We start from the raw sequence: 57,671 nt of genomic DNA, 5'->3' as shown, positions 1-57,671 counted from the left end.
ATGCCCCCGTTAGCGACGACAATGGTTTCGCCATCGGGCATCCACAGCAGTTGATGCGGGCCAAGACCATGGCTAGACACTTCACTGACGCGCTCTAGCTGCTCACCTCTTAATTGGTAAACGCCGAGAACGCCTCTGCCTGGATCGGTCGTGTCGTTTTCTGTGGCGTACAGCCATTCACCCTCTTTGTGGAAAATGGCGTGGCCATAAAAATGGCGATTGGCAGGTGAAGTCAGAGTCTGTAGCAGTTTCCCGGTACGGGTATCAATTAAGTAGCTCTCGGTGCTGGGGCGGCGACCGACAAAGAGGGCCAATGGCTGGGTTGGATGCGGTACGACATCGTGGCAGCGTTCCTTGACTGGGGTGGCGAACGCTTGCGTGCCATCGAGCCAGTAACCGACGGCTAAATGTTGGCCTGTGTTGTCATTGCGTGCGGAAAGCAACAAAGGGCCATCCGGCCCCTGATGCATGTAGCTCCAGCCACCGGTAGCCGCGGCTGCGATGGCAAGACTGCTGAGACCCAGAAAGGTACGGCGCTTCATAGGCATGGATCAGTCGCCATCGTGGGCGTTGAAGCCCAGTTGAATACCCAGGGTTTTTGCCACCTCGCCTTCAAGCAAACGGTGCAGATTATTGAGGCTGTCATACAGGGCATTGAGCTCGGTACGTCCGGCCTCATCGGCGAGCATGTCAGTCAGCGGGCGCGGAATGTTGGCAAGACGCTGGCGAGTGTCAATAAACGCGGATTTAACCCGTTCTTTCAGATCGTGCTGGCTATCGCTGAGCAGGGTCTGCACGCCGTCATTTTCTGCTCCCAACCACACCCGTTCAGCACTGGCCAGGCTTGAGGCTAAGTTGGCTAAGCTGGATTTGCTGCGCCATGCCTCTGCTTGGAAGGGTTGTGGCAGGCCTTTGCTTTGGCGGCCTAGTGGGGTTCCCAGCTTCTTTTTCAGACCGTCAATGGCGCTGACTTGGGTGCGCAGGATGTCGGTAACCGCTTCCTGAGGCTCTGCATAGCGATCATTGGGGAAGTTTTTCAGTTGGCTCGCAATGCCATCTTTACTTTGCCACTGGCTGAGGATGTCAGCAGCGAGTACCTGCTGGTGCTCGCCGATTGCAGTCAACAATGGGCAGTAGCGGGCTTTTTGTTCGCTGTCATCCAAGTTCAGGGCAGGATCGAACAGCAGGTATTCGTAAGCGGTGAGGCCCTGAACAACGACGCTGGCCTTGGCGAGATCAGCTGACGTCAGGTCAGGCTTGGCCTTAACCAGTGCCTCAACCTGACGCGCAACTAAGTTCTTTTTATCCGGCCAGAATTGGATTTGCCAGGCACGGTTGCCCTCGGCTAATGGACCCAGCGCAACGGGTTGGATCGCTGCCCATGTGCTTTGCGCCGAGCTGAAAGTCTGGCGGGCCTGGGTCAGGGTCTGTTCACCCGCGCAGAAAGCTTTGGCATTGCTGGCCAGTTGGCGGTCAGCCTCGCTCCAAGCGCTGTAGGCGGGGATGATTACACCATCGGTGAGCGTGCTACTGATGGCCTTATGGGGATCGCTTGGGCTGCATCCTGCAAGGCTCAGTGCTATCAGGGATAGACCCAGAGTTGAACGGATCATGAGCGGTTCCTTTACAGAGAATTGAGAAATGCCAGCAGCGCCTTGCGCTCGACAGCATTCAGGTTAAGTACATATTGCTTAGCCGCTTCAGCCTCTCCACCGTGCCAGAGGATGGCTTCCAGCAGATTACGGGCGCGGCCATCGTGCAGAAACTGTGTATGGCCGTTGACACGCTCGGTCAGGCCTATGCCCCATAGTGGCGGTGTCCGCCATTCACGACCGTTGGCCTGAAACTCAGAGCGGTTATCCGCCAAGCCTTCGCCCATGTCATGCAATAACAGGTCGCTGTAAGGGCGGATGGTCTGGTTAGCCAGCTCCGGTTCGGCTGCATCAGCAGCAGTTGTAAACGTAGGAGTATGGCAGCTCTGGCAGCCTGCGCTGTAGAACAGATTTTTCCCCCTTAGAACGTCGGGTTCATTGATGTCTCGTCGAGCAGGAACGCCGAGGTTGCGAGTATAAAACAGCACGGTCGAGAGGATGTTGTCGCTGACTTCCGGAGCGCCGCCATTGGCGGCATTGAGGCAATCCGGCTGAGCTTGGGTGCAGTTATCTTGTGCGATCAAACTGCTGGTCAGGCCCATGTCGTTGGCAAAAGCATCGGCATTCTGCTGGTTCAGCGAAGGCTGTCCGGCTTTCCAGCCGAAGCGCCCGAGAACGCTGCGCTGTTGCGTCCGGTCCCAGACTTGGTTGGGGCGGCCGGAGATGCCGTCGCCGTTGCTATCGTCCGGGTCGGCGTTGGCCAGAATGGCCGCTTCTGGGATGGCTTCGAGCAGGCCTAAACCGATCATGGGCGGGGCTACGCGGGCGGAGAACTGAGTTCCGTGGTGGAAATCACCATAGCCGAGGTTACTGATTTGCAGTGTCGGTTTGCGCAACTCGACTGACGTTCCGTCAGCAAGCGTTATGGTTTGGTAGCTGTAACTGACACGTATTTTGCCTTCCGGACGGACTCCGGGTACGGCCATGTCTTGAAGTTGGTTGCCGTAGGTAGGCTCAGCAACAACGCCATGCCGCAGGAGATATTCGGCGTCTTTATCGGATGCCGGGATCGATAGACGTACCAGCATCGAAACAGAGGATTTAGCGTCCGGGCCTGGCGGATGTCCGCGCCCATCTTTGATGTGGCAGTTCTGGCAGGCATTGGTGTTAAACAACGGACCAAGACCGTCACGGGCCGTGGTTGTGGTTGGAGCAATCACCCACGGGTTACGGAAAAAACTATTGCCGACGCTGAAGTCTAAGCGGCGTGCAGGGGATAGGTTGGCCGAAGGCATAGAGAAGGCATTCTGATCAGCCTTATTTACAGTGGCAGTACCGCCGGAAAGTGCTTCTCCGGGTTCTGCATGCGTAAAACGCGGTGCTTCATCACAGGCGCTCAGGCACAGGCTCGTTAAAAGAAGCAGTGCTGTGCGGTATTTGACGTGCATGCTGGAAGGTCCACAGCAAAAAAATCGAACGTGTGAGGGTATCAGCGCGTTCTGAAGTAAGTCCTGCGCTAGGGCAATGAACAGGTTATTACTTGATTGCAGGTAGCAAAGCCGCAGGCCTTTCGGTCGCTGCGGCTTCGGTAGTCAAGCAGGGTGTTGCTTAGAACTCGTGGTCAGCTGTGTCTGGGTTCAGATCGCTGATACCCAGTTTGCTGGCTGCTTGCTCGATGGAACCGGTCTGCTTAACCAGGGCAGCGATAGCGTCACGAACAACCTGCTGGCCTTCGCTGTTGTCAGCGGCGATCAGTTGGTCGAAGTGTTTGCCATTGTTGGCGTTATCAACCAAAACTTGCAGTTTGCCTTCAGTGGCTTCCAGATCAGCTTTCAGCGCCGTGTCGGTTGCTGCATCAACTTTGGCTACCAGTGAGGACAGGCTCGGGCCGCTCAGGGTGGTGCCGTCGACCTTCTTGTATTCGCCCAGGTAAACGTTGCGGATACCTTTGCCGTTGAAGAAGTGCGAGTTGTGAGTGTTGTCGCTGAAGCAATCGTGCTCGTCTTCAGTAGAGTTGGCTTCCAGTGCGACCTTCATACGCTCGCCAGCCAGCTCACCAAGGGACAGGCTGCCCATGCCGAAGAGCATTTTACGCAGGCCGTTCTCTACGGTGTCTGCCTCCAGCTTGGCGCGGTAGTTATCAGCCTTGCCGGATTGCCATTGGCCAACCATCTCTTCCAGGTCGGTAACCAGCAGGTCGGTGGCGGCTTTCAGGAAGGCGCGACGACGCTCATTGTGGCCACCTGTGGCGCCTTCACCTGTCAGGAAGTCGCTGACTGGACGCTCACCCGCACCCGGGTTAGTGCCGTTGAGATCTTGGCCCCACAGCAGGAATTCGATGGCATGGTAGCCGGTCGCAACGTTGGCTTCGGAGCCGCCAAGTTCGTTCAGGCTGGCCAGCAATTCTGGGGTGATGTTGCTGACGTCGATTTTGTCCTCGCCGACCTGAATTTCAGTGTTGGCGATGATGTTAGCGCTGGCGCCAGGGTTGCCCAGTGCGTGCTGATAGTCTTCCGCAACGTAGTCAATCAGGCCTTCGTCCAGCGGCCATGCGTTAAGCTGACCTTCCCAGTCGTCAACAACGGCGTTGCCGAAACGGAACACTTCAGTCTGCATGTACGGTACGCGAGCAGCCAACCAAGCTTCGCGAGCAGCTTTCAGGGTGTCGTCAGTCGGGTTGGCCAGCAGCGCGTCAATGGCAGTTTGCAGGGCTTTACCGGTGCTGGCTGCGTCACTGAATACAGCCAAGGCGAGATCAGCGTAGTGGCTGACAACAGCTTTACCAGCGGCTTCATCAACGGCACTGGTAGCCACTGGAGCTGCTTGGGTGCTGGCAGCTGCAGGGGCAGCGGCTTGACTGGCTGGCGCTTTGTCTTCGCCGCAACCGGCGAGAGCAATGGCAAGGGCGAGCAGGCTGGCGGAGGCCAGTGGCGAACGAAGCATGATGTGATCCTTAAACCGATGTTGTGGACATTTGTTCTAGGTTAAATGATTGCTGAGTAATAATGCGAAAGATTTTCATTTTGCGCAAAAGGTTATTACAAGCTTTTCAGGTATGAGTTATTCAGGATGTGAATTCAGTGCGGCGCTGATTGATTCAAATCCGGCATCAAGCTGAATGCCGCGCACTAACTAAAAGCCCGCATGAGTGCGGGCTTTTAGTATCAGAGCGAAGCGGGGTTAATCGCGTTATTCAAACGCCGTGATTGCTTGATAAATTGGGTCAGTTCACGGGCGGGCAGAGGTTTGCTGTAGAGGTAACCCTGACCTTCGTTACAGCCCTGGGCGATGATGTAAGCCTCTTGCTCAGCGGTCTCCACACCTTCGGCAATAACCTGCATACCCAGGCTTTTGCCGAGCTGGATGATGGCGCGAACAATAGTGGCGTCATCCTCGTCCTCGAGCAGGTCCTGAACAAAGCTCTTGTCGATCTTGATTTTGTCCAGTGGCAGGCTCTTCAGGTAGCTCAGTGAGGAGTAACCCGTACCGAAGTCGTCGATCGCAATCAGTGCCCCTGAACGGCGCAGGCTGAGCAAGTGCTGGGCGGCGGTGTTGATGTCTTCCATCAGGCCGGTTTCAGTCACTTCAAGTTCCAGGCTGCGCGGTGGCAGCCGGTAAACTTGCATCAGGTTGTTAACCACCCGTGGCAACTCAGCGTGGTGCAGCTGAACCGTGGAAAGGTTGATCGCCATGCGCATTTCAGTGAAGCCCTGGTCATGCCATTCGCGCAGTTGGCGACAGGTCTGGTCGAGCACCCACTCACCGATCGGAATGATGGTGCCGTTTTGCTCAGCCAAGGGGATGAACAAGTCCGGTGGCACAAAACCATGCTGGGGGTGTTGCCAGCGTAGGAGTGCTTCAACGCCGACAACATTGTGGTTGCGGTAATCAACTTGCGGTTGATAAACCAGATGCAGCTGGTTGAGGGCGAGCGCGTCACGCAGGTCTTTTTCAAGTTCGCGGCGTCGGCGCATTTCACTGTCGACACTGGCGATATAGAACTGATAACGGTTGCGTGAGCGACTCTTCGCAAGCGTCATGGTTTGTTCAGCTTTTTGCAGTAGCTTTTCAGTGCTGTCGCCATCTTCCGGGAACAGGGTGATGCCGATAGTGGCACGCAGACGAATCTGCTGTTGATCAAGAATGAAGGGCGTTTCCAGATCGTCGAGAACACTCTGAGCCAGCTCAGCAGCTTCATAGGGCTGTTCAATGTCGGCCTGAACCAGGGCAAATTGGTCGCCTCCTAAGCGGGCCAATGCACCCAGACGGCCACTGTGACTGCGCAGCCTGTCTGACAGGGCTAGAAGCAACTGGTCGCCGGTCTGGTAGCTGAACTGCTCGTTAACGCCTTTAAAGTCGTCCAGGCCTACGCAGAGAACCGCGACCCGACGCTGCAGACGGCCTGCGTCTTCCAGAATCTGATCCAGTTGTTGCTGCAGTTGCTGGCGGTTGGGCAAGCCCGTGAGGAAGTCGTATTGCGCCATGCGCAACAGGCTGTCTTCAGCTTCGCGGCGCAGGTGGGTGTTGCGTTCAATGGAGGAGAGGAGTTGGTTGGCTGTGTTAATCCACAGACCTAACTCGTTTTTTTCGTTCCCAGGGAGCATTGGTAGTTTGTGCTCACTGGGGCGGTCTGGGTTGATGTGCGTGAGGTGCTCGATAATCTTCGAGAGAGGCTTGGTCAGTAACCAGTGGTAGACCAAGTAAAGCACCAGGCCCATGGCCATGGCCCGTAATACGCCTGAGATAAAGATAATGACCGAGTTGGTGACAAAACTTTCGCCATATTCGGCGGTGTCGAGGGTGATGCTGAGGTCGCCGTAGTACTCACTATAGGGGCCTCGACCGACCAGTTCGGTGGTGAAGGTCTGTTCCTTACCTAGGATGGGGTCCGTCAGCCAGCGAGTGGGAATGGTGGATAGTTCCCGGGACTTCTCTGCCAGCTTAGGTTCATTCGGGTGGCCTATGGAGGCAACACGCACTGACTCGTGCTGGAACAGGCCTTCGATAACCTGCATACCCATTTCCCGATCTAGGCTATAGACCGCTTGGGTGGAAGGGTCGCGAAACATGCCGAGGATACGCTGAGCGTCACCGGCAACGGCTTGCCGGGTTTTGTATACGTCGAAGATGATCTGAGCGCAGCTCAGGATCACTCCAACGATAAGTGCTGATAGCAGCACGACCCGTAGCAGTTTAAGCGACAAGCTGTTTTTGAGTTCCAGCTTCAAGTGTCGGTTCCTTAATGAAAGGCCTTGACGTTAAACAGGGTGGAGTATTGGCAAAGTCGAGCTTGCAGTCAAAGGGCCATCACCTAACTTTTTCAAAAAAATATGCCTGCACTGTTTTGGAGCGCATGAGTATGCACGGTGCAGGTGCCTGCACAGAGTGGGTGCAGTGTACTTTCTGTAAGTATCTAGTCTAGCTGCTTTCTGCTTGGCATGAGTGTTGCGGAGCACCCTTTGGACTACACCCAAAGGATTTGGTGATGAAGAGACGGACAATCGGTATCGCACTTTGCTGGGTATCGCCTTTCTCATGGGGCGCTACGGATGAAGCCATCAATATCGCCTGGGTGGTCTTTGCCAGTGTGTTGGTGTTCTTCATGCAGGCGGGGTTTGCGCTCATGGAGAGCGGTATGTCGAGGGCCAAGAACGCCGTTAATGTGATGGTGAAAAACTACATTGACGGGTGCGCTGGCGGCATTGCGTTCTGGGGGCTTGGTTTTGGCCTGATGTTCGGTGTCAACATCACTGGTTGGTTCGGGATGAGCCATTTTGCTCCCTATGAGGGGGAGCCGTGGGACTTCACCTTCCTGCTTTTTCAGATGATGTTTGCAGTAACGGCCGCCACGATTGCTAGTGGGGCGATGGCAGAGCGTACCCGTTATTCAGCCTATCTGTTCGGTGCTTTGGTTATTTGCGGTTTCATCTACCCGGTATTTGGTAGCTGGGTCTGGAGTGGCATCAACGGAGGGCAGGGGTGGCTGACAAAATTGGGATTTGTTGATTTTGCCGGCTCGACCGTTGTGCACAGCGTTGGAGCCTGGTGTGCCCTGGCAGGCGTATTGGTACTGGGGCCACGATTGGGGCGTTTTGGCGCTGATGGCGCCGTGCGCAACCTCCCCGGACACAACATGGGATTCGTAACATTAGGCGGTTTTATTCTGTGGCTCGGTTGGTTTGGCTTCAATGCCGGTAGCAGTTTTGAAGTAAGTCCTAACTTGGGGCTGATTGCCCTCAATACTCACCTAGCCGCGTCAGCCGGAGCCCTAGGAGCGTATATGGCGCAGCGCAGAAACTCTTCCCCCGTGTTGTTCAGTATTACGGTGAATGGCTCGTTGGGAGGGCTGGTCTCAATTACCGCGGGCTGTGCAAGTATGTATCCCTTGTTCGCCATTCTGACCGGGCTGCTGGCAGGCTTTATCGTTGTTTCCGGCACTCGTTTACTCGAGCGCCTCAAGGTCGATGATGTGGTCGGTGCTGTACCTGTTCATGGGTTTTGTGGTGTGTGGGGCACGCTTGCTGCTGGGCTGTTCTATTACTCGGACATGCTCAATTGGGGGCGGGTGGGGGTTCAGACTCTAGGTGCGGCAGCTGCATTTCTCTGGGTGTTTCCGACCGCTCTGCTGTTGTTTTTGCTGCTGGCGAAAACCATTGGTTTGCGCACCACGGGCCAACACGAGCGGCTGGGGCTGGACTGCACGTGAGATGCTGAGATCGGTTATCCCGAGTTCAACCGAGTTGTGACTTATAACGGCAACGAGTTGCCAAGGAAGGCCTGAAATGAACCTGACAACCCGACGCAGAGCTATCTATACGGAGCTTACCAGCCACTTCGCAGGCGACGAACCACTTGCAGCGGTGGCGTTGTGGGAATGCAAATACGCCGGCATGCCTTTTTATTTCCTAGATGGTTTTATTGCCGAACTTGTGGTCTCAACTGAACGCACGATTGAACGGGCCACTGTCTACCGGGATCTGATGGGTGCACTTACAGGTCCTGCGGCGGATTTTTTGCCGGCCCCAGAAAGGCTAATTAACGCGTGGCGTGGATCAAACCAGAATGAGCCTTCAATGGCTTTATGCCGGGGGATGTTCTGCGTTCATTCGAAGCCTTGGTTGCCCAGTTATTCATCGACATGGATGCTGGGCAGGTGAGGCTTCTGCGTGGATTCGTGAAGGGTAATCTGAACGTACTGACGGGCAGTAACGAGCAGCGCATGCTGGTGCGTAATTGGCTGGAGCAGGGGCTCTCGTTGGAGGAGGCGCAACTATCGACTTCACAGCAACGGCAACTGCTTAATTTGCTGTATGTCGGGATGGGGGAATACCTAGGGCCGGAGGAGGCTGATTGGCGCCTGAGCCGGGCTGTGAAACAGAGCGAGTCGGCAGCCCTAGTGCTTGCCCCTAACTGGCTGATGTAGTGCGGGATAAACAAAAAAACCGGCCCAAGGCCGGTTTTTTTGTTGGAGCAGGATAATTAGGCAGCGTAGTTTTTGGCTACGAAGTCCCAGTTAACCAGGTTCCAGAATGCCTCAACGTACTTCGGACGCAGGTTGCGATAGTCGATGTAGTAGGCGTGTTCCCATACGTCGCAAGTCAGCAGCGGGGTGTCACCGCTGGTCAGCGGGCAGCCAGCGCCGATGGTGCTGGCCAGAGCCAGGGAACCGTCAGCTTTCTTGACCAGCCAGCCCCAGCCGGAACCGAAGGTGCCGATGGAAACTTTGCTGAATTCTTCCTTGAACTTCTCGAAAGAGCCCCAGGTAGCGTTGATGGCGTCAGCCAGTGCGCCAGTCGGTTGGCCGCCAGCGTTAGGTGCCAGGCAGTTCCAGTAGAACGTGTGGTTCCAGACTTGGGCTGCGTTGTTGAAGATGCCGCCGGTAGAAGTCTTAACGATTTCTTCCAGAGTCTTGCCTTCAAACTCAGTACCAGGAACCAGATTGTTCAGGTTCACGACATAGGTGTTGTGGTGCTTGTCGTGGTGAAATTCCAAGGTTTCCTTGGAGATGTGCGGTTCCAGAGCGTCGTGGGCGTAGGGCAGCGGCGGCAATTCGAAAGCCATGTTTTATCTCCTATCCATTCAGGTGCGTATGCGCGGAGCCGTTCACGGGCGGCCAAATCAAGCGGCTTGAGTAGTCTCTTTGATGCCGCAGGTCTTTGATCATAGCACTGGGCAGGCGGGTTAAACACATGACAAGTGTGTGGGAAACCATCTGGCTGGCTACTTTCTGGGCATCGCCAGGCTATTTTAGGCCCTCACCTGTGATCAGTTGCCAACTGATGCTGAACATCATCAAAGCCACACAAAGGTCGATAATGCGCCATGTGGCAGGCCTTGCAAGCCAAGGTGCAAGGCTTGCGGCACCGATAGAAAGGGCAAGGAACCAAATCGCTGATGCGCTTGCCGCGCCGAGTACATAGGCGGCTGGCATGCTTTGTTGTGCACCCAGTGAACCAATCAGTAAGACGGTATCCAGATACACATGTGGGTTGAGCAAGGTCACAGCTAATGCGCTGAGCATCACCGTGCGCAATGATCGCGAACTGTTAGTGCTTGTTTGCTCAAGTGCCTGTGGACGACAAGCCCGCAGCAGGGCCTGTGCACCATACCAGAGCAGAAAGGCTGCTCCACCCCAGCGCGCAACAGCCAACAGCACAGGGCTTTGCGCCAAGATTGCAGCAAGGCCGAACACGCCGACGCTGACCAATATCGCATCGCACAAGATGCACAGCATTGCGACAGGCAGGTGGTGCTCGCGGCGCAAGCTTTGTGCCAGTACGAATGCATTCTGTGCGCCCAGCGCAATGATCAGTCCGGCGGCGATCAATAATCCATTGCTATAGCTTTGCCACATGACGCTTTACTCCTGTTCGAAGTGGCGAGTGTGATGGGCGTGGGTGTATAAGAGAAGCCAATAATGCTCATTCATCATTAGGAAAAGTGATGTGTTCGACTACAAACTTCTGACCGCGCTGGCTGCAGTGGTCGAGCAGGCTGGCTTTGAACGCGCGGCACAGGTATTGGGCCTTTCTCAGTCAGCGGTGTCACAGCGCATCAAACTGTTGGAGGCCCGTGTTGGTCAGCCTGTTCTAGTCAGGGCTATGCCGCCTGAACCTACAGAGATTGGTCGACGCTTGCTTAACCATGTGCAACAGGTGCGCTTGCTGGAGCGGGATGTGCAGGCTCATGTGCCAGGATTGGACGAGGGTGCTGCCCCGGAACGGCTGCGCATTGCGATCAATGCAGACAGCTTGGCGACTTGGTGGGCGGGGGCTGTAGGTGCATTCTGCCGGGAGCGCCAATTGCTGTTTGATCTCTTGGTAGAGGACCAAGAGGTTGGACTTAAACGCATGCGCGCCGGTGAAGTGGCGGCTTGTGTCTGTGCCAGTGAGCGCCCTGTGGCTGGTGCGCGGGTGGCGCCTTTGGGGGCCATGCGCTACCGGGCTTTAGCCAGCTCGGACTTTGTTGCCCAGTATTTTCCAGAAGGTGTTAATGCGTCGGCATTGCGTCAAGCCCCAGCCATTGTGTTTGGGCCGGATGACCGGTTGCAGCATCGCTTTCTCGCCACACAGGGTGTCAGCAGTGGTTTTATCCATCATTTGTGCCCTTCATCTGAAGGCTTTGTACGGCTTGCTCTGGCAGGTTTTGGCTGGGGACTGATTCCCGAATTGCAGGTTCGCTCGGAGTTGCAAAGGGGCGAGCTGATTGATCTGGATGGCGGCCAGCCGATTGACGTGCCGTTGTACTGGCACTACTGGCGCAATGGCGGAGATCTGTTAGATCAACTGACCCGGCATTTGGTCCGCGGTGCGGCGGCGAGCTTGGTAGGCCCTGCATGAGAGATGTTTGCACGGTCGTAGTTCTGGCTTGCAATGCTACTTTTGCTGTTGCTGCAGGCTGTTAGAGTGGCGCGAATGCAAGCATGGAGGTGGCGATGAAAATTCTGGTGACCGGTGCAAGTGGTTTTATCGGCGGACGCTTTGCCCGCTTTGCCTTGGAAAATGGCCTGGAGGTGCGGGTCAATGGCCGTAGGGCTGAAGGTGTTGAGCATTTGCGCAGTCGCGGTGCTGAATTTATCCAAGGCGATTTGAGCGATCCGGAACTGGTTCAGCAGTTGTGCGAAGGGGTTGATGTCGTTGTTCATTGCGCGGGTGCGGTGGGTGTGTGGGGTTCTTATGAGTATTTTCATCAGGCCAACGTCAAAGTGACTGAGAATGTCATAGATGCCTGCCTGAAACAGAACGTCCCACGCCTGGTACATCTGTCTTCGCCATCGGTCTATTTTGATGGCCACGCTCACGTAGGTTTGCGTGAGGAACAGATACCTAAGCACTTTTTAGATCATTACGGCAAAACCAAGTATCAGGCCGAACAACTGGTGTTTTCTGCTCAGGAGTTTGGTCTGCAAGTGATTGCGCTACGTCCGCGTTTTGTTACTGGGGCCGGAGATGCCAGCATTTTCCCAAGGCTTATCGAGATGCACCGTAAGGGACGCTTGTCGATTATCGGGAATGGGCTGAATAAGGTGGATTTCACCAGCGTCCATAACCTCAATCAGGCGCTTATGACGTGTTTGCATGTCAATGGGGAGGCTTTAGGCAAGGTCTACAACCTCAGTAATGGGGCACCGGTACCCCTCTGGGATGTGGTCAATTATGTATTACGCCGTCTTGAGCTACCTCCAGTCACCCGGCATATGCCTTTTAAATTGGCCTATACAGCAGCGGCATTGAACGAAGGTATTTGCAAATTATTACCGGGTAAGCCGGAGCCATCATTGTTTCGTCTTGGAGTGACGGTGATGGGTAAGGATTTCTCGTTGGACATCAGCCGTGCGCGGGAATACCTCGATTACGATCCGCAAGTCACAATCTGGACGGCCTTGGATGAATTCTGCAACTGGTGGCAAGCGCAGCAGCCACGTTGATTCGTATTGGCGGTGGGAACTGATAGGTCCGCCTCAGGTCGATGGCCATTAGTGTGCAGCAAACACTACGAAAGCCTGTGTAGCGATCACTGATCGCGCAGGTACTAACCGTTATACTGCATGCCTTGCCATTAGCCGCCTCTCCCATGAAGGTTGACCCATGCGTAACGATCAGCGCGATGAATTCGATAATGTGCCCAGTTTGCGGGCCGATGTGCGTGACCGGGATTTTGTTGAGCAGCCTTATGAGACCACTCCACATGCGCCCTCGTATGCAGCGGCTGCCACTGATGTGAGGTCCGCCAGCACGGGGCCACTGTGGGCGTTGATTGGGGCATTGCTGATTGGATTGGGTGGTTTGGGCTGGTGGAGCTTCCAGCAGATCCGTCTGATGGAGCAGCAATTGGTTGCCACTCAAGAGAGCTTTGCCCGCATCAGTGAAGAGGCTGCGGGGCGTATTCAGGATATTTCAGGCAAGGTGGTGGCCACTGAAACCTCGGTCAATACCGGCAGCGAGGCCCTGAAGTTGCAGGTTCGGCAGCTGGAGAGTAAAGCTGCTGAATTAAGCCGACTGCTACAGGGCACAGCAACTGCGCAGCGTGATGCCGCAACACGTGTTGAGCAGCTGACCGCTGACCTTAAGGCGCGCCAGACGGAAAACGAGAAGTTGGCAGCGCAGCTCAGTAAGTTTGAAACCGAGCAAGCACAGCTCAAAACTGAGCAGGCCAATCTCAAATCGGCTGTAGCCGGGCAGGCTAAAGCGGATGAGAAGATCGCTGCACTGCGCAGTGACGTAGACGCATTGAAGAAACAGGGTAACCCGAATCAGGCGGTTGCCCGTCTTGAACAAGATCTGCTGGTGCTCAGAAGTGAACTGGATAATCGCGCCACCAGCCCTGCCGGTAATACGGCCAGCACGGCAGAGTTTGATGCCTTCCGGGCGCAGATGACACGTAACATCAACGCACTCCAGGCTCAGGTTCAGAACCTGCAAAAGCAGATTGATGAACGTTAACTCAGGGATGCGGTAAGGGATTCGGGGTTAGCGAGTCAGTCACGGCTGGGCCTGACTCGCTAGCGTACTGCACTTACAGGCTGGGGTAGTCGGTGTAGCCCACCGGACCGTCAGCGAAGAACGCCTCTGGTTTCGGCGCATTAAGTTCAGCGTCAATGGCCAGGCGAGCTGGTAGGTCTGGGTTGGCGATAAAGAGTACGCCGAAGGCAACAGCATCGGCCTTCTTGCTGGCCAGTAGCTCGCTGGCAGTGGCTTTGTTGAAACCTTCGTTGGCAATGTAAACACCGCCAAAAGCCTCTTTCATTTGCACGCCTAAGCTGTCGTCGCCAGCGCGCTCACGGGTACAGATAAAGGCGATATTACGTTTACCCAACTCACGGGCTACGTAGGTGAATGTTTCTGCGGGGTTGTTGTCACCCATGTCGTGCATATCTGGGCGGGTTGCCAGGTGCACGCCGACTTTGCCCGCGCCCCAGATGTCGATCAAAACATCGGTGATTTCCAACAGCAGGCGAGCACGGTTCTCAATGCTGCCACCGTAGTTATCTTTACGGTGGTTGGTACTGCTTTGCAGGAACTGGTCGATCAGATAACCGTTGGCTGCATGCAATTCGACACCATCAAACCCGGCAGCCAGGGCGTTTTCTGCACCGAGGCGGAAGGCCTCAATCACTTCTGGGATTTCACCGGTTTCAAGGGCGCGGGGCGTGACGAAATCAGTCAGTGGGCGCAGCAGGCTGACATGTCCGGAAGGCCTCAGTGCGCTAGGTGCAACCGGTAGTTCGCCGTCCAGATAGCTTGGATGAGAGATGCGTCCAACATGCCAGAGTTGCAGAACAATCTTTCCGCCAGAGGCATGCACGGCGTCGGTGACTTTTTTCCAGCCGCGAACTTGCTCGTCGCTCCAGATACCAGGGGTATTAGGGTATCCCACACCCATTGGGGTCACGGAGGTGGCTTCAGTAATGATCAGACCAGCTGTTGCACGCTGGCTGTAGTATTCCTGCATCAGGGCACCGGGGACGCGGCCTTCGTCGGCGCGGCAGCGGGTGAGAGGTGCCATAATGATGCGGTTTTTCAGTTCCAGATCGCCCACTTTGATTGGGTCGAACAGATTGGTCATGCTGTGTTCCTCAGTGAGTCATCAGGTCTAACGGTAAAAAGACACTCTTCTGCGCAACATCGGTGTACCGCGTAGTTTAGCGGCCGTTGCGAACGGGGCTTAACCTACCGTGGTGCTGGGGAATAAGCAGATTGTTCGAACCGATAGTCTCCATTTGTAGAAGTGATAAGTAAGCTCTAGACATGAATTATCTGGCCCACCTCCACCTTGGCGGTAATGCACCGGCTCAATTGCTGGGCAGTTTGTATGGGGATTTTGTAAAAGGGCCGCTGCAGGGCCAGTGGTCCGCTGAAATCGAAGCGGCCATTCGCCTGCATCGCCGTATTGACGTTTTCACCGACAGCCATCCTTTGCAGGAGCAAGCGCGTGCACGCTTTGCGACGCATCGCCGGCGCTATGCTGGAATCTTGCTGGATGTGTTTTTTGATCATTGCTTAGCGCAGAACTGGCGGGAGTACTCCCACGAGCCATTACCAGTGTTTACCGGCAGGGTGTATCAGGTATTGCGTGAGGAGCCAAACCTGCCGGAGCGGCTGGCTTTGATTGCGCCACGCATGGCTGAGCAGGACTGGTTGGGCAGTTATAAAGATTTCGCGGTATTGGAGCAGGTCATTCGGGGTATTGACCGACGCTTATCCAAACCAGGGTTGCTGTTGGGCGGGATTGAGGAGTTGGAGCGGCTGTATGAGCCGCTTATGGATGACTTCCGGGCGTTCTATCCACAGTTGCTGTTGTATGTCCGCAGCGAGCTTGAAAGCCGTCGGTAGCGTCCTGATCAGGCAACGGCTTGCTCGGCGTCGGCTTGTTCTTCATCACTACCATACAGTGCGCTGTGAATGGCACGCTGAGCGCTGCGGGCCAGGGCGTTGCGGTTGCTGCCTTGGCTGATGATCGGTTCAAGCAGCTGAATTTCCACCTCGCCAGGGTCGCTGCTGAGTAAGCGCAACAGGTGCGAAAGCATGTCGTCGTCACCAATGAATGGAGCAACGGGGCAGGTTTCTCCATTACGGAGATAGCGGATTGCTACGGGTTGTACTTTTACGCCGGTTTCGATGGCGCTGCTCATCAAACGACCATGGAAGGTACGTAGGCTTAGGCCATCATTGGTGGTCCCTTCAGGGAAAATCAGCAAGCTGCGCCCGCCGAGCAAGTGGCGCCCCAGCTGATCGTTGAGCAGTTTGCTGTCACCCGCCCCGCGGCGGATGAACAGGGTGCCAGCCTTGTGCGCCAGCCAGCCCGCTACCGGCCAGGTACGAACTTCAGCTTTGGACAGAAACGACAGCGGCGTTAGCATGCCCAGCAGTGGAATATCGGTCCATGACACGTGATTGCTTACCCATAGCATGGGCTCTTGCGGCAGCTCGCCTTTAACCTTAAAGCGGAAGGGAAGGGCCGAAGTGAGGTGTGCCATAAACCAGCGAGTCAGGCGCTGGCGGGTGCTCATCAGATCATGGCGTACAAAGCGCTCAAGCATCGAGATAGTTGCCGCCAGCAGCGTGCCGAAACAGATCACTACCAGCAGGCGGGTCAGACGCCAATACAAACGCAACTTTTTCATCAGGCTCCTGCCACTGAGTAAACGTGCAGCTCTGTCTACCTGCTGCAGGCCAGATGTGCAAGCAGAGTCAGACCGCCGCTTTGAAATGTCTTGCATAACGTGGGCACAGCTCGTCACGTTTGAGCAGAATGAACACGTCAGCCACTTGAAAGTCCTGATCCCAGCACGGCTCGCCGCAGATCTTAGCGCCTAGACGCATATAAGCTTTGAGCAAAGGCGGCATTTCCGCAATCACATTGCCTGGCACTTCCAGTGTGGGGATCGGGTGCTTTGGCTCGGCTCGCAGGTGCTCTGTGCACAGGTAACGGTCACGCAGGCGCTGCATGATCGCTTGGGCCTGTACGCCGCCGTCTTGCATGGGAATGCTGGCGCAGCCCATCAAGTAACGGTAACCGCCTTGATTGAGCACTTCAGCCAGCTCGCCCCACAGCACGGCGATGGTAGCGCCATTGCGGTAGGCGGCATCGACACAGGTGCGCCCGATTTCCAGCACCGGGCCTTCCAACTGGAGCAGGCCGTGCAGGCTGAACTCCTCTTCGCTGTAGAAACGACCCAAGTCCGCCGCAGCCTGGTGATCCAGCAAGCGGGTGGTGGCGACTAACTGGCCACTGTTAAGGTCACGCACCCCGATGTGTTGGCAATGAATGTCGTAGTCGTCCATGTCCAACCCTAGCTCGGCGCCTTTTAGCTTGGCATCGAACTCGGCGCTGAAAACGCGGAAACGCAGTGCCTGAGCTTCACGCAGAGCGTTGGCACCCAGTAGGCGCTCGGCTTGTAGGCGACGGGGTTGTGTCGCGCAATGTGCTATCTGATTCATGCCGTCATCTCCGTTGTCCGACTTATCCCTTGCAGCCGGTTGAACTTGTTGGGCAATCTCAGGCTATGTTTCAGCAGTGTCATCACTGTGACGGAATTGTGATGTTTGAATGACCGTCGTCCTCCCGCCATAACGACAAAAAGGAGACGCTATGCCCTGGCAATACTTACTGACTGATCAGGAACGACTGCCCATCGTCAGCCTGGAGGAGTGGTTCACCAGCCTGCTGGCACGGTTGCCCAATCTGACTCCGATGGCGATAGCGATTTATGGAGGACGCTTCTCGGCGACACCGGGATTGGCCTTTCTCGCAGGCTACCAGGCTGCTCTGCGGGCCTTGTGGCCAGCTGCTCCGAGAACGCTGGGGGCACTGTGCGTAAGTGAGGGACGCAGCACACGTGCTGCCGATATGCAGACTCGCATCAATGGCCTGAGCCTGAGCGGGCGCAAAGATTTTGTGACCGCCGCTGAAGCTGCTGACTGGTTGCTGGTAGCAGCTCGGGAAGACGCTGAAGGCGAGGCGGTGCGGTTGATGCTCGGTGTCGTACGTAACGGTGATCCGGGTGTCAAAATCGAGCCTCTGCCAGCATTGCCGTTGATGCCTGATATCGGTCACGCCCGCCTGCACCTGAACGATGCTCACTGCGAACGTTTGCCGGGGGACGGTTGGAGTGACTACGTAAAGCCGTTCCGGACGCTGGAGGATGTACATGTTCTGGCGGCCCTGTGTGCCTGGTTATTTGGCGTGGGGAAGGAGTCTTATTGGCCCCAGACGTTGCTGTTAAGGCTTGTTGGCTTATTAGCCGGTTGTGCAGAGACAGCCAGGCTGTGCCCCAGTGATGCGCATGGCCACGTGTTGCTGGCGGGCTTGTTTGCCCAATTCGACAGTCTGCGCACTGAGTTGGATGAAGCCTTTGCTGCAACGACCGACGAGCATTGGCAGTGTCTTTGGCAGCGTGATAAAGGGCTGTTGTCCATTGCCATGTCAGCTCGCACTAAGCGCTTGGAAACGGCGCTGAAAACCCTTGCACTGCATCTGTAGCTGGGGCAGTTTGATCCAGATCAGTTCGATTTAATCCGGCTATCGGTATTCTTCCGTGCTTTCCACAGGAGTCTGTAATGCGACGCGAGCCCATCATTCTGTTCGACAATGGCGTTCACCAATGCATGATGTTTGATGATCTGGTCAGTGGCGAGGGCGTGCAGTCCAACCAGTTCCTGATTACAGACCATGATGAGCACCTGCTGCTCGATCCGGGTGGTGACCTCACATACACGCCGTTGTCACTGGAGCTGTCCAAGCACATTCCGGTGCAGGATCTGACCTATATTTTTGCCTCGCACCAGGACCCTGACATCATCGCCTCGTTGGACAAATGGCTGCTGCACACCCGCGCGCGGGTGATTTGCTCCAAGCTATGGTCGCGCTTTTTGCCACACCTGACGGCTAATTACCTGGCCCTGAGTCGTGGTCTGAACACCTATGACCGGATTATCTCTCTGCCGGATCGTGGTCAATCGTTCACCTTAGGTAAATGCTCGCTTAAGGCCGTACCTGCTCACTTCTTGCACTCAGTTGGTAACTTCCAGCTGTACGACCCGGTCAGCAAAATCCTCTTCTCCGGGGATATGGGCGCCTCTATGGTGGATGACGCAACGCCGGTCTCTGACTTCGTCAACCACGTGCCGAATATGTTGGCCTTCCACCGCCGTTACATGGCCAGCAACAAAGTTTGCCGGTTGTGGGCTGCGATGGTCCGGCAAATGGATGTCGCCATGATCGTGCCGCAGCACGGTCGGCCTTTTGTCGGCCCGGAGATGATCAGCGCCTTCCTGTACTGGATCGAGAACCTGGAGTGCGGCCTCGACCTGTTAGGCCCAGAAGACTACCAATTGCCTAAATAACACTGCGCCCGATGCTGTGCGGCGAGGGCGGCCAGACGTTGGATCGCAACAGCCGCCATGCTAGGGTTCCGCCTCTACTTCCGACAGAGGCGGCTGTATGGCACTTCTCCGATTTCCCGTACGACAATTTTGGCTGGCCTGCGGCTTGTTTGCGGTCTGTGCTTCTGCTCAGGCTGAAAACTGGCCGGATAAGGACTGGGTGAGTGCCCCTGCTCCGGCCAGCGCAGCGCTGGATGCGCTGGAGCAATACGCCTTTCCGCTAAGGGATGAAAAGGAGCGAAAGGGTGTGCGTACTGATGCGCTCGTGGTCATCCGTGACGGTGTCTTGGTGTATGAGCGCTACGCTGAGCCGACCAATGCCCAGACTGCGCATTTGACTTGGTCTATGTCCAAGAGCTTGTGGGCAACTGTTATGGGGGTTGCGTATGGGCAGGGATTGTTCCGCCTGGATGCACCGGTAGCCCAATACTATCCCGCCTTTGCCGAACATCCGCAGATCAAAATGGGCCACCTGTTTAACTGGGCTTCGGGGCTGGATTGGCAGGAAGATTACGAATACGCGCCCCTTAAATCCTCCGTGGTGGCCATGCTCTACACCCGCGGGCGCAGTGATATGGCGGCCTTTACCGCTGCTCACAAAGCCGGTGCAGAGGCCGGCACACGTTTCCGCTATTCCAGTGGTGACAGCAATGTGTTGGCCGCAACGATGAAACAAATCGTGGGTGAGCAAGCCTATGCCGATTATCCATGGAAGGCGCTTTTCGAACCGTTGGGGATAACCAGTGCTACGTGGGAGCGAGACCCTTCCGGCACCTACATTGCTTCATCCTATGCGTATTTGACTGCGCGCGATCTGGCCCGCGTCGGTTTGCTGATGCAGCGTGATGGCCGTTGGCGTGATCAACAACTGTTGCCTAAAGCGTGGGTTGAATTTAACCGCACGCCTTTCGCCAACTTCGTGCCGCAGGCGGATAAGCCTAACGGCGCCGTGGCGGCGGGCCACTGGTGGGTGAACAAGGCCGTTTCCAGCTACCCGAAACCGTGGCCGGATGTACCGGATGATGTGTTTTTAGCCTCAGGCCACTGGGGGCAGGGCCTGTATGTCTTCCCCAGTCAAAATCTGGTGGTGGTGCGTTATGCCGACGACCGCGACGGCAGTTTTGACCGCAACCATTTCCTCAAGCTGGTATTGGCCGCTATGGCCACCGGGGAGCAGCCATGATCCGTCGTCACCCATTCTTAACCGTATTGGTATTTGTGCTTTTGGCAGTTGCTGCCTTGGCTTGGCAAAACCGTGTCCACTTGCAGGCGTTCCCGGGCATCATCGGCGCCTATACCGCCAAGGAATATTGTTCTTGCCGCTATGTGGCCAACTATCCTGCTGCCTACTGTGAAACCTATGTGTCGCAGTACATCCCTATCTCGGGGTTTCATGATGATGCGCAACTCAAGCGCGTCACAGCCAGCGGATTCGGCAGTACACAGAGTGCTCAATGGTTGAGTGCCCGCGAAGGCTGCCAGTTGCTGCCACAACCCTGAGGGTTTGGCAGGTAGGACCAGCGAGTGTGGATCGGGAAGGATCGCGATGGTGGTTGAATCATTCTGTAAGGTGAACAGCTGTGGCCCATGATGTTTTCCCCTGGCGCGCGGATAACAAACTGGAGCTGCTGGTAGATGGTCCACAGTTTTTTCCACGAATGTTGGAGCGCATTCATGCTGCCCAAGGTTTGATTGACCTTGAGCTGTACTTAGTGGAAAGCGGCGCGTGCACCACGACGCTGCTCGATGCCTTGTGCGCAGCGGCTGAGCGGGGTGTGCGGGTTCGTTGTTTGTTCGACGCCTTTGGCTGTAAAGGACTGAATGCCGCTGACCGTCTGCGTTTAGATGAAGCGGCTGTCGATGTCCGCTGGTACAACCCTCTGCGCTGGAAAGATGGGCGTCTGAATTTTCATCGGGATCACCGCAAGTTACTGCTGGTTGATCGGCAATACGCCTATGTGGGCGGCACCGGTTCTACCGATGAATTTTGGCACCCGTCAGCGCCTATCAGCGACTGGCATGAAGTCATGGTTGAGGTCACGGGGGCGCTGGTGCTGGACTGGCAGTTGCTGTTTGACCGCCAGTGGCATGAGTACCAGCTGATCCAAAGCCTGCAGGCGCTGCGTCCGAAGATGCCGATGCGGCTGAAGAATATGCCAGCTTTACCCCGTGGCCGGACCGGTTTAGGCCGTGTGGCGTATGCCGATGGCAGTCAACACCGTGACATCCTGCTGGCATTATTGCTGGCGCTGAAATTTGCCCGAACCCGAGTCTGGTTGGCCACCCCGTATTTTCTGCCGACCTTGCGAGTTCGTCGTGGATTACGAAAGGCGGCGGCGCGGGGCGTGGACGTTTGCCTGCTACTGACCGGGCAGCATACCGATCACCCACCGGTGCGTTTTGCCGGGCAGCGCTATTACGGCAGCTTGCTTAAGGCTGGGGTGCGCATTTTTGAGTACCAGCCACGATTTCTGCATCTGAAAATGGTGCTGGTGGATGACTGGGTGAGTGTTGGCTCCTGCAACTTCGATCACTGGAATCTGCGTTTTAATCTGGATGCCAATATCGAGGCGCTGGATGCAGACTTCACTGCCAGTGTGGCGGAGAGTTTTAAGCGAGACTTTGCTGATAGCAAAGAAATCACCCGAGCTGTCTGGAAAACTCGGCCTCGGTGGCTGCGCCTGCGACAGTGGATTTGGGGAGCGCTAGATCAGTGGTTGATTAAACTGCTGGATCGACGCAAATAGCCACTCCAGTTTCTTTCCGCTCAAAAAAAGCGCGGCCGAAGCCGCGCAAACGGGAAAACAAGGGGAGTTAGAAGAAACCCAGTGGGTTGATGTCGTAGCTGATCAGCAGGTTTTTGGTTTGCTGATAGTGGTCGAGCATCATCTTGTGGGTTTCGCGGCCTACGCCAGATTTCTTGTAGCCACCGAACGCGGCGTGCGCCGGGTACAGGTGGTAGCAGTTGGTCCATACACGACCGGCCTTGATACCACGACCCATGCGGTACGCGCGGTTGATGTCGCGGGTCCACACACCGGCGCCCAGACCGAACTCAGTGTCGTTAGCGATTGCCAGGGCTTCAGCTTCGTCCTTAAAGGTGGCAACGCTGACCACCGGGCCGAAGATTTCTTCCTGGAAGATACGCATTTTGTTGTGGCCTTTGAGCAGGGTCGGCTGGATGTAGTAACCCGTTGCCAGGCTGCCTTCCAGTTTCTCTGCGCCGCCACCGGTGAGCAGCTCGGCACCTTCCTGCTGAGCGATCTCGAAGTAGGACATGATCTTGTCGAACTGCTGCTGGCTCGCCTGTGCGCCGACCATGGTGTCGGTGTCCAGCGGGTTGCCGCGCTTGATCTGTTTGATCTTCTTCATCACTTCGTTCATGAACGGTTCGAAGATCGATTCTTGAACCAGTGCACGGGACGGGCAGGTGCAGATTTCACCTTGGTTGAAGAAGGCCAGAACCAGACCCTCAGCTGCTTTCTCGATGAAGGCAGGCTCAGCTTTCATGATGTCTTCGAAGAAGATGTTCGGCGACTTGCCGCCCAGCTCTACAGTCGACGGAATGATGTTCTCAGCAGCGCACTTCATGATGTGCGAGCCAACCGGCGTGGAACCGGTGAAGGCGATTTTGGCGATACGCTTGCTGGTGGCCAGCGCTTCACCGGCTTCGCGGCCAAAGCCTTGCACCACGTTCAGTACGCCTTTTGGCAGCAGGTCACCGATCAGCTCCATCAGTACGGTGATGCCCAGCGGAGTTTGTTCAGCAGGCTTGAGCACGATGGCGTTACCGGCAGCCAGGGCCGGCGCCAGTTTCCATGCGCCCATCAGCAGCGGGAAGTTCCACGGAATGATCTGGCCAACAACGCCCAGAGGCTCGTGGAAGTGGTAGGCCGCAGTGGTGTCGTTGATTTCGGCAGTGGAGCCTTCTTGAGCGCGCAGGCAGCCAGCGAAATAACGGAAGTGGTCAGCCGCCAGCGGGATGTCGGCGTTAAGGGTTTCGCGAACCGGCTTACCGTTGTCCCAGGTTTCAGTAACAGCTAGCAGCTCCAGGTTCTGCTCAATGCGGTCAGCGATTTTCAGCAGGATGTGGGAACGCTCCTGAACCGAAGTACGGCCCCAGGCGTCTGCCGCGGCGTGAGCAGCATCCAGCGCCCGCTCGATATCGTCACGGTCGGAACGCGGGAATTCACCGATGACCGAACCATCAACCGGGCTGGTGTTGGTGAAATAAACACCGTTTACCGGAGCGACGAATTCGCCATTGATGTAGTTGCCATAGCGCGGTTTGAGTGTGAGTAGTGCGCCTTGAGTACCTGGTTTTGCATAAATCATAGGACTGACCTCTTATAGGTTTTTGTACGGTCTTGTGGTGATAGCGAATGGTCACGCAACCATCCGCTATCTGCCCCAGAATCAGGATGCTTGTGGGGTTTCACCACGCGCCAGTCGCGCATTGATGTCGTCAATAACTGCCGGCAGCTCAGCAATGGTATCGATCATGTAATGCGGGCGGGAACCTTCCAGCATATTGGCAATGCGGCTGCGTTCTTGCGCCAGCTTCTCTGGGGAGAGCTTTGTACTCGTCATAAGTCAGGCCCAGGGCGTTACCAGAGCAGGTCAGGGCGACGGTCCACATACCGGCGCTGCGACCTTCCAGAATGCCTGGCCAGGTGTCGTCGACCTTCACGCACGCTGCAACATCACTGATGCCCAGAGCGATGACGTTGGCCAGCGATTGCGCCGGGTGAGGGCGGCCGTTGGGCACTTCATCAGTGGCAACGACGTAATCCGGGTTGTAGCCGTTGGTTTTCGCCAGTTCCACAACTTTGGCCATGACCACTGCCGGATAACCCGAGCAGGTGCCAATTTTCAGGCCCTTTTCGCGCAGGGTCGCAATGGCGTCCAAGGCACCTGGAATCAGCGCGGAGTGCTCGGCAATCTTTTCGATCTGCAGTGGCATGAAGCGCTCGTAGATCGCAGTTACATCATCATCAGTCGGCGTGCGACCGAACTTGGCGCGATAGCGTTCAGCGATAGCCGGGATGTCACACAGGGTGCGGATGTGATCCCACTTGCCCATGCCCATTGGGCCGCGTGCTTCAGCGAGGCTAACTTCAACGCCAAACTCACCGAAGGCTTCTACGAAGATCTGGGTAGGTGCGAAGGATCCGAAGTCGACTACGGTGCCAGCCCAATCAAGGATTGCGGCTTGCAGACGGGTTGGGTACTGATAATTCATGTGAATAACTCCAATTAAAGGTCAGTGAAATAGAGGGTTATGCCTTGATTGATGCCGTTTTAGGGCTGTCAGGGCGGCGGTTCCAGTAAGGGATCATGATCACGGTGGCGAACAGTGCGGTTGCCGTGAAGACGACGAATACGGTTTCAGTGTCGAAGTAGCCAGGCAGCAGGCCGCCTAAGATGGCGCCTACCGAGCCGCAACCATTTACGAAGCCGGTGGCGGTGCCCGCAGTGCCTTTGCCAAAGTCGATGGCGGCTGCTCCGCTGATCATTGCGTCAGGGCCGTAGAGGGTCAGGCCCATCATGAACAGCAGACCCACAACCAAGTACACACTGCCGCTTTGCATGGTGGGCACGAATAGTGCCAGGCAGGCAGTCAGTACAAGCAGGCTGATGACGCAAGCAGGGAAGCGGCGGGCGCCAAACAACTTGTCTGACATCAGGCCGATCAGCACAGGGCCTACCAAACCCGCGATTTCAAACGAGGTCGGGACGATGGCTGCCGCAACTTTGCCGATATCAGGCATGCGCTCATAGACCATGACCGGGCCCCAGAACAGAATGGCGTAGCGAGCAGGCTTGAGCAGGAAGTAAGCCAGCCCCAGTACCAGTACCGTCCTGTTTTTAAGAATGGTCTTGAGACTTTGAACGAAGCCAGGGGACGGCTGACCTGCTGACGTGTGCTCATCAGTCACCTCTTCGACAGGAGGCAGGCCTACGTCTGCCGGGGTGTTGCGCTGGAAGAGGAAAAACAACACCGCAACAATGAGGACGACGACAGCGCTGGAAATGAAGGCAGCACGCCAGTCGCCATACACCTGATACGCCCACCAGCCAGCGAATGGAGAGGCTACCAGCCCACCAAATGCGTAGCAGCTGCTCCAGAAACCCAGAACCCTGCCGCGCTCTTTCGTCGCAAAGAAACTGCCAATGTTTTTACACAAGCCGGACCAGCCGGTTGATTGCGCAAGCCCCTGAACAATCATGCAAGTTACGAAGATTGGCAGAGTGGCAAAGGTGCCCATAAGCAGTGCAGCAACGGCAGAAATGATCAAACCGCCAAGAACAACGACGCGTGCGCCAAAGCGGTCCGCGACAATGCCCCAGGTAAATTGCCCGATGGCGTAAGCCCCAAGATAAAGAGCGTCGAGGTTGGCCATCATCTCTTTATCGAGAGGGAAGTTGGGGTCATCACCGATCCCAAGCTTCGCAACCGAGAAAGCTTTACGCGTGAAATAGAACGCTGCATAAGCTATCCACGTGATAGCGAAAATCTGCCAGCGCCAACGGTGTATCGAATTAAATCCTTGGGTAAGAACTGCTGATCCCAGGTTCTGATTCATGGACTGGATCTCTCTGGTGAAGTGGCCGACTGGCATTGACCAGTCGTTGTTGTTTTTGTGAAAGCACTTCTGAAACGTATCCGTACCGGATCCTACGCCGTCAGGGGTTAACCAGACGGCGTGATCAATGCTGCACGCAGGGGCAGCATGTCCTTTTATGACGCTTTAGTTATTTCTGCCGGGCTGCAATCATCCACGCCCATGACATGCAGGGACTGTTTAATAGCATTAAGCAGTTGATTCACGATCGCTTCGTCAATCTGGCCAATGCAGCCGATACGGAAGCTTTCGGCGATGGTCAATTTGCCCGGGTAAATAATGAAGTTGCGGGCTTTGAGCTCGTCATAGAAACGCTTGAACTGGAAGTTCGGATGTGCTGGGCAGAAGAACGTGGTGATGATTGGGGACAGCCATGCATCCTCCAGCAGGGTCTCGAAGCCCATGGCACGCATGCCTGCGACCAGTGTGTCGCGGTTGTTGCTGTAGCGAGCGTGGCGACCGGCAACACCGCCTTCAGCAGCGTGCTGCTCAAGGGCTTTATGGAACGCCACTACGCTGTGTGTCGGCGGAGTGAAGCGCCATTGGCCTGTGCGTTCCATATAGCGCCATTGCTCAAGCAGGTCGAGGCTCAGGGAGTGGGCGCGGCCTTGTGCTTGCTCCAGCAAGCTGCGGCGGATGATCACAAAGCCAAAGCCTGGGATACCTTCGATGCATTTGTTGGCGGAGGACACCAAGACGTCGAAAGGCACTTCATCAACGGTCACCGGTACGGCGCCAAAAGAGCTCATCGCATCGACGATCAGGCCTTTGCCACGGGATTTAACGACATCGGCGATGGCTTTAAGTGGGTTCAGGATGCCTGAGCTGGTTTCGCAATGGACCAAGAATACGTCGGTGATATCAGGGTTCTTGTCCAGGATTTCAGCGACTTCATCGGGCTGTGGCGGCAGGTAGTCGCCTTTGTCTAAAAAGATGTACTGGCGATTGAGGTAGTCCAGGGTTTGAGCTGCACGCTTACCGTAAGCACCATTCATGAGCAGCAGGGCCTTACCATCACGTGCGATAGCAGTTGCCAGTGCGGCCTCTACAGAGAAGGTGCCACTGCCCTGAAGCGGGACGCAGGTGTAGCTGTCATCGTTTACGCCGGCCATTTGGACCAGCTGCTGGCGAATTTCTGCCGTTGCTTTGTTGAAGTCAGCATCCCACGAGCCCCAGTCACGCAGCATGGCTTGTTTGGTTTCAAGCGACGTTGTCAGTGGGCCTGGAGTCAGCAGGAAGGGTTCGCCCATTGCCGGTGCAGGCAGCGGTTTGGAGGTGGAGGGGAATTCGGCCTTGCTCATGATCATCTCCTGTACATTCGGTTGGGCGACGGGTGTCGCGTTGCAGGTATATGAGCAAAAAAAGTTTGATAATTTAAATCGATTTATCGTATTTCTGAATTAAGTTCAGCTTATAAGTCGAGATGCCAATGTCGATATCCTCTTCGCAATTACGCGCTTTCCACGCTGTTGCCATTCATGGCAGTTTCACCCGTGCTGCAGAGCGCCTGTTTTTGAGTCAGCCTGCGGTCTCCGATCAGGTTCGCAAGCTGGAAGAGAAGTACGGTGTGTTGCTGTTTCATCGCAACAAGCGTTCGGTTCAGCTGACAGAGTTAGGGGAGCAGCTGCTGGGTATTACTAAGCGTCTGTACGCCGTTGAGGTTGAGGCTAAGGAGCTGTTGGCCAGCGCTAAAGCGCTGCAGTCTGGGCGGTTGACGTTGGCGGTGGATTCTTCGCTGCACTTGTTGCCGTACATTGCGCGCTTCAACGAGCTGTATCCGGGCATCCGCTTCACTTTGGTCACCGGCAATACGGATGAGGCCCTGGCTCGGTTATTTGAGTACAAGGCTGATTTTGCTGTCTTAGGGCGCCCCGTGGATGATGATCGGCTGCTCAGCCATGTGTTGAGCCGATCTCCGTTGGTGGCCTTTGTGTCGCCCTCTCATCCGTGGTCGAAGCGCACGTCTATTCATTTGAGCGATCTGGCAGATGCGGCACTTGTGCTGCGAGAGCAGGGCTCGATGACGAGGCAGCTGATTGAGGATGACATGCAGGAGGCGGATCTTGGCTTAAGCCCAATCATTGAGGTTGAGGGCCGAGAAGGGGTGTTTGAACTCGTGGCTGCCGGCTTGGGCGTGGGTATCGTCTCGGCGGCTGAAATTGGCCCCGACCATCAGGTACACGTATTGCCTATTCTGGACGCTAAGCGGCACATGACTGAAACGCTGGTGTGCCTTCGTGAGCAGAGCGAGCGAAGAATTGTAGCGACATTCATGGATATGGTCTGCGCGAGTGCATCTACAGATGCTCAGTAAGTGTTGCGATCGCCCACATTACGCTGGTTTGGGCACAGGTTGCGGCTGAAGAAATTGCCCGTACCCATGAAATCCAGCCGTTCGAACAGGTGGCCGCCAGTGGTGAGACGGAGCGCATGCAGCCAGCTTCTGGCGCAAGATGAGCAAGGCATTGGACAAAATCGGTATCTGATACGAAACGGGCCAGCATAAGGCTGGCCCGTAACAGTGGTAACAGCAACGTTACCGTGCGTAGTGACTCATCACAGAAGCTCTACAGCCACTGCAGTGGCTTCACCACCCCCGATGCACAGCGAGGCGATACCGCGCTTGCCGCCGGTGTTTTTCAGCGCGTTGATCAGGGTCAGGATAATCCGTGAGCCGGTGGAACCGACCGGATGGCCCTGAGCGCAGGCGCCGCCATAGATATTTACTTTGGCGTGATCCAAGCCATGTTCACGCATGGCCAGCATGGTCACCATGGCAAAGGCTTCGTTGATTTCAAACAGGTCAACGTCGTCTTTGTTCCAGCCGGTCTTTTTCAGCAGAGTGCTGATTGAGCCGATCGGGGCGATGGTGAATTCGCTTGGGTCTTGGCTTTGGGTCGCGTGGGCGACGATTTTAGCCAGGGGCTTAAGGCCACGTTTGGCGGCCTCTTCAGCGGTCATCAGCAGCAGCGCTGAGGCACCGTCGGAGATGGAGCTGGCATTGGCGGCGGTGATGGTGCCGTCTTTGCTGAAAGCCGGTTTCAGGCTTGGAATCTTGTCCAGGTTCGCGGTCAGGGGCTGCTCATCATCTTTCACTACCACGTCGCCCTTACGGGTGCTGACCGTGATTGGGATGATTTCGGCGTCCAGAGAACCGTTGGCAATGGCGGCCTGAGCACGCTTGAGCGACTCAATAGCGTAGGCGTCCATCTGCTCACGGGTAACACCGTATTTGTCGGCTGTTTCCTGAGCAAAAGAGCCCATCAGGCGGCCAGTACGGGCATCTTCCAGACCGTCGAGGAACATGTGGTCTTTGATATCACCGTGGCCCATGCGCAGGCCGCTACGGGCTTTGGTCACGACGTATGGCGCGTTAGACATGCTTTCCATACCGCCGGCAATCATCACCTGATTGGTGCCTGCTTTGAGCATGTCGTGGGCCATCATTACCGCCTTCATGCCGGAGCCACACAGTTTGTTGATGGTGGTGCATCCAGTGGCGGCTGGCAGCCCAGCGTTCAGCGAGGCTTGACGTGCCGGGCCTTGTTTAAGACCCGCGGGCAGTACACACCCCATGATGACTTCCTGAACATCCGCCGGGGTAATACCCGCACGTTCGACGGCTGCGCGGATGGCGGCGGCTCCCAGATCCACCGCTGGAACACCGCCAAGGCTGCCTTGGAAGCCGCCCATTGGGGTGCGTGCGCCGCTGACGATTACGATATCGGACATCGTTTACTCCTTCTTGTTATGTCATTCACCGAAGGGTGAGTTGTGTCAATTCTACTGCGGGATGGGAAGTGGCCAAAGGGAAAACGTCAAAATCATCCTTTGGGCTGATTGTGCGCAACAGCTAGGTCACTAGATTGGACGTCATCCGATAACACCAATAATAGGAATCGCCATGCTTCAGACCCGCCTGATAGCCCCGGCTGACCACGCCCACCAAGCTCCTTTGTTGATCAAACGCCTGCTTCTGTCAGGTGTGCGTTACGAAAGAACCCGTGAAATCGTCTACCGCGATCTGGTTCGATATGACTACGTCACGCTCAATGAGCGCATCGCTCGACTGGCCAATGTGCTGACTCAGGCAGGTGTGAAAGCCGGTGACACCGTGGCCGTGATGGATTGGGACAGCCATCGTTATTTGGAGTGTATGTTTGCGATCCCCATGATTGGCGCGGTCTTGCACACCATCAACATTCGGCTGTCTGCTGATCAGATTCTCTACACCATGAATCACGCCGAAGATAAGGTGGTGCTGGTCAACAGTGAGTTTGTGCCGCTGTACAAAAGCATTGAGCCGCAACTCAAAACGGTGGAAAAAACCATTCTGTTGACAGATGCGGCAGATAAGACAGCCGATCTGCTGAATTTGGAGGGCGAGTACGAACATCTACTGGCTGCCGCTAGCGCGCAGTATGACTTTGAGGATTTCGACGAGAACTCCATAGCCACCACCTTTTACACAACCGGTACAACCGGCAACCCGAAGGGGGTGTATTTCAGCCATCGACAGTTGGTCCTGCATACCCTGGCCGAAGCCAGTGTGCTGGGCAGCTTGGACAGCATCCGTCTGATGGGCACCGATGATGTGTATATGCCCATTACACCAATGTTCCACGTACATGCTTGGGGAATTCCCTACGTTGCGACCATGCTCGGTCTAAAACAGGTCTATCCCGGTCGTTACGAACCAGAGTTGCTGCTTCAGCTGTGGCGTGATGAGCATGTGACCTTTTCCCACTGTGTACCGACCATTTTGCAAATGGTGCTCAACGCTAAGGGCGCTCAGGCGCAGGATTTTTCTGGCTGGAAGGTGATTATCGGAGGCAGTGCCCTCAACAGAACGTTGTATGAAAGGGCGCTCAGCCAGGGCATTCAACTGACCGCTGCTTATGGCATGTCGGAAACCTGTCCGTTGATTTCTTGTGCCCATATAAACGAGGAGCTGTTGGGCAGCAGTGATGACGAGCGCATCAGTTACCGTATTAAAGCTGGTGTACCAGTGCCTTTGGTGGAAGCAGCGATTATGTCGTCAGACGGGACTTTGCTACCCCAAGATGGAATAACTCAGGGGGAACTGGTCTTGCGTGCGCCCTGGCTGACCCAGGGATACTTCCGCGAGCCGCAGAAGGGCGCAGAACTGTGGCAGCACGGCTGGTTGCACACAGGAGATGTTGCAACGATTGATGATTTCAGTTTTATCGACATCCGGGATCGAATTAAGGATGTGATTAAAACAGGCGGCGAGTGGGTTTCTTCACTTGAGTTGGAGGACTTGATTAGCCGGCACCCTGCCGTGCGTGAAGTCGCTGTTGTTGGTGTTCCTGATCCTCAGTGGGGGGAGCGCCCATTTGCTCTGCTGGTCGTTCATGAAGGGCAGACCTTAACCGCTAAAAGTCTAAAAGAGCACCTGAAGCCTTTTGTTGATCAGGGCTGTATTAATAAGTGGGCGATACCCTCTCAAATTGCACTTGTTACCGAAGTTCCCAAGACCAGTGTCGGTAAGCTGGATAAGAAACGCATCCGTCTGGATATTGTTCAGTGGCAGGCTACAGGAAGTCCTTTTTTATCCACGGTTTAAGCAATATTCATTCGAATGAGCTAGAACTATGTATGGAGTATAAATAAATCAATTGGTATGAAATTTAACCTTTAAAAACAGTGGGTTAAATTCGTTCTTATGTAAGCGCTGAAAGGCGTTTTAAAGGTGGGGGACTGTAGTGGCTGATAGTGCCTTAAATGACTAATTGGTCACAATTTGGGTTGGCGTGTTAATTGCTCCCTGAGCAATATCCAGCGCTACCTGAAGTTAGGAACAGTCGAAACTGGCAGGTCAAAGTGATTGGTTTTTGAAAATCACACTTTAGAGGGATCGTGTGGTACACAACGCTGGCTATAGTTCGCATCATCCATAACAAAAAATCACATGGAGTCGCGTCGATGACAAAAACAAAACAGACCTGGCGCCTGGCGAAATTGCCGCTGGCAGTCAGCTTGGCTTCTACACTCGCTGCACCAGCGTTCGGTGTGACGTTTAACATTGGTGAAATCGAAGGTCAGTTCGACTCCTCCTTATCAGTAGGGGCCAGCTGGTCTACCGCCAAGGCCAACAAGGATCTAATCGGCGTAAACAATGGTGGCCGAGGCTTATCGCAAACTTCTGACGATGGTCACCTGAACTTTAAGCGTGGCAAAACCTTCTCGAAAATCTTCAAGGGTATCCATGACCTTGAGCTCAAATATGGCGATACCGGTGTATTTGTTCGTGGCAAATACTGGTACGACTTTGAGCTGAAAGATGAGAATCGCGAGTTCAAGGACATCAGCGACCACAACCGCAAGGAAGGTGCTCAGTCTTCTGGGGCAGAGATTCTCGACGCCTTTGTCTATCACAATTACAACATTGGCGATCAACCAGGCTCTGTGCGTCTGGGTAAGCAAGTCGTGAGCTGGGGGGAAAGTACTTTTATTCAGAATGGCATTAACGCCATCAACCCAGTTGATGTTTCTGCATTCCGCCGCCCGGGTGCTGAAATCAAAGAAGGCCTGATTCCGGTCAACATGTTCTATGTGTCCCAGAGCCTGACAGAGAATTTGTCGGCTGAGGCTTTTTACCAGTTGGAATGGGACCAAACCATCGTTGATAACTGCAGCACGTTCTTCTCCCAAGGGGATATCGTTGCGGATGGCTGCACCACTAACTTGAATGTGCTCTCGATGCCTGATGCTAGCACGCTCGGTCTACTTAACAGCTATCTGGATCTTCTTGGCGGGAATCCCATTGCCGGCACCTCTGAGGGGGCAATTGTTAATCGCTACGGTGATAAAGACGCGCGCGATAGTGGTCAATGGGGCCTTGCTTTCCGCTATATGTACGAGCCGTTGGACACTGAGTTCGGTGCGTACTTCATGAACTATCACAGCCGCTTGCCGATTTTCAGCGGCGTGAATGCAAGCCCGCAGGCAATCAATGCGGTTAACACCATCGCGTCTGCTTTGGGTGGCACTCGAGGCGCACAAGCGGGTGCTTTGGCGATGGCAGCTAACGGCGGTTATTTCTTGGAGTACCCAGAAGATATCCGTCTATATGGATTAAGTTTCTCCACCACATTGCCTACCGGTACAGCCTGGAGTGGTGAAATCAGTTACCGGCCAAACGCTCCTGTTCAATTGACCACTACAGACGTTCTTTACGCAGGTTTGAAGTCATTGGATATGGGCGGCTTTAAGCCTTACGCCAACGTTTCGCCTCTGGGGCCAGACTCGGAAGGCATGCTGCACGGTTACCGCCGTAAAGAAATCACACAGGTTCAAACCACCTTTACTCACTTCTTCGACCAAGTCATGGGCGCGTCTCGGTTGACCTTGGTAGGTGAAATTGGCTGGACCCATGTGGGCGGTCTGGAAAGCTCCAGTGACCTGCGCTATGGCCGCGACCCAATCTTCGGCACTGCCGGTGATATGTGCGGACCGGTTAACGCTGCAACTGCGGGTGGTAAGAGCAGCGCCAATATGCTGGCTAAGGCCTGTGACCGCGATGGCTTCACCACTGCTAACTCCTGGGGCTATCGCGCCCGTGCGATCTGGGAATATCCGGATGTGTTTGCTGGTGTGAACCTCAAGCCGAGTGTGGCATGGTCCCACGACGTTGAAGGCTACTCGCCTGGCCCAGGCGGTAACTTTGAAGAGGGACGTAAGGCTGTCAGCCTGGGGCTGGATGCCGAGTACCAAAACACTTATACCGCCAGCCTGAGCTACACCAACTTCTTTGATGGTAAGTACTCGACCGTTGATGATCGCGATTTTGTTGCGCTCAGCTTTGGCGTGAACTTCTAAGTCGTCAGAATTTTCAGAGGAAGAATATGCAGATGAAAAGAACAATAAACCTGCTGCAAACCGGCGCCTTGGCTCTTTCGCTGATGGCAAGCAGCGTAATGGCTGCTGTTTCGCCGGATGAAGCGGCCAAGCTTGGAACCAGCCTGACGCCGCTGGGTGCGGAAAAGGCCGGTAATGCAGATGGCACTATTCCAGAGTGGACGGGTGGCTTGCCTCGTAATGCAGGGGCAGTTGACGCTGCCGGTTTCTTGGCAGATCCGTTCCCGAATGAGCAGCCGCTGTTCACCATCACCGCGCAGAACGCTGATCAATACAAGGACAAGCTGACTCCGGGTCAGTTGGCCATGTTTAAGCGTTACCCAGAAACGTACCGCATGCCGGTGTTTAAGACTCACCGTACTGCAACTGTGCCGGACTTCATCATCGAGGCGACCAAGAAGAACGCGGTCAACACCAAGCTGATTGCCGGTGGTAATGGTCTGGAGAACTTTGATCAGGCCAACCCGTTCCCGATTCCAAAGGACGGTTTAGAGGCGATTTGGAACCACATCACGCGTTATCGCGGCGGCAGTGTGAAGCGTCTGGTAACCCAGGCTACCCCACAACCAAACGGCTCTTATAGCCTGGTTTATTTCCAGGACGAGTTCACCTTCCGTGGTGCGCTGAAAGACGTTGATGCCAGCAAACCCAGTAACGTGCTGTTCTACTTCAAGCAGCGTGTAACTGCGCCTTCGCGTCTGGCCGGTAACGTGCTGCTGGTACACGAAACACTGGATCAGGTTAAGGAGCCACGTCTGGCATGGCTGTACAACGCCGGTCAGCGTCGTGTACGTCGTGCACCGCAGGTGTCCTATGACGGTCCAGGTACTGCGGCAGATGGCCTGCGTACTTCCGACAACTTCGACATGTTTAACGGTGCACCAGATCGTTACGATTGGCAGCTCAATGGCAAGAAGGAAATCTATATTCCTTACAACAGCTACCGCCTCGATTCGCCGAAGTTGAAATACAGCGAGATCGTCAAGGCAGGTCATATCAACCAGGACCTGACTCGTTACGAGTTGCACCGCGTATGGCATGTTACTGCCACCCTGAAAGCGGGTGAGCGCCACATCTATGCCAAGCGTGACTTCTTCATCGACGAAGATACCTGGCAAGCCGCCCAGATCGATCATTACGACGGTCGTGGCACCTTGTGGCGTGTGGCTGAGGCTCACTCTCAGTACTACTACGACAAGCAAGTGCCTTGGTACAGCGTAGAAACGCTTTATGACCTGCTCTCCGGCCGTTACTTGGCTTTGGGTATGAAAAACGAGGAGAAGAGCTCCTACGTTTATGACTACCCGGCTAAGGAAAGCGACTACACCCCGGCAGCGCTGCGTCAGGCGGGTGTTCGTTAAGCAGTCTGTAGCATCAACAAGAACCGGCCCTCAGGGGCCGGTTTTTTTTTGTTGATTTTGCAGTTATTTATAATTCTATAGTGGCCTAATGCCATTGATTTTTGGATCTAGGGTATTCAAATGACCAAGCCAAACCGATAGTCTGTGCTGATTCTGGATGTGTTTAGCACGATCGCCACAGGAAGAGGTTGATGCCAGATCTGTCACGAACTTCGGGAACAGCAATGTCAGGGACCAATTATTTGGGTAGTCCATACTATCGACCACCTTTGCCGGCCGGTTATGTGCCTCGCCCACGCTTGTGTGAGCATTTGCTGCAAGGCCTGAGCGGACGGTTGCTGCTGATTTGTGCCCCGGCGGGTTTTGGAAAAAGTTCACTGGCCATTGAGTTCTGTGAACATTTGCCTACGCAGTGGCAGACGCTGTGGCTGGGGCTAAGTGCACGCGATAGCGAGCCTGGCCGATTCCTTGACCGTCTGGTCGTTGGCTTGCAAGAGTTTTTCCCCGGCGTCGGGCACGATGCGTTATCCCTGCTGCGCTTGCGACAGCGACACCAGCCTTTTGCCTTCGAGCAGTGGATGGATGATCTGCTGGATGATCTGAGTACAAGGAACAATGCGGAGCAGCCGCTGCTGCTCGTGCTAGATGATTACCACTTGGCTCAGGGGCCGGTACTCGATCGCTGCTTGCAGTTTTTACTGAATCACCTGCCCGCCGGATTAGCCATACTGGTGACCAGCCGACAACGTCCCGATTGGCATTTCGCCCGCCTGCGCCTGACCCGGCAATTGCTGGAGTTGAACGAGCAGGACTTACGCCTGACCGATGACGAATGTACTCAACTGTTGGCGTTGCAGGGGCGGGATTTGCCCGCTGAAGATCGGGCCATTCTGCTGCAACGTAGTGAAGGTTGGGTTGCTGGGCTGCGTCTGTGGGCGTTGGCGGCTGGTGAGGCTTGTGACAAGGATAAGTTACCGGATCATATGCAGGCCGGGGATGGGCTGATTCATGATTATTTGCTGGAGGAGGTTATTGAGCGCCAGCCAGCAGAGGTACAGACTTTTCTATACCAGACGGCCAGCCAGGAGCGCTTTTGTGCAGAGCTGTGTGATGCATTGCGGGATGCTTCTGACAGTGCTGCGATCATTCGGCACTTGCAGGCGCATCAGGTCTTTTTGGTGCCTTTGGATGAGCAGGGTAAGTGGTTTCGCTACCACCATTTGTTCTCTGATTTGTTGCGCTGTCGCCTGCAGCCTACAGCTAGCTTGCATCTACGGGCCTGTCGCTGGTTCAGCAGCCAGGGATTGCTGGATGAGGCGATTGAGCAGGCATTAAGGGCAGGTCAACCAGATGTGGCGGCGAACCTAGTACAGAATCTATCCGAGGATCAGCTCCTTGGTGAGCAAAATGTGGCGACCCTGCTGCGTTGGAAGATGGACTTGCCCGACAGCCTGCTGATTAGCACTCCGCGTTTAATTTTGATGTACAGCTGGGCTTTGACCATGGCCTGCCAACTGGATGCTGCTGAGGATTTGCTGGCAAGGCTGGACCGCTTTTTACCTGGCCGTGATCGCTCCGAACACGAGAGTTTAAAGGCTCAGTGGCTGGCCCTCAGCGGTGTGATTGCCAGGGGCCGTGGCGATACAAATAAGGCGCGCAGTTATTGCACTGAAGCCCTTAGCTGCCTGCCGCCAGAGCGCTATGGCCAACGCCTGATGTGCCTCTCCACCTTGTCTAATCTGGCCGTTGTACAAGGTGATTTGTGGCGAGCCAGGGGGCTTAATCGCGATGCGCTGGAGCTGGCGCAGCGGGTGAGTAATCCGCTATTCGAAGGGTTGGCCCATTACGACCGGGCGCGCGTACTACAGGCTCGTGGAGAGGTGTTACGTGCGCTGCAGGAGGTGCAGGCCGGCCTGCAATGCTTGGCACGTTTATCCGCACATCGCCATTACGCCGTGCGGGCTCGGTTGACGATCTATGAAGGCTACTTACTGAGCCTGCGCCTGCAACCGCAGCAGGCACGGGAGCGCTTGCAGACAGGGATTGCTGAGGCTCGAGCCTGCCGCGACATCAGTGTGTTGCTGGGGTACTGCGTGCTGGCGCATCTGGAAGATCGCTGCGGCAATCTCAGCCATGCCTTTAACTACCTGGCTGAGGTTGAGCGCCTGATGCACATCTGGGACGTTCCGCCGGTTTATCACCTGGCCATGATTACCGTGGTCAAGTGTGAGTTGTGGTTACGCCAGGGGCAGGTTGAGCTGGCCGGGGCTTGGCTCAAGCGGATGCTATTGGCTTACTGTGGTCAGCAGGCTGCGGCAGCACCGGAGTTTCACCCGCAGATCACCCAGCACATTCAGATACTGTTAGCCGCCCATGAGTGCTTGTCGGGCGACTATGAGAAAGCTGAGCTGCGTCTGAAAGGGGTTATTCAGCAGGGGCAGAGTGATGGCGGCGGGTTGATTGCTGCAGCCGCACAGGCTCAACTGACCCGGTTGCTGTTGCACAGGGGGCGTGAAGAGGAGGCTTGCTACCAAGTGCGCAGTGCGATTCAAGCGGCAGGTGCTGGTGGCTTGCTGCCATTCGCTGAGTTGTTGAGGGAGCAACCACACTGGCTGCGCCACCAGTTGCAGCTGTTGGATGCGAGCCCACAGGTGAATGATCTGCTTGCGCTGCTGCCACAGGTTGAGACTCCTGCGTCGGTCACGCTCTGCCCAGCAGAATCAGATCTGATCGAAGCGTTGAGCAGCCGAGAGTTGTCGGTGTTGCAGTTGATTGCCGAGGGCTGTTCGAATCAGGAGATCAGCGACAAGCTGTTTATCTCCCTGCATACCGTTAAAACCCATGCCCGCCATATCAACAGCAAGCTGGGGGTGGAGCGCCGTACCCAGGCTGTGGCCAAAGCCAACGAGCTGGGACTACTGGGTTGATTGGGTCGGTAAGGAAAGATCCAGTGTTGTGCTCGGCCTGCTCTTGGAGGGCGACACTGTAGCCAGTTTGTTCTGCACGTCCTGCTCGATACTCAGCAGAACTGGCTCAAGGCTGCGCATGTTGTTCTGTACGGCGCTGTAGGGGGGGGGGCCGCCAGTTCGGCAATGCGCTGGAAGTAGGTTCTGGCGCACCTCCGAACTGAGGTGAATGAACAGCCCCGGCAATTGCTTGCTTAACTCGGCGCTGTACAGCTCCAGCTCCTTGCGCCCGAACTGTTTGGTCAGACCGAGGTAGTCCAGAGCGCTGGAGGTGAGCATGGCCGCCACCGTTGCCATGCCAGTGTGGATGCCCAAGGCCTTGATCGCTCAGGGTATTCGTGAGGTGTAGGGCGATGCTCGACGGATCAAACCGGGGGTGGTGGATCGTTATTACAACCTGAGCCGCAGGCCTGGAAACAGGCGGTCCATGATGGAGATCTTCCGGGTTCTGTTGAAGGCCAACCGCGAATTGCTCTCGCAGACACCGCAGCTGGTTGCCGGAATCAAGGCGCCAACGTTGCTGCTGTGGGGGAAGCTGGATCCCTGGATATCTCCCGAGCATGTAGCGCTGTGGCAGCGCGATCTACCGTGGCTACAGATGAAGATCTATGCCGATGTCAGGCATATCCCCATGGAGGAAATTCCAGAGCAAAGTGTCATTGATGTACTGAGTTTTTTACGGGGCTGAGCATGCATGACTGGGCTGGATGAACACTCGGCAGCAAACACCTGGGAGATACGGGTGCGCCGCTTGCTGCGTGAAAACCAAGGCCCCTGGCCGTCACTGGAACAAGTCGCAATGCGTTTATGCACCAGTGCCCGTAGCTTGCGCAGAAACTTGGCTCGCCAAGGGTGTAGTTATCAGCAACTGCTCAACCAAGAGCGTTATCAGCGGGCTATGGTGCTGTTATCTGAAACGACGCTTCCCATTTGCGAAATTGCCTTCCAACTGGTTTTTAGCGATCAGTCCAACTTTCGTCGCGCATTTCGGCAGTGGAGCGGCAAAATTCCTGGCTCTTTACGCGAATAAGCGAACATACATCACACTATTTGCATGCACATGAGTACATAGTGCTTTGGCATGTTTCAGAGTTTTCTGATGTATGACCTACTTGAGCTCTGTTTGCTCACTTTTGTGATGGATATGCTGACACTGAAACAACTCAGGCATCTACAAGCTGTGATTCGTCATGGCAGCATCCACAAAGCTGCTGACTCCCTGCATGTAACGCCTCCTGCATTGACTCGAAGCCTGGCTATTCTGGAAGAAGAGTTGGGAGTACAGCTGTTTGATCGTAGTAAGAGCGGCATGCAGCCGACCCCTTTCTGTGACCAAATTCAATATCGTTGCGCGCAGTTGCTCAACGATGTTGATGATTTAATGCGAGAGGCTTCGTTGTATCGCAAAGTCGATAGCGGTCGCCTTAATCTAGGGGTAGGTCGGGCCATTCGAGAGATCGCATTACGCCCCGTTTTACCCGAGTTTATTTCGCTCTACCCAAAGATACAGATCCATATCACTGAGGGTAACCCGGATGAATTGGTCTTCGGTTTGAGGAACCGTCAGTTCGATTTGGTCTTGGCGGGCTTTAGTGGTGTTCTTGATGTAGAAGGGCTCAGCTGTCAAGAAATGCACACGCTGCCATCGCCTATTTTTGTACGGCAGGGACATCCGCTTCAGGGACGCGAAGGCATCAGTTTACTCGAGCTCTATGAGTATCCGATGTTGTCGGCCAGTCAGCTTTCAGTTGGCCATCCGATTTCACAGTTCCTGGCTAAGCCAACTGGACAGCCACCGGAGGTTCATCTGCTAAGTAGTGACTACGAGTTGCTCAAACAGACGCTATTGCGTACCAACGCCTGGCTTCCTGCGCCTATAACGCAATTGGCTGAAGAGTTGGAGTCTGGGCGTCTAGTAACATTAGATGTGCCGAGCTGGAAATTTAATGCCCAAATCAGTGCCATTGAATTGAGCGGACGAACACGTTCACCAGCAGTGCAACACTTTATTGAGCTTTGTATGAAATGCTCTGAGCGCTGGTGAATCTCAGGATTTCATTCAGTTTAATCCGCAAGCCCTGACGCGACTATAAGACGTCGTGCTCGACTTATCCCAGCTGTGGATTGAAATGGCCCAAGTTATTAGTGTGAAAATATTTGAAGTCTGTTCTTGGTTCATCAAAAGTGCGTAGAAGTTAATGAAGGCATTTGAGGATATCCGCAAAGCGTCTGAGCCACTGTAGGTAGGGCTGATGATGAGCGACAAGTCCGGATTTTTATGCCTAGCCGAAAGGCAGGTTAATTTGAAATGACATTGTTGCGTTTCCTGGGACTACACCTTTGGCTAACTTTACTAGCCCCGGCATTTTTATGAATAAGCCGCCTGTGAAGTTCAATAAACTGCGCCCTCCGGTTGTTCCTACTGATGCCCTTTGTCGCCCAGAACTGCTTTGTAAGTTACAGGAGGCGACACTTAACGGCTTTCAGTTGAGTATGGTCTGTGCGCCATTTGGCTACGGCAAAAGTGTGCTAATAGCGCAATACGTCGCTGCTCTTAAATCCCCTTGGGCTTGGTTGCGCTGTGAGGTGGCCGATAATCAGCCACTTCATTTTTTATTGCATTTGCATAAGTCGCTTGGCTTGCTTGAGTTTTCTGATAGCGCAGTCCTCAATGCCGGGCAATTGTGGGCTGAAATTAGCAGTCATTTTGAGCAGCAGAGGTGTTTTACGCTGGTGCTGGATGATCTGCATTACCTGCGTTCTCCTGTCTGTTTGAGTTACATCAATGAACTGCTTAGGCATGTCCCCAGCGGCCTACATGTGGTGGTTGCGAGCCAAGGGCTCCCGGGGATTGCATTTAATCAGCTGCGCCGGGATGGGCGTTTGCAGGTCATTGATAGTCATCAACTTGAATTAGCCAGTGCTGAGATCGAAGCATTAGCCCAGCAACGAGGTATTTCAATTTCCAGCGCAGTTGCCTATCAGTTGCGAACAGCCAACGAGGGTTGGATCAGTGGTGTACTAATAGGGCTGGCAGCGTACTCAAGCAGTGCACATGTGTCTGAGTGTTTGGAGCCTGTGGTGGAGGCACAAGCACAGCGTTGGTTAGCTCAGCTATTTATGGATGAGGTGTTGTGTAAGCTGCCGCCTGGCGACTTATACACACTTGAGCGCTTGTCGGTGTTGAATGCTTGGGATCAGGAACTCGCCCAGTTGATCACGGGTAGTCGCGACAGCACTGCAATAATGGTGCGTCTCTTAGCTGTTGATCTGTTTATCAGCTATAGCCCTGACGAGCGTTTACCGTATCGTTTGCATCCACAGTTGCGTTTGACCCTATATCAACGCCTGTCAGGACGCTCACTAAAGCAGGTTCATGCCCTGCATCTGTTAGCGGCTGATTGGCTATTGCAGCAGCAATGCTACAGCGATGCGATGTTGCAGTTGGGGCGTGCGAGGGATTTCAAGAGGTTGCTGGCGACCTTGGAGTATCACAGTTTTGATCTACTGCGTGAGGGTAAGGTCAATGCTGTCATGGAGTTTATAGGGGCCTTGCCGGGATTCAGCACCGATGATCACCTCACCCTGGCTATAACCGAGGCCAGTGTAGTGGCTGTGGTGGGAGATGTGCAGCGTTGCGCAAGCTGCTTACGACGCTTGCGCCAACTGTTAAAGACTAAGGTCTTGTCAGAGCAGCGGCTGCAGCGATCCTGGCAAACACTTTCCTTTTTGCGCAGTCGTTTGGCTTATCTAGGGGGCAATTACAAGCACGGCATTGAAGTTGCGGCTCGTGCTCTGCTTGAGTATCCACAGAACAATGCTGCTACTGCTGTGTTGCAGTTCAACCGAGGTAGTAATTTGCTGGCGCTCGGGAAACTACGTCTGGCGCGGCAAGATACCGAGCAATCGCTGGTCCAGATTGAGTCGCTGAAATTTACTGGTTATGCCAATCAGCTTCATTGGCAACTTGGTTTAATTGAGCTGGCGCAAGGTCAATATTGTCATGCCAAAGCCCGTTTCGCACGGTTAGATAAAGTGCCACGGGGAAAGCCGGGCGATGGGTTTTATGATCTGTATCGTTTGTTAGGGCAGGCTGTATTGGCGTTGGAAGTTAATCAGCCTGCGCAGGCCGATGTGTTTCTGGCTCAGGCTGAAACACTGGCCATGGGGTTCGCTCAGGGAGGCGGTCTACCTTGTGTACTGTATTACCAAGGCTGTAGCCAGTTGGCTAGGAGTAAGCCTGCTTTGGCTCGTGCCCGTTGGGATGAGGCTCGTCGTCTAGCGTTCAGTAATAGCCTGTTCGGGGTGTATCGCCAGATCGGTGCGCAACGCGCTCGTCTTGCTGTGTTTGAACGCGATCAGGACTTCATCATGAGTTGGCTTAGCGAGTGGCATGGCTGTATCCACCGCAATGCTGAGGGTATATCCACTGGTGAATGGCTTGCTTATGCGTGGGTGCAGCGACACCTGGGGCAGCACCGTGTCGCGGGCAAAATCCTTGTGCAGTTGGCAGAGCAAGCTGAACTGGAGGGCGATCAGCAACTGTGTATTGAATTGCACATTCTGTCGGCTGCCCTGCATCTGGATCAGGGGCGTCGTGGCGCGGCGCTGCATCGATTGGATCAGGCCTTACAACAGGCTGCAGGTGAGGGCTGTGGCCGCCTGCTGCATCGGGAAGGGCGTGCGCTGGAGGCGTTGTGGCGGCAATTACTGACACCGGCTGCACGTCGCCAATATCAGTTGTCACAGCCCCTACCTGCTCCCGATCAATTGGCTGATCTGCTTTGTGAGTTAGGCGATCAGGCCAATCCCCACCAATTGCTGATTGAGCCCCTGACGAGGCGTGAACAAGATGTGCTTAGGCGCATTGGTTTGGGGCAACACAATCAGCAGATAGCCGATGCGATGTTTATCAGCCTGAGTACGGTTAAGACCCATATCAATAATCTGTTCCGCAAGCTGGACGTGCAGGATCGTGAAGGGGCCATACAGTCTGCCAGACGTTTAAACCTGTTCGTTGAACAGTGAATTCCACCCTCCTGATTTAAAAACTCCACCCTGGGTTGGACGCGGGCAGAAAATGGCTTTGGTACAACGGTCTCCTGCTATTTTTTGCTTGTGAGACCGCCATGACCGACCAGCTGCTCAACGACCGCGACGTACGTTTTCAACTCTACGAGATGCTCGACACTCAGTCGCTGTTGCAGCGGCCTCGCTATGCCGAGCATGACCTGGGCGTATTTGATGCCACCCTGGAAACGGCCCGAACGCTGGCGCAGCAGTACTACGCGCCGCATAACCAAAAGGGCGACGCCAACGAGCCGACCTTTGACGGGGCAAAGGTCCATCTCATCCCGGAAACCAAAGTGGCCTGGGATGCCTTTGCCGAAGCCGGCTTTCTGGCGGCCCATCACGATTATGATGATGGCGGCCTGCAACTGCCCGAAGTGGTACTGCGTGCCTGTATGGCCTATTTCAATGCGGCCAACATTGCCACGGTTGGTTATTCATTCCTCAGCATTGCCGCTGCCAACCTAATCAAGAGTTTTGCCAGCGCTGAGCTGCGCGAGCGCTTCCTGCCGCCGATGTTGGCGGGGCGTTTCAGTGGCACCATGGCCATGACTGAGCCGGGGCAGGGCTCCGCGCTGGGCGATCTGCGTACCAGCGCCAAACCCGCCGCGGACGGTACCTACCGCATCAGTGGCAGCAAGATGTTTATCTCCGGTGGCGATCACGAACTGACCGACAACATTGTGCACATGGTGTTGGCTCGTCTTGAGGGAGCTCCGGCCGGTGTGAAGGGAATTTCTCTGTTTCTGGTGCCCAAGTTTCTGGTCAATGCAGACGGCAGTCTGGGCGCCCGTAATGATGTCGCGCTAGCTGGGTTGCTGCATAAGATGGGGTACCGCAATACCACCTCCACTGTGCTCAGTTTTGGTGAAAAAGACGGTGCAGTTGGTTATCTGGTGGGGGAGGCCAACCACGGCTTGGCCTATATGTTCCAGATGATGAATGAGGCCCGCGTTGGGGTAGGTCTAGGCGCTGCCAGCTTGGGTTACCAGAGTTTTGTGCACGCCCTGGATTATGCACGTCAGCGTCCGCAGGGCCGTTTGCCGGGGAACAAGGACCCGCACAGCCCGCAGGTGCGCATTATTGAACACGCTGATGTGCGGCGCATGCTGTTGCAGCAGAAGGTCTATGCCGAGGGCAGTCTGTCGCTCTGTCTGTATGCCAGCAGTCTGGTGGAGGACAGCCACACCGCAGCGGATGCAATCCAGCGTCGCGAGGCTGCTGAGCTGCTCGATCTGCTTACCCCTGTGGTGAAAAGTTGGCCTTCACGTTATGGCCTGCTGGCTTCTGAGATTGGTGTGCAGGTGCTGGGTGGTTCCGGTTACACCCGTGAGTACATGCTGGAGCAGCTCTACCGCGATAACCGTCTCAACCCGATTCATGAAGGTACTGAAGGCATTCAGGCGATTGATCTGCTGGGGCGCAAGTTGGGCCCTCGCGGTGGGGATGGTTATGGGTTATTTCTGAGCAAGGTGCATAAAGCCGTGGCCGAAGCCACCCAAGACTGCAACTGCGTATTGCTTGCCACCGCTCTACGCTCGGCTTTGCGCATTGTTGAGCGACTGACCGCTGATATGCAGCAGCTCGTTGCCGCTAAGCCAGATATTGGGTTGAGCAATGCCACGGTGTTTCTTGATGTCTTCAGTAAGTTGGTGCTGGGTTGGAACTGGCTATGTCAGGCCCAGGTTGCCAGTCGTGCCTTGAGGGCTGGCGCTAGTGGCAGCGAAGCAGATTTCTATCGAGGCAAACTACAGGCTGCCCGCTACTTCATGGACTGGGAACTGGCCGGTCTGGAAGGCCAGGCACGTTTGCTCAGTACCACCAACCGTATCTGTTTCGACATGCGCGATAGCTGGTTCTGACAGCCGTCGCGAGCGTTTTTGGTACCTGACAAGGAATCATCATGAGCGAGTTTGTTCACTACCGCGTTGAAAACAATCTGGCCCTGATCGCCCTTAACCGCCCACCGGTTAATGCGCTCGGGCAGAGCTTGCGGGAGGCTTTGCTGGGCGCACTTCAGCGTGCCGCCGACGATACCAAGGTGGCGGCTATCGTGCTCTATGGCTCACCCTTCAGTGCCGGTGCCGACATCACCGAGTTCGGCACAGCTGCCAGCCATGCGCAGCCAGCGCTGCCCGATCTGCTGGTGTACCTGACTGAACTGAGCAAGCCGACCATTGCTGTGATTGATGGCTTGGCCCTAGGGGGGGGGCTGGAGCTGGCCCTGGCCTGTGGTTATCGCATCGCCGCGCCCGGCGCCCGTCTGGGCTTGCCGGAAATCCATCTGGGTCTGTTGCCGGGTGCCGGTGGTACGCAGCGTTTGCCGCGTCTGGTAGGGGCTGAGGCAGCGCTGGAATTTATCGTGCATGGCGTGCCGCTTAAGTCCGAGCGGGCCGTTAGTCTGGGCATTGTCGACCGGGTTTCGCTCAGTGTGGACAGCCTGTTGGAAGAGGCCTGTGTTTATGCTGAGGAGTTGATCCGTACGGCCGCACCTGCGCAGCCGCAGGCACCGTTCAAGGAGCCGGCTCAGGGCCTGAGTGGGACTTTCTTTGCAGACTATCTGCAACGCCATGCAGATCGCTGGAAGGGCCGCCAGGCGCCGCAGCGGGTTGTTGCAGCGGTACAGGCTGCCTGCGAGTTGTCGTTGGAGCAGGGCCTGCAACGGGAAGCCGAGCTGTTTGTTGAGGCCGAAAACTCGGCGGAGTCTGCTGCCCTGCGCCATGTGTTTTTCGCCGAGCGTGAAGCGGGTCGTGTGCCGGGTGTTAGCGCTGATACGCAGCTTCGGGCTGTAAACAAGGTTGCGGTGATCGGTGCCGGCACCATGGGCGGCGGTATTGCGATGAACTTCGCCAACGCCGGCATTGCCGTGACCCTGCTGGAGCTGAAAGGCGAGGCGCTCGATCGTGGCCTGACGCAGATCCGCAAGAACTATGAGATCAGCGTTCAGCGCGGCAAGCTCAGTGCGGATCAGCTTGAGCAGCGTATGGCGTTGTTGCGTGGCACCCTGGATTACGCTGATCTGGCGGATGCTGATTTGGTAATCGAGGCCGTATTCGAGAGCCTGGAGATAAAGCAGCAGGTGTTCCGCACGTTGGACAACGTGTGCAAACCCGGCGCGATTATGGCCAGCAATACTTCGACATTGGATGTGGATGCCATTGCAGCGGTCACCCGCCGTCCGCAGGATGTGATCGGCCTGCACTTTTTCAGCCCGGCTAACGTGATGCGCCTGCTGGAGGTGGTTCGTGCCCGTGAAACGTCCCCAGAAGTGCTGGCCACGACGCTTAAACTGGCCCGCAAGATCGGCAAGATTGCTGTGGTCTCCGGCGTCTGCTTCGGCTTTATCGGCAACCGCATGTTTGAGCCTTACTCCCGCGAAGCGCATCGCTTGCTGCTGGAAGGGGCCACACCTGCGCAGATCGACAATGCCTTGACCAACCATGGTCTGGCCATGGGCATGCTGGCGGTGCAGGACCTTGCCGGGATTGATGTGGGCTATCTGATCCGCCAATCACGGCGTGGCGTTATCGCCCATGATCCGAGCTATTGCCGTTTGGGTGACGCGTTGTACGCGCAAGGGCGTTTCGGTCAGAAAACCAAGGCAGGCTTCTATCGTTATGAAGGCCGCGAGCGCCTGGACGATCCCTATGTGGTTGAGCTGGCCCGGCAGTTGGCAAGCGAGCTAGGTATTGAGCGCCGCAAAATTTCGGATCAGGAAATCGTCGAGCGCTGCCTCTTCAGCCTCATCAATGAAGGTATTCAGCTCCTTGATGAAGGTATCGCTTTGCGCAGCAGTGATATAGATCTGGTGTTCCTCAACGGTTATGGCTTCCCGGCCTGGCGTGGTGGCCCGATGCATGAGGCCGAGCAGTTGGGACTGGATAACCTGTTGGCTGTTATCAACTACTACCGTCAGGCCTTGGGTGCCCACGGTGAAATGTGGTTCAAGCCCGCGCCGTTGCTGCAACGTTTGGTTGACGCAGGTAAGCAGCGTATCGAGAAAATCTGAAGGACGCACACCGGGCGGGAAGTCTCCGGCTCGGTGTATCCGGTACATAGAAAGGACGTATAAGAATGAAAGAAGCCGTTATTCTCTCCACCGCACGTACACCCATTGCCAAAGCATTTCGTGGCGCCTTCAATGACCTCAAATCGCCGACGATGGCCAGTTATGCCATCCGTGCCGCTGTGGCGCGGGCAGGGATCCAAGCGGCTGAAATCGAAGACCTGGTGATGGGCACAGGTCTGCCCGGCGGCACCGCCGGCTGGAACCTTGGGCGTATGGCCGCGCTGGCATCCGGCTTGCCGTTGACTGTCAGTGGGCAAACTTTGGATCGCCAATGTGCGTCGGGCCTGATGGCCATTGCTACTGCCGCCAAACAAATCATGGTGGACGGCATGCAGGTCACCATCGGCGCAGGGCAAGAACATATCAGTCTGGTGCAGAACCGCCATCTGGAATGGGCCATTGCCGAGCGTGACGAACAAGTTATGCGGATGGCCGAGCATGCCTATATGCCGATGCTGCAAACCGCAGAGATTGTCGCCAAACGCTACAACATCAGCCGTGATGCGCAGGACGAATACTCCCTACTATCCCAGCTGCGTACTGCATCAGCTCAGCAGGCCGGGTTGTTTGTCGATGAGATCGTGCCGGTCACTGCTCGCAAGAAAGTTCAGGATAAAGAAACCGGCGCGGTGAGTTATGAAGAAGTCACCCTGAGCCTGGATGAAGGTAACCGCCCGCAGACTGTTATGGGCGATCTGAGCAAGCTCAAACCTGTCATTGAAGGTGGCTGCATCACCGCCGGTAATGCCAGCCAGCTGTCCGATGGGGCCAGCGCCTGTGTGCTGATGGAGGCACGTCTGGCTGAGCAGCGTAACCTCAATCCGCTGGGTATCTATCGCGGTATTGCCGTGGCCGGTCTGGCGCCGGAAGAAATGGGCATCGGCCCGGTGTTGGCTGTGCCCAAACTGCTTAGGCAACATGGCCTGACGGTGGATGACATTGGCCTGTGGGAGCTTAACGAAGCTTTCGCCTGTCAGGTGCTTTACAGCGCGCAGACGTTGGGCATTGACCCGGCCAAATTGAACGTAAATGGCGGCGCTATTGCCATCGGACACCCCTACGGCATGAGCGGTTCGCGTATGGTTGGGCATGCCTTGCTGGAAGGTAGGCGTCGTGGCGTGAAGTACGTTGTGGTCACTATGTGTGTTGGTGGCGGCATGGGTGCTGCCGGTTTGTTTGAGGTGTGCTGATGGACATTTTGAAGAAGTTCGCCCTGACCGGGAAAACCATTTTGGTGACAGGGGCATCCAGTGGTATCGGGGCCCATTTGGCTCGCGTGGCAAGCCAGGCTGGGGCCAATGTGGTGTTGACTGCGCGTCGGGTTGATCGCCTTGAACAACTGGCCAGCGATATTCACTGGCTGGGTGGCCAGTCGCTGGTGGTACAGATGGACGTCACCAATCGAGACAGTGTTGAAGCTGCCTTCGACGCGGCAGAGGCCCATTTTGGTTATGTTGATGTTGTCCTCAACAATGCCGGTATTGGTAATGGCCAGCGCGCACTTGAACTCAGCGAAGAAGATTGGCGTTCGATGCTGGCGACCAATCTGGATGGTGTATGGCGGGTCGCGCAGTGTGCTGCTCAGCGCATGGTGAAAGCCGGACTGCCTGGCAGCATTATCAACACTGCTTCGATTCTTGGTCTGCGTCAAGGGACAGGCTATAGCCATTACTCGGCGGCCAAGGCGGGTGTGGTGCAGCTGAGCAAATCCCTTGCGCTGGAGCTGGCCCGTCATCGGATTCGGGTCAATGCGATCGCGCCGGGCTACTTCAAAACCGAAATAAATGATGCTTATTTCGAGACAGAAAAAGGCCAGAACTATGTAAAAAGAGCGGTGCCAATGGCGCGCCTAGGGCAGTTGCAGGAGCTGGAGGGTCCGTTCCTACTGCTGGCCAGTGAGGCCGGTTCGTTTATCACAGGTGAGGTGATCGCAGTGGATGGCGGGCACATGGTGAACTCCCTGTAAGCGTTTTTTGTTTGTGGCCTGTGCGAGTGCTTAGTTGAGCAGCCCTTGTAGTTGCGCCTGAGCCACAGCTTGAGTGCGGCGTTCAGTACCCAGCTTGCTGTTGATGTTCCAGGCGTGGGCTTTCACCGTGTTCACCGACAAACAAAGTTGGTTGGCGATCTCGCGATTAGAAAGACCAGAAGCGATCAATTGCAGGATGGTCCGTTCACGTTTGCTCAGGGTGCAAATGCCGTTCGCGGGCTGCTGTGCGCGGCCACTCACAGCATAAGTGATGGAGTTAGGGGCCAGCGCTGTGGTGTTGAACCATAACGGGTGACGACGGCGCAGGGCTGCGACTTCCGGCGAGGAGTTGTCGGCTGTGCCGGTGACCTCACGTTGCAAGTAGTTGAGCAGCAGTGGTGTCCCGTTACGCAGGTTTTGCAGCAGATTCCCTGAGTTACTTTCGTGCAGCATCAAGCAGATCAGGGCAGGCCATTGCTCGCACTCTTCCAATAGGCGTTTACGCAGTTCCTGACTGAAGACTTGCTGACGCTCGCGGATAAGCTCCTGCAAGACCAAGCTGTCGAATGCCAACTGGGGAGCTCGAACTTCTCTGACGGCACCTTGCAGTACCAGGCGCGGTAGGCTCCAGGATGGGCGACGGCGGCTGCTGACCCACCAGTGCAGGCTGTTAGGCGTGCGATCAATCAGATCTTCCATACAGGCATCCAGCTCCGGGCAGGCTTGGCGCGGGTAGTCATCCAGCATTAACCACAGAGGCTCTCGGATGCGGCCCAGTAGCCGGTGTAGAGACTCCAGTGGTTCGCCGTCTTCTACTTCTTCTCCAAGCTCGGCTGCAACGCGATTGAGCAGATCACGTGAGGACATCGAGTGGCCGAGCATTTCCAGCCAGATGATTCGGGTACCGGCCGGCGCTTGCCGTGCACACTCGATCATGAGTGCGCTTTTGCCAAAACCGGCAGGGGCGCACAGGAAAGTCAGGCGCTGGGTACCGGAGGCTAATGGTCGGCTAAGTGTTGGGCGGATGACATGACCATTGTTGGCTTGTGGAATCCGCTGAGGTTTTGGGTTGAAAGGATCTTTGGGAGTCTGGCTTTGAGTGTTCATAAAAGTAGACCTCGCGGCGGGACGTGGCGACGTCCGTGTAAAGTTTTATGTGTGCCAAATCGTCTTGGGCCTCAGGTGTATATGCTGCCTAAAACTAAGGCATGAGTTTGGATATTCCGTGCCGCCGATTTGACATTAGCCGCCAAGGAGGCTGCGGCTGGCTACCGTTTGTCTGGGGCTTGGGCGTAGCAAGTCATTAGCAGAAAAATCAGGAGGTTTTTGCAGCGGGGGGTGACTGTTCTGATGGCGGTCAGACTAGGTGTTAGGTGTGACTTTCAATCGGTACGTTAGTCTGTATGGGTCGCGCGTATGGCTGGTTATGTTGCAGGTGTTTCACCTCAACATAGTGGAGAGCCAAATGACAAAAATAATATGGCGCGATCGCTTTAAGCCTCGTGTACTTACCCTGGCCATTTCTGTGGCCTACATTGCCCCGGCCGTTGAAGCTGCCTCGTTTAATTTAGGACAGATCGAAGGCCAACTTGATTCTAGCCTTTCAATTGGTGCCAGCTGGGCCATGCGAAATGCAGATCCGGAGTTGATTGGGGCCGTCAATGGCGGAAAGACCGCTGCTTCAGCCAATGATGACGGACGTTTAAATTTCAAAAAGGGCGAGACCTTCTCAAAAATTTTCAAAGGCCTGCATGACCTTGAGTTGAAGTACGGCGATACAGGGTTATTTGTCCGCGGAAAATATTGGTACGACTTTGAGCTCAAGGATGAAACACGTCCATTCAAAAGCATTAGCGACAGCAATCGTAAACAGGGGGCACAGTCTTCTGGCGCAGAAATTCTGGATGCCTTCGTCTATCACAACTACACCATTGGCACGTTACCAGGCACCGTGCGCGCAGGACGCCAGGTGGTGAGCTGGGGTGAAAGCACCTTTATCGGTAACAGCATTAATGCAATCAACCCGATTGATGCCGCTGCGTTACGCCGTCCGGGGGCTGAACTCAAGGAAGGCCTGATACCCGTCAACATGCTGTTTGTCTCCCAAGGGATTACCGACCGGCTGTCTGCCGACCTGTTCTATCAACTGGAGTGGGATCAGACCGTTGCAGATAACTGCGGCACCTTCTTTGGCGGCGACGCTATTGCCGATGGCTGTGATGAGGGGCTTACCGTCGGACTGCCTGCTGCCGTCAACATGCTCGGCCCTTATGCCGATTTTATGGGTGTAAAGATGACGCGGGAGGGGCTGATTGTCCCTCGTGCAAGTGATCGCGACGCCCGTGATAGCGGGCAATGGGGCATCGCTCTGCGTTGGATGGGCGATGAGACTGAGTACGGCGCCTATGTCATGAACTATCACAGCCGCATGCCTTATCTGTCTATGACTACCCCAAATGCTGCGGACATTGGTCTGGCTCTGAGTATGCCCATGGGAGGGCTGGCAGGTCCGGTGGGTCAGACGTCAATGTTGGGTAACAGCAAATACTTCCTAGAGTATCCGGAAGACATCCGCCTGTACGGGGTGAGTTTCGCCACCACCCTGGAGAGCGGTACGGCGTGGTCCGGTGAAGTGAGTTACCGCCCCAACATGCCGCTGCAATTCAACCTGTTGGATGCGGTCAACTCGCCTGTTATGTATGTCGGTGCGGCAGGGCTTTCGGGTGGCCTTGCGGGGGCTTTGGCGGCGGCCGACACCGACATCAAGGGCTACAAGCGCAAGGAAGTGACCCAGCTACAAAGCACCCTCACGCACTTTTTTGATCGCGTGCTGGGAGCTGATCGCCTGACCTTGGTCGGCGAGTTGGGTATGACCCACGTGGGCGGCCTAGAGCAGCGCAGCGAACTGCGCTACGGCCGTATCAACGAAGTTGGCGCATACAGCCCGAGTCATGAGAATGGCTTTTACACAGCCAACTCATGGGGTTATCGGATGCGCGCTGTTCTCGATTACAGCGATGTGATAGCTGGGGTCAACCTCAAGCCCAATTTGGCCTGGGCCCATGATGTGGACGGTTATGGGCCTACCTTCAACGAGGGCGCCAAGGCCGTGAGCATCGGCCTGGATGCGGAATACCGCAGCACCTATACCGCCAGTTTGTCTTACACCGACTTCTTCGGTGGTGATTACAACAACCAGATCGATCGCGACTATCTGGCGTTGAGCCTTGGCGTGAACTTCTAATTCAGTTTTGAGAGCGTGTGCGATGAAAACGTCTACAAGTGTTCTTGCTTGCCTTGCCCTGTCCGTAATCACTAATAGCGTACTGGCCGCAGCATCACCTGATGAGGTCGCTAAACTGGCAAATGTTCTGACCCCAGTGGGTGCTGAACGTGCTGCCAATACGGATGGAACCATACCTGAGTGGAGAGGGGGCTTAGGTAAAGATGCCGGGAGCGTCGATCCCAATGGATTTCTGAGTAACCCCTTTTCAGATGAACAGCCACTGTTTGTAATCACTGCGCAGAATGTTGATCAGTATCGTGACAAGTTAAGTGATGGTCAGCTTGCGATGTTCAAGCGATATCCAGATTCCTTCAAAATGAAGGTATATCCAACTCACCGTACAGTATCCATGCCTCAGTCTATTTATGATGCGGCGCGGGTCAGTGCAGAGAGGGTTAGTTTGGTTGATGGCGGCAATGGACTGAAAGGCTTCTCAGACTCTCGTTTTTTTGCATTTCCGATTCCCAAATCAGGCGTAGAGGTTGTGTGGAATCATGTCACCCGTTACCGGGGCGGCAACGTACTACGTGAGTCAAGCAGCGGCTTCCCACAGCGCAATGGTGAGTACACCTTGGTGCGTATTACTGACCAAGTGTCGTTTCCATCTTGGCTGCCCGATATGGACAAGGCAAAAGCCGAAAATACCTTACTGGTATTCAAAGCGGTAACCAGCTCGCCGGCACGCTTAGCAGGCAACGTGCTATTGGTACACGACACGCTTGATCAGGTTAAAGAAGCGCGCATGGCGTGGCAGTACAACCCAGGACAACGTCGCGTACGCCGAGCGCCTCAAGTGGCTTATGACAGCCCTGGTAACAATGCAGATGGCACCCGAACTTCAGATGACTTCGATATGTATAACGGAGCGCCGGATCGCTATGACTGGAACCTGATCGGTAAGAAGGAGATGTACATCCCGTATAACAACTATGACCTTGCATCACCTAGTGTGAAGTATTCTGACATTCTTAAAGTTGGTCATACCAATCAAGATCTAGCGCGTTATGAACTACACCGTGTCTGGGTCGTAGAGGGCACGCTGAAAGAAGGAAAGCGTCATGTCTATGCCAAGCGTCGCTTTTATCTAGATGAGGACTCTTGGACCATTGCCGCGTCAGAGTTGTATGACGGACGCGGACAGCTGTGGAGAGTTGGTCAGGCCATGCTCATGCAAGAGTACAACGCGCAAACTTCTTGGTATGCCTTTGAGGCATTGTACGATCTCATTTCGGGTCGTTATGGCGTTTACGGCATGATCAACGAAGAAGCAAAATGGGTGCGTTTTGGTGTGAAAGCCTCAGCCAACGAATTCACGCCTGCTGCGTTGCGTACATCAGGAGTACGCTGATATTGCATTAGTAATGATGCGCCGCTGAACAGCACGTTTGGTGGCGCATTTTATTTGGCGCGATATATCAAATTATGGGCAATTAAGGTCAAGTAGGAGATTTCACACAGCTCAATACTTCATTTCTAACAATGACAAAGATGAGAGCGTGTTCATGCAGAATCACTACGATGTTTTGATTATCGGGGCCGGCCTTTCAGGCATCGGTATGGCTTGCCGCATGACAGAGGAAATGCCAGGCGCCAAGGTCGGCCTTATAGAGCGCAGAACTGCTATCGGCGGCACGTGGGATCTGTTCCGTTACCCAGGAATACGATCAGATTCAGACATGTTTAGCTTCAGCTACTCATTTCGCCCTTGGCGTGAATCCAAAGTTCTTGCTGATGGCCCTTCTATCCGTAACTACATCACTGAAACAGCCCGTGAATATGGGGTAGACCGAAAGATCCTTTTCGGCCTGAAAACTACCGAGGTTTCTTGGAGCAGTGAGGATCGTCTCTGGACTGTGAAATGTGTAAAAGAGGCGAGTGGTGAGACGCAGGAGTTCACCTGTAAATACATGGTTTCTTGTACTGGCTACTACAACTATGACGAGGGTTTCTTGCCTGAGTTTGTAGGTGCAGACCGCTTTCAAGGCATACAAGTACACCCTCAGCATTGGCCTGAAGAGCTCGATTACAGAGGCAAGCACGTTGTCGTTATCGGTAGTGGCGCAACGGCAGTAACTCTAGTGCCCACCATGGCCAAAGATGCCGCTCACGTAACCATGCTGCAGCGTTCACCAAGTTACATATTCAGTGTGCCCGGCCAGGACAAAATCTCTGAACTGCTTTGTCGTTTTTTGCCTGAGAAATTTGTTTATTCGATGGCCCGAAAACGCAATATCAAGATGCAACGCTTCTTCTATAAGGCATCGAAAGCCTTTCCTGGCGTGATGCGGTCTTACCTATTGCGTGGGGTGCGCAAGCACTTGGGCGATTTTGTCGATATGCGGCATTTCACCCCGAGATACATGCCTTGGGATGAGCGTGTGTGTGCTGTACCAGATGCGGACCTGTTCGAAGTGCTAAAGGAGGGCAAAGCCTCCGTTGTTACGGATCACATCGAGACATTTACTGAGAAGGGAATATTGCTGAAGTCTGGTGTACATCTACGAGCCGACATCATCATAACGGCTACAGGCCTCAAATTGCAGACCTGTGGGGGCATGGTATTAAAGGTCGATGGCGAGGAGAAACTCGTCAGTAACCTGATGACTTACAAAGGCTCGATGTTGCAGGACATCCCCAATATGGGTTTTGTTTTGGGTTACACCAATGCGCCATGGACGCTAAAGGCAGATCTTACTGCTCGCTATCTGTGCCGCTTGTTTAACTACATGAAGCAGAACAATTTAGAAGTGGTGGTTCCGAAGGCGCCACAAGGTCAAATGAAGGCCGATGAAACGATTCTTGGATCGCTTCAGTCTGGTTACATCCAGCGAGCCGCAGACCTATTACCTCGCCAGGGGCAAGGCCTACCGTGGCGCGTCTTGCACAGCTTCGAGAGCGATCAAAAAATGTTGTTAAGTGATGCTGTTGAAGATGCAGCACTGGAATTTCGAAGTGCCTGAGGTGGATAGGTCCATTTAGGGCTGTTCTAACGGACGGATTCAGGCACTACTTCGTTTGACTTACAGAGAAGAAGATCCCCCTGCCATGAAACCTGATCTTATATTTGTCCATGGCATGTGGTCTCGGCATACCGTTTGGGACCATTGGATCAGCTATTATCGGGAGGCAGGGTATAACTGTGTCAGCCCCGATCTGCCTGGTCACGGCGAGCAAGACTCAGACCGACTGCTGGCCGGTGCTAGTCTGCAGCACTATGTGAGTGCAGTAGTTGCAGCTTGCCGAGGCAGTCAAAAACCAGTCTTGATCGGCCATTCTCTAGGTGGGTTGTTGGTGCAACAGGCTGCGCAGCATCTTGATGCTAGGGCGTTGGTTCTAGTGAACAGTGCTGCTCCAGGGCAGATTTTTCCGCTTCGCCCCGTCATGTTGCCAGGATTGTTTCGGCACTTTTCGAAATGGGGGTTGTGGAACAGATCATTTCGCCTTTCTGACTGGGAGGCTGACTACCTAATTTTTAATTGTGTCCCACGTGATCAGCGTGCGAATTTTCGTAAGCAGTTGATCGCTGAGTCGGGTCGGGTTGCTTATGCTGTGGGCTATGGGCGGCTCAACTTGGCGGGAACCAATCGGGTAGACAGGTGCCGGATACACTGCCCTATTCTTGCGTTGGCTGGCGGGTCTGACCGGATCATCCCTCCATCAGTGAGTCGACGGACAGCTCGTTGGTACGGCGATCAAATCGAGTATCGGGAGTTCGCTGGACATGGCCACTGGTTGCTAGGAGAGCCTGGCTGGAATGAGCATGCTAAATTCATCAATCAATGGTTATTAGCATTGTAGGTTACCTGCAGAAAGTATATCCCATTAGTTCCTGATAAACTTTTGATCAAGATGCGCCCGCAACCGTTGCCGAGATTTACCTGGGAACAGTTTTGCTCGCCACTGCTTAGGGCTGACGCCGTACCAGCGTTGAAACGCACGTGAAAAGGCGCTCAGTTCAGAGTAACCAAGCATAGCTGCAAGATGGGTGAGGCTTATGGTTGAGTCCGCCAAATACCGCTGCGCCATGGATTTACGAGTTTCGTCCAACAGGATTTGAAACGATGTACCTTCTTCCGCCAGATATCGTTGAAGGGTGCGCGGCGATAAATCCATATATTCAGCAATTTGCTCAATGGTGGTGCGACCATTTGGAAGCAAATTACGAAGAAGCTGACTGACATAGGCGGGCAGTTCCTGAACAGACATCCTGTCCAATGCGTCCAAGTGCTGCTGTATGAGCCTGTGAAGGTTCTCGTCGCCAGCACTCAGTGGAGCTTCAAGCACCTTTGCATCAAATACCCAGGCGTTATAAGGCGCGTTAAATCGTGGTGTTAGCCCTAAAAGGCGATTGTAGGCCTGTGGCTCGCGCAGTGGGGCATGTTGCAAAAGCAGTGCGTCTGGCTTCCAGCGAGAGCCTAGTAAGGTGCGCATCAACTGTGTTGCAGCACCCACCACTAATTCCAGTACCAGCCGGTGGCTGGGGACATCTCTGACTTCAGCAGCATCGTAGTAGAACAGCGCGTGCTCGCCTTCAATTTCAATGCGAACGCGTGAGGCATTAGAGTGCAGATGAAAATAGTGGCTTAGTTCTTTGAGTGCGCCGCCTACTGTATTTGCATTACGAATTAAGTAGACCAGAGGGCCAAGGGAGGCGGCACCTTGGTAGATGCCGTACTGCATGCAAAATAGAGGGTTGCTAGAGCGGCGGACGGCGCTTTCAAGCAATGCAGCATATTTACGGAATGGAATGAAGCTTTCTGGGTGTTCAAGAACGTCATGTGGCAGCTCTGCGTCATTGATCAGATCTTGGGCAAGCAGTCCTTGACCGGCAGAAAACTCTGCCAAACCAAACAGTGAAGATGCACGGATAAAAGCAGTAACTTGACTGATCAGCACGGGATTGCACCTCGCGTAACCTAGGTTGCGTCATATTCTTGACTTGTACTCTCTTTAGAGTTGCGGTGCCTACATGCTTGAACGCATATCTATCATGCCATAGGCGGCGCTGATCTTAGTGGCTTTTGGGTCTTACTATTGAGAGCTACGTCTCCATTGCAGGCCTTAGAGGTGAGATAACTCCTAGTCGGTTAGTGTCGTTTTCAATAAATCATAAGTGTTAGCGTGTCCAAGGGTGGCCATGGGTGTTAGGGCGCTCAAAGTGATAGGTGATCACGGCACTCTTGCTACATGATGTTTGAGAGCAGATTTTGAACCGGGTGGTATTCCTTCTCTCTAAGAAGGCGGGACTGTCAGAAGGCTGCTTTTCCAATAGGCGTATGTGCCAATAGGATGAAAGAAAGCAGTACTTTTATTGTACTAAAGTGCTTATTTTGATCTTTTGAAGTGTAACTACTCTGTAATGCAGATAGGCATCTGACACAGCCTGAATGATTGATATATAGACTAAGTTGTTTGGTTCTTATTCGGCTTGGGAATAAACGGGCATCGGCATGTTCTACCTGTTCTATCG

The 57,671-nt window shown here is 54.9% G+C and carries 44 protein-coding genes and 2 pseudogenes (1 of these 46 running past the window's edge); 28 read left to right on the top strand and 18 right to left on the bottom strand.

Annotation, left to right across the window (positions count from 1 at the left end; genetic code table 11):
* The 5 genes from WG219_16905 to WG219_16885 all read right to left on the bottom strand — a co-directional run.
* Positions 1-542, bottom strand: the 5' portion of a protein-coding gene (locus tag WG219_16905; GenBank protein ID WXL24973.1) for a DUF1513 domain-containing protein. Its footprint begins 556 nt before the window's first position; the window shows 542 of its 1,098 coding nt (coding positions 1-542); it begins with the start codon at positions 540-542; the stop codon falls past the left edge of the window.
* 9 nt (positions 543-551) lie between these two features.
* Positions 552-1,613 (bottom strand): imelysin family protein, encoded by a 1,062-nt coding sequence (locus WG219_16900; GenBank protein WXL24972.1) that lies wholly within the window; start codon positions 1,611-1,613, stop codon positions 552-554.
* A gap of 11 nt (positions 1,614-1,624) precedes the next feature.
* Positions 1,625-3,040: a di-heme oxidoredictase family protein gene (locus WG219_16895; protein ID WXL24971.1), complete on the bottom strand. Its 1,416-nt coding sequence runs from the start codon at positions 3,038-3,040 to the stop codon at positions 1,625-1,627.
* A 160-nt stretch (positions 3,041-3,200) separates the two neighbouring features.
* Positions 3,201-4,535, bottom strand: coding sequence for an imelysin family protein (locus WG219_16890; GenBank protein ID WXL24970.1), 1,335 nt, complete (start codon positions 4,533-4,535; stop codon positions 3,201-3,203).
* A gap of 221 nt (positions 4,536-4,756) precedes the next feature.
* On the bottom strand, positions 4,757-6,820 hold the full coding sequence (locus WG219_16885) for an EAL domain-containing protein (protein ID WXL24969.1): 2,064 nt from the start codon (positions 6,818-6,820) through the stop codon (positions 4,757-4,759).
* 257 nt (positions 6,821-7,077) lie between these two features.
* Here WG219_16885 and WG219_16880 point away from each other — a divergent pair, with 257 nt between their 5' ends.
* The 3 genes from WG219_16880 to WG219_16870 all read left to right on the top strand — a co-directional run bounded on the left by WG219_16880 (position 7,078) and on the right by WG219_16870 (position 9,015).
* On the top strand, positions 7,078-8,298 hold the full coding sequence (locus WG219_16880; protein WXL24968.1) for an ammonium transporter: 1,221 nt from the start codon (positions 7,078-7,080) through the stop codon (positions 8,296-8,298).
* A 76-nt stretch (positions 8,299-8,374) separates the two neighbouring features.
* On the top strand, positions 8,375-8,749 hold the full coding sequence (locus WG219_16875; protein WXL24967.1) for a hypothetical protein: 375 nt from the start codon (positions 8,375-8,377) through the stop codon (positions 8,747-8,749).
* Complete coding sequence (locus WG219_16870; protein ID WXL24966.1) at positions 8,746-9,015, top strand: hypothetical protein; 270 nt, start codon at positions 8,746-8,748, stop codon at positions 9,013-9,015. Before WG219_16875 ends, WG219_16870 begins: the two co-directional genes overlap by 4 nt.
* A gap of 56 nt (positions 9,016-9,071) precedes the next feature.
* Here WG219_16870 and WG219_16865 read toward each other — a convergent pair whose 3' ends face one another.
* A complete protein-coding gene (locus WG219_16865) occupies positions 9,072-9,653 on the bottom strand; it encodes a Fe-Mn family superoxide dismutase (GenBank protein ID WXL24965.1) in 582 nt (193 codons plus the stop codon).
* A gap of 181 nt (positions 9,654-9,834) precedes the next feature.
* The gene (locus WG219_16860; protein WXL24964.1) at positions 9,835-10,446 is read right to left on the bottom strand and encodes a LysE/ArgO family amino acid transporter; all 612 of its coding nucleotides are present in this window, start codon (positions 10,444-10,446) and stop codon (positions 9,835-9,837) included.
* A 91-nt stretch (positions 10,447-10,537) separates the two neighbouring features.
* On the opposite strand from WG219_16860, the gene WG219_16855 reads away from it, so the two are divergent.
* The 3 genes from WG219_16855 (at position 10,538) to WG219_16845 (ending at position 13,534) form a co-directional block, all read left to right on the top strand.
* Complete coding sequence (locus tag WG219_16855; GenBank protein WXL24963.1) at positions 10,538-11,431, top strand: LysR family transcriptional regulator ArgP; 894 nt, start codon at positions 10,538-10,540, stop codon at positions 11,429-11,431.
* 95 nt (positions 11,432-11,526) lie between these two features.
* Positions 11,527-12,519: an NAD(P)-dependent oxidoreductase gene (locus WG219_16850; GenBank protein ID WXL24962.1), complete on the top strand. Its 993-nt coding sequence runs from the start codon at positions 11,527-11,529 to the stop codon at positions 12,517-12,519.
* A 160-nt stretch (positions 12,520-12,679) separates the two neighbouring features.
* Positions 12,680-13,534 (top strand): ATPase, encoded by an 855-nt coding sequence (locus tag WG219_16845; GenBank protein ID WXL24961.1) that lies wholly within the window; start codon positions 12,680-12,682, stop codon positions 13,532-13,534.
* Between the two features lie 73 nt (positions 13,535-13,607).
* Here WG219_16845 and WG219_16840 read toward each other — a convergent pair whose 3' ends face one another.
* Entirely contained in the window at positions 13,608-14,657 is a 1,050-nt protein-coding gene (locus WG219_16840) for an alkene reductase (GenBank protein WXL24960.1), read from the bottom strand.
* Positions 14,658-14,839: 182 nt separating this feature from the next.
* Between WG219_16840 and WG219_16835 the strand changes: the two genes are divergently transcribed.
* The gene (locus WG219_16835) at positions 14,840-15,424 is read left to right on the top strand and encodes an ACP phosphodiesterase (GenBank protein WXL24959.1); all 585 of its coding nucleotides are present in this window, start codon (positions 14,840-14,842) and stop codon (positions 15,422-15,424) included.
* Between the two features lie 8 nt (positions 15,425-15,432).
* Here WG219_16835 and WG219_16830 read toward each other — a convergent pair whose 3' ends face one another.
* Positions 15,433-16,215, bottom strand: a complete 783-nt coding sequence (locus WG219_16830) for a lysophospholipid acyltransferase family protein (protein WXL24958.1) — start codon at positions 16,213-16,215, stop codon at positions 15,433-15,435.
* A gap of 67 nt (positions 16,216-16,282) precedes the next feature.
* On the bottom strand, positions 16,283-17,032 hold the full coding sequence (gene olsB, locus WG219_16825; GenBank protein WXL24957.1) for an L-ornithine N(alpha)-acyltransferase: 750 nt from the start codon (positions 17,030-17,032) through the stop codon (positions 16,283-16,285).
* Between the two features lie 151 nt (positions 17,033-17,183).
* On the opposite strand from olsB, the gene WG219_16820 reads away from it, so the two are divergent.
* The 5 genes from WG219_16820 (at position 17,184) to WG219_16800 (ending at position 21,723) form a co-directional block, all read left to right on the top strand.
* On the top strand, positions 17,184-18,074 hold the full coding sequence (locus tag WG219_16820) for an acyl-CoA dehydrogenase family protein (protein ID WXL24956.1): 891 nt from the start codon (positions 17,184-17,186) through the stop codon (positions 18,072-18,074).
* A 77-nt stretch (positions 18,075-18,151) separates the two neighbouring features.
* Positions 18,152-18,937: an MBL fold metallo-hydrolase gene (locus WG219_16815; GenBank protein WXL24955.1), complete on the top strand. Its 786-nt coding sequence runs from the start codon at positions 18,152-18,154 to the stop codon at positions 18,935-18,937.
* A gap of 97 nt (positions 18,938-19,034) precedes the next feature.
* Positions 19,035-20,159, top strand: coding sequence for a serine hydrolase (locus tag WG219_16810; GenBank protein ID WXL24954.1), 1,125 nt, complete (start codon positions 19,035-19,037; stop codon positions 20,157-20,159).
* Positions 20,156-20,476, top strand: coding sequence for an amidase (locus tag WG219_16805; protein ID WXL24953.1), 321 nt, complete (start codon positions 20,156-20,158; stop codon positions 20,474-20,476). Before WG219_16810 ends, WG219_16805 begins: the two co-directional genes overlap by 4 nt.
* 80 nt (positions 20,477-20,556) lie before the next feature.
* A complete protein-coding gene (locus WG219_16800; protein WXL24952.1) occupies positions 20,557-21,723 on the top strand; it encodes a phosphatidylserine/phosphatidylglycerophosphate/cardiolipin synthase family protein in 1,167 nt (388 codons plus the stop codon).
* Between the two features lie 67 nt (positions 21,724-21,790).
* Here WG219_16800 and WG219_16795 read toward each other — a convergent pair whose 3' ends face one another.
* The 4 genes and pseudogenes from WG219_16795 to WG219_16780 form a co-directional block, all read right to left on the bottom strand.
* Positions 21,791-23,311, bottom strand: a complete 1,521-nt coding sequence (locus tag WG219_16795; GenBank protein WXL24951.1) for an aldehyde dehydrogenase family protein — start codon at positions 23,309-23,311, stop codon at positions 21,791-21,793.
* Between the two features lie 81 nt (positions 23,312-23,392).
* Positions 23,393-24,218 (bottom strand): annotated as a pseudogene (gene phnX / locus WG219_16790) (phosphonoacetaldehyde hydrolase).
* A gap of 37 nt (positions 24,219-24,255) precedes the next feature.
* Complete coding sequence (locus WG219_16785; protein ID WXL24950.1) at positions 24,256-25,563, bottom strand: MFS transporter; 1,308 nt, start codon at positions 25,561-25,563, stop codon at positions 24,256-24,258.
* A 155-nt stretch (positions 25,564-25,718) separates the two neighbouring features.
* Positions 25,719-26,903, bottom strand: a complete 1,185-nt coding sequence (locus tag WG219_16780) for a 2-aminoethylphosphonate--pyruvate transaminase (GenBank protein ID WXL24949.1) — start codon at positions 26,901-26,903, stop codon at positions 25,719-25,721.
* 128 nt (positions 26,904-27,031) lie between these two features.
* Between WG219_16780 and WG219_16775 the strand changes: the two genes are divergently transcribed.
* On the top strand, positions 27,032-27,916 hold the full coding sequence (locus tag WG219_16775; protein WXL24948.1) for a LysR substrate-binding domain-containing protein: 885 nt from the start codon (positions 27,032-27,034) through the stop codon (positions 27,914-27,916).
* Positions 27,917-28,158: 242 nt separating this feature from the next.
* Here WG219_16775 and WG219_16770 read toward each other — a convergent pair whose 3' ends face one another.
* Positions 28,159-29,334 carry an acetyl-CoA C-acyltransferase gene (locus tag WG219_16770; protein WXL24947.1) on the bottom strand — a complete coding sequence of 392 codons (1,176 nt, stop codon included), beginning with the start codon at positions 29,332-29,334 and terminating at the stop codon, positions 28,159-28,161.
* Positions 29,335-29,506: 172 nt separating this feature from the next.
* Here WG219_16770 and WG219_16765 point away from each other — a divergent pair, with 172 nt between their 5' ends.
* The 4 genes from WG219_16765 to WG219_16750 all read left to right on the top strand — a co-directional run bounded on the left by WG219_16765 (position 29,507) and on the right by WG219_16750 (position 37,771).
* Positions 29,507-31,189: a fatty acid--CoA ligase gene (locus WG219_16765; GenBank protein WXL24946.1), complete on the top strand. Its 1,683-nt coding sequence runs from the start codon at positions 29,507-29,509 to the stop codon at positions 31,187-31,189.
* Positions 31,190-31,548: 359 nt separating this feature from the next.
* Complete coding sequence (locus WG219_16760) at positions 31,549-33,444, top strand: DUF1302 domain-containing protein (GenBank protein WXL24945.1); 1,896 nt, start codon at positions 31,549-31,551, stop codon at positions 33,442-33,444.
* Between the two features lie 32 nt (positions 33,445-33,476).
* Positions 33,477-34,844, top strand: a complete 1,368-nt coding sequence (locus tag WG219_16755; protein ID WXL24944.1) for a DUF1329 domain-containing protein — start codon at positions 33,477-33,479, stop codon at positions 34,842-34,844.
* Between the two features lie 224 nt (positions 34,845-35,068).
* Positions 35,069-37,771: a LuxR C-terminal-related transcriptional regulator gene (locus WG219_16750; protein ID WXL24943.1), complete on the top strand. Its 2,703-nt coding sequence runs from the start codon at positions 35,069-35,071 to the stop codon at positions 37,769-37,771.
* On the opposite strand, the gene WG219_16745 is transcribed toward WG219_16750, so the two are convergent.
* Positions 37,760-38,089, bottom strand: coding sequence for a hypothetical protein (locus WG219_16745; GenBank protein WXL24942.1), 330 nt, complete (start codon positions 38,087-38,089; stop codon positions 37,760-37,762). The genes WG219_16750 and WG219_16745 overlap by 12 nt on opposite strands.
* A 4-nt stretch (positions 38,090-38,093) precedes the next feature.
* Here WG219_16745 and WG219_16740 point away from each other — a divergent pair.
* From WG219_16740 to WG219_16705, 8 genes and pseudogenes are all read left to right on the top strand, one after another.
* Positions 38,094-38,498: pseudogene (locus WG219_16740) on the top strand (alpha/beta hydrolase).
* A 6-nt stretch (positions 38,499-38,504) separates the two neighbouring features.
* Complete coding sequence (locus WG219_16735; GenBank protein WXL24941.1) at positions 38,505-38,840, top strand: AraC family transcriptional regulator; 336 nt, start codon at positions 38,505-38,507, stop codon at positions 38,838-38,840.
* 69 nt (positions 38,841-38,909) lie between these two features.
* On the top strand, positions 38,910-39,854 hold the full coding sequence (locus tag WG219_16730; GenBank protein WXL24940.1) for a LysR family transcriptional regulator: 945 nt from the start codon (positions 38,910-38,912) through the stop codon (positions 39,852-39,854).
* A 326-nt stretch (positions 39,855-40,180) separates the two neighbouring features.
* On the top strand, positions 40,181-42,838 hold the full coding sequence (locus WG219_16725) for a LuxR C-terminal-related transcriptional regulator (GenBank protein WXL24939.1): 2,658 nt from the start codon (positions 40,181-40,183) through the stop codon (positions 42,836-42,838).
* Positions 42,839-42,939: 101 nt separating this feature from the next.
* Positions 42,940-44,742, top strand: a complete 1,803-nt coding sequence (locus WG219_16720) for an acyl-CoA dehydrogenase (protein WXL24938.1) — start codon at positions 42,940-42,942, stop codon at positions 44,740-44,742.
* A 41-nt stretch (positions 44,743-44,783) separates the two neighbouring features.
* Complete coding sequence (locus WG219_16715; protein ID WXL24937.1) at positions 44,784-46,889, top strand: 3-hydroxyacyl-CoA dehydrogenase NAD-binding domain-containing protein; 2,106 nt, start codon at positions 44,784-44,786, stop codon at positions 46,887-46,889.
* Positions 46,890-46,954: 65 nt separating this feature from the next.
* Positions 46,955-48,139 carry an acetyl-CoA C-acyltransferase gene (locus WG219_16710; protein WXL24936.1) on the top strand — a complete coding sequence of 395 codons (1,185 nt, stop codon included), beginning with the start codon at positions 46,955-46,957 and terminating at the stop codon, positions 48,137-48,139.
* Positions 48,139-48,915, top strand: a complete 777-nt coding sequence (locus tag WG219_16705) for an SDR family NAD(P)-dependent oxidoreductase (GenBank protein WXL24935.1) — start codon at positions 48,139-48,141, stop codon at positions 48,913-48,915. Before WG219_16710 ends, WG219_16705 begins: the two co-directional genes overlap by 1 nt.
* A gap of 30 nt (positions 48,916-48,945) precedes the next feature.
* Here WG219_16705 and WG219_16700 read toward each other — a convergent pair whose 3' ends face one another.
* Positions 48,946-50,022, bottom strand: coding sequence for a LuxR C-terminal-related transcriptional regulator (locus tag WG219_16700; GenBank protein ID WXL24934.1), 1,077 nt, complete (start codon positions 50,020-50,022; stop codon positions 48,946-48,948).
* Positions 50,023-50,380: 358 nt separating this feature from the next.
* Between WG219_16700 and WG219_16695 the strand changes: the two genes are divergently transcribed.
* From WG219_16695 to WG219_16685, 3 genes are all read left to right on the top strand, one after another.
* On the top strand, positions 50,381-52,159 hold the full coding sequence (locus tag WG219_16695; GenBank protein ID WXL24933.1) for a DUF1302 domain-containing protein: 1,779 nt from the start codon (positions 50,381-50,383) through the stop codon (positions 52,157-52,159).
* A 22-nt stretch (positions 52,160-52,181) separates the two neighbouring features.
* Positions 52,182-53,549 (top strand): DUF1329 domain-containing protein, encoded by a 1,368-nt coding sequence (locus WG219_16690; GenBank protein WXL24932.1) that lies wholly within the window; start codon positions 52,182-52,184, stop codon positions 53,547-53,549.
* A gap of 154 nt (positions 53,550-53,703) precedes the next feature.
* Positions 53,704-55,161 (top strand): NAD(P)/FAD-dependent oxidoreductase, encoded by a 1,458-nt coding sequence (locus WG219_16685; GenBank protein ID WXL24931.1) that lies wholly within the window; start codon positions 53,704-53,706, stop codon positions 55,159-55,161.
* 862 nt (positions 55,162-56,023) lie between these two features.
* On the opposite strand, the gene WG219_16680 is transcribed toward WG219_16685, so the two are convergent.
* Positions 56,024-57,097: an AraC family transcriptional regulator gene (locus tag WG219_16680; GenBank protein WXL24930.1), complete on the bottom strand. Its 1,074-nt coding sequence runs from the start codon at positions 57,095-57,097 to the stop codon at positions 56,024-56,026.
* Positions 57,098-57,671: the final 574 nt, after the last annotated feature.

This window comes from Pseudomonas mendocina (genome assembly GCA_037482215.1).
Classification (GTDB): domain Bacteria; phylum Pseudomonadota; class Gammaproteobacteria; order Pseudomonadales; family Pseudomonadaceae; genus Aquipseudomonas; species Aquipseudomonas mendocina_E.
This window is presented reverse-complemented; position numbering and strand designations above follow the sequence as displayed.

Excerpts from the sequence above, each read along its gene's own strand:
- WG219_16900 (WXL24972.1), bottom strand. The coding sequence starts at position 1,613 with ATGATCCGTTCAACTCTGGGTCTATCCCTGATAGCACTGAGCCTTGCA.
- WG219_16895 (WXL24971.1), bottom strand. The coding sequence starts at position 3,040 with ATGCACGTCAAATACCGCACAGCACTGCTTCTTTTAACGAGCCTGTGC.
- WG219_16890 (WXL24970.1), bottom strand. The coding sequence starts at position 4,535 with ATGCTTCGTTCGCCACTGGCCTCCGCCAGCCTGCTCGCCCTTGCCATT.
- WG219_16880 (WXL24968.1), top strand. The coding sequence starts at position 7,078 with ATGAAGAGACGGACAATCGGTATCGCACTTTGCTGGGTATCGCCTTTC.
- WG219_16875 (WXL24967.1), top strand. The coding sequence starts at position 8,375 with ATGAACCTGACAACCCGACGCAGAGCTATCTATACGGAGCTTACCAGC.
- WG219_16865 (WXL24965.1), bottom strand. The coding sequence starts at position 9,653 with ATGGCTTTCGAATTGCCGCCGCTGCCCTACGCCCACGACGCTCTGGAA.
- WG219_16860 (WXL24964.1), bottom strand. The coding sequence starts at position 10,446 with ATGTGGCAAAGCTATAGCAATGGATTATTGATCGCCGCCGGACTGATC.
- WG219_16850 (WXL24962.1), top strand. The coding sequence starts at position 11,527 with ATGAAAATTCTGGTGACCGGTGCAAGTGGTTTTATCGGCGGACGCTTT.
- WG219_16845 (WXL24961.1), top strand. The coding sequence starts at position 12,680 with ATGCGTAACGATCAGCGCGATGAATTCGATAATGTGCCCAGTTTGCGG.
- WG219_16840 (WXL24960.1), bottom strand. The coding sequence starts at position 14,657 with ATGACCAATCTGTTCGACCCAATCAAAGTGGGCGATCTGGAACTGAAA.
- WG219_16835 (WXL24959.1), top strand. The coding sequence starts at position 14,840 with ATGAATTATCTGGCCCACCTCCACCTTGGCGGTAATGCACCGGCTCAA.
- WG219_16830 (WXL24958.1), bottom strand. The coding sequence starts at position 16,215 with ATGAAAAAGTTGCGTTTGTATTGGCGTCTGACCCGCCTGCTGGTAGTG.
- olsB (WXL24957.1), bottom strand. The coding sequence starts at position 17,032 with ATGAATCAGATAGCACATTGCGCGACACAACCCCGTCGCCTACAAGCC.
- WG219_16820 (WXL24956.1), top strand. The coding sequence starts at position 17,184 with ATGCCCTGGCAATACTTACTGACTGATCAGGAACGACTGCCCATCGTC.
- WG219_16815 (WXL24955.1), top strand. The coding sequence starts at position 18,152 with ATGCGACGCGAGCCCATCATTCTGTTCGACAATGGCGTTCACCAATGC.
- WG219_16810 (WXL24954.1), top strand. The coding sequence starts at position 19,035 with ATGGCACTTCTCCGATTTCCCGTACGACAATTTTGGCTGGCCTGCGGC.
- WG219_16805 (WXL24953.1), top strand. The coding sequence starts at position 20,156 with ATGATCCGTCGTCACCCATTCTTAACCGTATTGGTATTTGTGCTTTTG.
- WG219_16795 (WXL24951.1), bottom strand. The coding sequence starts at position 23,311 with ATGATTTATGCAAAACCAGGTACTCAAGGCGCACTACTCACACTCAAA.
- WG219_16785 (WXL24950.1), bottom strand. The coding sequence starts at position 25,563 with ATGAATCAGAACCTGGGATCAGCAGTTCTTACCCAAGGATTTAATTCG.
- WG219_16780 (WXL24949.1), bottom strand. The coding sequence starts at position 26,903 with ATGAGCAAGGCCGAATTCCCCTCCACCTCCAAACCGCTGCCTGCACCG.
- WG219_16775 (WXL24948.1), top strand. The coding sequence starts at position 27,032 with ATGTCGATATCCTCTTCGCAATTACGCGCTTTCCACGCTGTTGCCATT.
- WG219_16770 (WXL24947.1), bottom strand. The coding sequence starts at position 29,334 with ATGTCCGATATCGTAATCGTCAGCGGCGCACGCACCCCAATGGGCGGC.
- WG219_16765 (WXL24946.1), top strand. The coding sequence starts at position 29,507 with ATGCTTCAGACCCGCCTGATAGCCCCGGCTGACCACGCCCACCAAGCT.
- WG219_16760 (WXL24945.1), top strand. The coding sequence starts at position 31,549 with ATGACAAAAACAAAACAGACCTGGCGCCTGGCGAAATTGCCGCTGGCA.
- WG219_16755 (WXL24944.1), top strand. The coding sequence starts at position 33,477 with ATGAAAAGAACAATAAACCTGCTGCAAACCGGCGCCTTGGCTCTTTCG.
- WG219_16750 (WXL24943.1), top strand. The coding sequence starts at position 35,069 with ATGTCAGGGACCAATTATTTGGGTAGTCCATACTATCGACCACCTTTG.
- WG219_16745 (WXL24942.1), bottom strand. The coding sequence starts at position 38,089 with ATGCTCACCTCCAGCGCTCTGGACTACCTCGGTCTGACCAAACAGTTC.
- WG219_16735 (WXL24941.1), top strand. The coding sequence starts at position 38,505 with ATGACTGGGCTGGATGAACACTCGGCAGCAAACACCTGGGAGATACGG.
- WG219_16730 (WXL24940.1), top strand. The coding sequence starts at position 38,910 with ATGTATGACCTACTTGAGCTCTGTTTGCTCACTTTTGTGATGGATATG.
- WG219_16725 (WXL24939.1), top strand. The coding sequence starts at position 40,181 with ATGAATAAGCCGCCTGTGAAGTTCAATAAACTGCGCCCTCCGGTTGTT.
- WG219_16720 (WXL24938.1), top strand. The coding sequence starts at position 42,940 with ATGACCGACCAGCTGCTCAACGACCGCGACGTACGTTTTCAACTCTAC.
- WG219_16715 (WXL24937.1), top strand. The coding sequence starts at position 44,784 with ATGAGCGAGTTTGTTCACTACCGCGTTGAAAACAATCTGGCCCTGATC.
- WG219_16710 (WXL24936.1), top strand. The coding sequence starts at position 46,955 with ATGAAAGAAGCCGTTATTCTCTCCACCGCACGTACACCCATTGCCAAA.
- WG219_16705 (WXL24935.1), top strand. The coding sequence starts at position 48,139 with ATGGACATTTTGAAGAAGTTCGCCCTGACCGGGAAAACCATTTTGGTG.
- WG219_16700 (WXL24934.1), bottom strand. The coding sequence starts at position 50,022 with ATGAACACTCAAAGCCAGACTCCCAAAGATCCTTTCAACCCAAAACCT.
- WG219_16695 (WXL24933.1), top strand. The coding sequence starts at position 50,381 with ATGACAAAAATAATATGGCGCGATCGCTTTAAGCCTCGTGTACTTACC.
- WG219_16690 (WXL24932.1), top strand. The coding sequence starts at position 52,182 with ATGAAAACGTCTACAAGTGTTCTTGCTTGCCTTGCCCTGTCCGTAATC.
- WG219_16685 (WXL24931.1), top strand. The coding sequence starts at position 53,704 with ATGCAGAATCACTACGATGTTTTGATTATCGGGGCCGGCCTTTCAGGC.